This is a genomic window from Flavobacterium arsenatis, from assembly GCF_031456785.1.
Classification (GTDB): Bacteria; Bacteroidota; Bacteroidia; order Flavobacteriales; family Flavobacteriaceae; genus Flavobacterium; species Flavobacterium arsenatis.
Genome location: NZ_JAVDVI010000001.1, coordinates 576,715 through 626,739, shown reverse-complemented (window position 1 = coordinate 626,739; position 50,025 = coordinate 576,715). Strand labels below are relative to the sequence as shown.

The 50,025-nt window shown below is 36.8% G+C and carries 39 protein-coding genes (1 of these 39 only partly in view); 24 read left to right on the top strand and 15 right to left on the bottom strand.

Going from position 1 to position 50,025, the window contains the following annotated elements; all coding sequences use genetic code 11:
* From J2X31_RS02715 to J2X31_RS02705, 3 genes are all read left to right on the top strand, one after another.
* The coding region (locus J2X31_RS02715) for a T9SS type B sorting domain-containing protein (protein WP_310024197.1) at positions 1-1,000 on the top strand (1,000 nt) is incomplete at its 5' end.
* A 5-nt stretch (positions 1,001-1,005) separates the two neighbouring features.
* On the top strand, positions 1,006-1,992 hold the full coding sequence (locus tag J2X31_RS02710) for a PorP/SprF family type IX secretion system membrane protein (protein ID WP_310024196.1): 987 nt from the start codon (positions 1,006-1,008) through the stop codon (positions 1,990-1,992).
* Positions 1,993-2,054: 62 nt separating this feature from the next.
* The gene (locus tag J2X31_RS02705) at positions 2,055-2,564 is read left to right on the top strand and encodes a gamma carbonic anhydrase family protein (protein WP_310024195.1); all 510 of its coding nucleotides are present in this window, start codon (positions 2,055-2,057) and stop codon (positions 2,562-2,564) included.
* A 1-nt stretch (position 2,565) separates the two neighbouring features.
* Here the strand turns inward: J2X31_RS02705 and murI are convergent, their stop codons facing one another.
* From murI to J2X31_RS02665, 8 genes are all read right to left on the bottom strand, one after another.
* Positions 2,566-3,342, bottom strand: coding sequence for a glutamate racemase (gene murI / locus J2X31_RS02700; RefSeq protein ID WP_310024194.1), 777 nt, complete (start codon positions 3,340-3,342; stop codon positions 2,566-2,568).
* 71 nt (positions 3,343-3,413) lie between these two features.
* Positions 3,414-3,911 carry an OmpH/Skp family outer membrane protein gene (locus J2X31_RS02695; RefSeq protein ID WP_310024192.1) on the bottom strand — a complete coding sequence of 166 codons (498 nt, stop codon included), beginning with the start codon at positions 3,909-3,911 and terminating at the stop codon, positions 3,414-3,416.
* A 37-nt stretch (positions 3,912-3,948) separates the two neighbouring features.
* Entirely contained in the window at positions 3,949-5,013 is a 1,065-nt protein-coding gene (locus J2X31_RS02690; protein WP_310024191.1) for an OmpH/Skp family outer membrane protein, read from the bottom strand.
* A gap of 37 nt (positions 5,014-5,050) precedes the next feature.
* Positions 5,051-7,792 carry an outer membrane protein assembly factor BamA gene (bamA, locus tag J2X31_RS02685; RefSeq protein WP_310024189.1) on the bottom strand — a complete coding sequence of 914 codons (2,742 nt, stop codon included), beginning with the start codon at positions 7,790-7,792 and terminating at the stop codon, positions 5,051-5,053.
* The gene (gene uppS, locus J2X31_RS02680; RefSeq protein WP_310024188.1) at positions 7,725-8,465 is read right to left on the bottom strand and encodes an undecaprenyl pyrophosphate synthase; all 741 of its coding nucleotides are present in this window, start codon (positions 8,463-8,465) and stop codon (positions 7,725-7,727) included. The genes bamA and uppS overlap by 68 nt, the downstream gene beginning before the upstream one ends.
* 3 nt (positions 8,466-8,468) lie before the next feature.
* Positions 8,469-9,161: a type IX secretion system protein PorG gene (gene porG, locus J2X31_RS02675; RefSeq protein WP_310024187.1), complete on the bottom strand. Its 693-nt coding sequence runs from the start codon at positions 9,159-9,161 to the stop codon at positions 8,469-8,471.
* A 175-nt stretch (positions 9,162-9,336) separates the two neighbouring features.
* A complete protein-coding gene (locus tag J2X31_RS02670; protein ID WP_310024186.1) occupies positions 9,337-10,221 on the bottom strand; it encodes an NAD kinase in 885 nt (294 codons plus the stop codon).
* A 79-nt stretch (positions 10,222-10,300) separates the two neighbouring features.
* A complete protein-coding gene (locus tag J2X31_RS02665) occupies positions 10,301-10,960 on the bottom strand; it encodes a CBS domain-containing protein (protein ID WP_310024184.1) in 660 nt (219 codons plus the stop codon).
* A gap of 103 nt (positions 10,961-11,063) precedes the next feature.
* Between J2X31_RS02665 and J2X31_RS02660 the strand changes: the two genes are divergently transcribed.
* Both J2X31_RS02660 and J2X31_RS02655 read left to right on the top strand, forming a co-directional pair.
* Positions 11,064-11,777 (top strand): pyridoxine 5'-phosphate synthase, encoded by a 714-nt coding sequence (locus J2X31_RS02660; protein WP_310024182.1) that lies wholly within the window; start codon positions 11,064-11,066, stop codon positions 11,775-11,777.
* A gap of 100 nt (positions 11,778-11,877) precedes the next feature.
* Positions 11,878-12,639 (top strand): alpha/beta fold hydrolase, encoded by a 762-nt coding sequence (locus tag J2X31_RS02655; RefSeq protein WP_310024180.1) that lies wholly within the window; start codon positions 11,878-11,880, stop codon positions 12,637-12,639.
* 63 nt (positions 12,640-12,702) lie between these two features.
* On the opposite strand, the gene J2X31_RS02650 is transcribed toward J2X31_RS02655, so the two are convergent.
* Positions 12,703-14,028 (bottom strand): T9SS type A sorting domain-containing protein, encoded by a 1,326-nt coding sequence (locus J2X31_RS02650; RefSeq protein ID WP_310024179.1) that lies wholly within the window; start codon positions 14,026-14,028, stop codon positions 12,703-12,705.
* Positions 14,029-14,137: 109 nt separating this feature from the next.
* On the opposite strand from J2X31_RS02650, the gene J2X31_RS02645 reads away from it, so the two are divergent.
* The 4 genes from J2X31_RS02645 to clpX all read left to right on the top strand — a co-directional run bounded on the left by J2X31_RS02645 (position 14,138) and on the right by clpX (position 18,184).
* On the top strand, positions 14,138-14,482 hold the full coding sequence (locus tag J2X31_RS02645) for a phage holin family protein (protein WP_310024176.1): 345 nt from the start codon (positions 14,138-14,140) through the stop codon (positions 14,480-14,482).
* Between the two features lie 92 nt (positions 14,483-14,574).
* The gene (gene tig / locus J2X31_RS02640) at positions 14,575-15,903 is read left to right on the top strand and encodes a trigger factor (protein WP_310024175.1); all 1,329 of its coding nucleotides are present in this window, start codon (positions 14,575-14,577) and stop codon (positions 15,901-15,903) included.
* 294 nt (positions 15,904-16,197) lie between these two features.
* A complete protein-coding gene (gene clpP, locus J2X31_RS02635) occupies positions 16,198-16,869 on the top strand; it encodes an ATP-dependent Clp endopeptidase proteolytic subunit ClpP (protein ID WP_310024174.1) in 672 nt (223 codons plus the stop codon).
* 79 nt (positions 16,870-16,948) lie between these two features.
* Complete coding sequence (clpX, locus tag J2X31_RS02630) at positions 16,949-18,184, top strand: ATP-dependent Clp protease ATP-binding subunit ClpX (protein WP_310024172.1); 1,236 nt, start codon at positions 16,949-16,951, stop codon at positions 18,182-18,184.
* A 58-nt stretch (positions 18,185-18,242) separates the two neighbouring features.
* On the opposite strand, the gene J2X31_RS02625 is transcribed toward clpX, so the two are convergent.
* Positions 18,243-18,407 carry a hypothetical protein gene (locus tag J2X31_RS02625; protein ID WP_310024171.1) on the bottom strand — a complete coding sequence of 55 codons (165 nt, stop codon included), beginning with the start codon at positions 18,405-18,407 and terminating at the stop codon, positions 18,243-18,245.
* Between the two features lie 5 nt (positions 18,408-18,412).
* Positions 18,413-18,868: a DUF6934 family protein gene (locus tag J2X31_RS02620; protein ID WP_310024169.1), complete on the bottom strand. Its 456-nt coding sequence runs from the start codon at positions 18,866-18,868 to the stop codon at positions 18,413-18,415.
* Between the two features lie 155 nt (positions 18,869-19,023).
* On the opposite strand from J2X31_RS02620, the gene kynU reads away from it, so the two are divergent.
* The 15 genes from kynU (at position 19,024) to J2X31_RS02545 (ending at position 42,210) form a co-directional block, all read left to right on the top strand.
* Entirely contained in the window at positions 19,024-20,316 is a 1,293-nt protein-coding gene (kynU, locus tag J2X31_RS02615) for a kynureninase (RefSeq protein WP_310024168.1), read from the top strand.
* A gap of 70 nt (positions 20,317-20,386) precedes the next feature.
* A complete protein-coding gene (locus J2X31_RS02610; protein ID WP_310024166.1) occupies positions 20,387-21,469 on the top strand; it encodes an agmatinase family protein in 1,083 nt (360 codons plus the stop codon).
* Positions 21,470-21,658: 189 nt separating this feature from the next.
* Positions 21,659-22,342: a hypothetical protein gene (locus tag J2X31_RS02605; RefSeq protein ID WP_310024164.1), complete on the top strand. Its 684-nt coding sequence runs from the start codon at positions 21,659-21,661 to the stop codon at positions 22,340-22,342.
* Positions 22,343-22,371: 29 nt separating this feature from the next.
* Positions 22,372-23,628: a hypothetical protein gene (locus J2X31_RS02600; protein WP_310024163.1), complete on the top strand. Its 1,257-nt coding sequence runs from the start codon at positions 22,372-22,374 to the stop codon at positions 23,626-23,628.
* Positions 23,629-23,805: 177 nt separating this feature from the next.
* Entirely contained in the window at positions 23,806-24,549 is a 744-nt protein-coding gene (locus J2X31_RS02595; RefSeq protein WP_310024162.1) for a DUF2971 domain-containing protein, read from the top strand.
* A 149-nt stretch (positions 24,550-24,698) separates the two neighbouring features.
* Complete coding sequence (locus J2X31_RS02590; RefSeq protein WP_310024159.1) at positions 24,699-25,220, top strand: hypothetical protein; 522 nt, start codon at positions 24,699-24,701, stop codon at positions 25,218-25,220.
* Positions 25,221-25,581: 361 nt separating this feature from the next.
* Positions 25,582-27,873 carry an NADP-dependent malic enzyme gene (locus J2X31_RS02585; protein WP_310024157.1) on the top strand — a complete coding sequence of 764 codons (2,292 nt, stop codon included), beginning with the start codon at positions 25,582-25,584 and terminating at the stop codon, positions 27,871-27,873.
* Positions 27,874-27,956: 83 nt separating this feature from the next.
* A complete protein-coding gene (gene ruvA / locus J2X31_RS02580; protein ID WP_310024156.1) occupies positions 27,957-28,538 on the top strand; it encodes a Holliday junction branch migration protein RuvA in 582 nt (193 codons plus the stop codon).
* A 39-nt stretch (positions 28,539-28,577) separates the two neighbouring features.
* Complete coding sequence (gene sov, locus J2X31_RS02575; protein ID WP_310024206.1) at positions 28,578-35,921, top strand: T9SS outer membrane translocon Sov/SprA; 7,344 nt, start codon at positions 28,578-28,580, stop codon at positions 35,919-35,921.
* Between the two features lie 147 nt (positions 35,922-36,068).
* Entirely contained in the window at positions 36,069-36,449 is a 381-nt protein-coding gene (gcvH, locus tag J2X31_RS02570) for a glycine cleavage system protein GcvH (protein ID WP_310024155.1), read from the top strand.
* Positions 36,403-36,825 carry a VanZ family protein gene (locus tag J2X31_RS02565; protein ID WP_310024153.1) on the top strand — a complete coding sequence of 141 codons (423 nt, stop codon included), beginning with the start codon at positions 36,403-36,405 and terminating at the stop codon, positions 36,823-36,825. The genes gcvH and J2X31_RS02565 overlap by 47 nt, the downstream gene beginning before the upstream one ends.
* Before the next feature lie 46 nt (positions 36,826-36,871).
* Positions 36,872-37,615, top strand: coding sequence for a deoxyribose-phosphate aldolase (gene deoC / locus J2X31_RS02560; protein ID WP_310024152.1), 744 nt, complete (start codon positions 36,872-36,874; stop codon positions 37,613-37,615).
* 18 nt (positions 37,616-37,633) lie between these two features.
* The gene (remB, locus tag J2X31_RS02555) at positions 37,634-39,724 is read left to right on the top strand and encodes a gliding motility outer membrane protein RemB (protein WP_310024151.1); all 2,091 of its coding nucleotides are present in this window, start codon (positions 37,634-37,636) and stop codon (positions 39,722-39,724) included.
* 120 nt (positions 39,725-39,844) lie between these two features.
* Positions 39,845-40,555 (top strand): deoxyribonuclease V, encoded by a 711-nt coding sequence (nfi, locus tag J2X31_RS02550; protein ID WP_310024150.1) that lies wholly within the window; start codon positions 39,845-39,847, stop codon positions 40,553-40,555.
* Between the two features lie 83 nt (positions 40,556-40,638).
* Entirely contained in the window at positions 40,639-42,210 is a 1,572-nt protein-coding gene (locus J2X31_RS02545; RefSeq protein WP_310024148.1) for a hypothetical protein, read from the top strand.
* A gap of 62 nt (positions 42,211-42,272) precedes the next feature.
* Here J2X31_RS02545 and J2X31_RS02540 read toward each other — a convergent pair whose 3' ends face one another.
* The 4 genes in view from J2X31_RS02540 to J2X31_RS02525 are tightly spaced (at most 55 nt apart) and all read right to left on the bottom strand, a layout consistent with a single transcriptional unit that may run on beyond the window.
* On the bottom strand, positions 42,273-45,170 hold the full coding sequence (locus tag J2X31_RS02540; protein ID WP_310024147.1) for an alpha-amylase family glycosyl hydrolase: 2,898 nt from the start codon (positions 45,168-45,170) through the stop codon (positions 42,273-42,275).
* A 55-nt stretch (positions 45,171-45,225) separates the two neighbouring features.
* Positions 45,226-46,389, bottom strand: a complete 1,164-nt coding sequence (locus J2X31_RS02535; RefSeq protein ID WP_310024146.1) for a SusE domain-containing protein — start codon at positions 46,387-46,389, stop codon at positions 45,226-45,228.
* A gap of 21 nt (positions 46,390-46,410) precedes the next feature.
* Positions 46,411-47,925, bottom strand: coding sequence for a RagB/SusD family nutrient uptake outer membrane protein (locus J2X31_RS02530; RefSeq protein ID WP_310024145.1), 1,515 nt, complete (start codon positions 47,923-47,925; stop codon positions 46,411-46,413).
* Between the two features lie 10 nt (positions 47,926-47,935).
* Positions 47,936-50,025 carry the 3' portion of a SusC/RagA family TonB-linked outer membrane protein gene (locus J2X31_RS02525; protein WP_310024144.1) on the bottom strand. It continues 901 nt past the right edge of the window, so 2,090 of the gene's 2,991 nt are visible here — the last part of the coding sequence; its start codon lies off the right edge, out of view; its stop codon occupies positions 47,936-47,938.

Genomic DNA, 50,025 nt, shown 5'->3' with positions numbered 1-50,025 from the left:
GATTTCAATCGGAGGAACCAGCCCTATCTGTTCCGGGGAGAGCTCAAGCATTACCTTTCAGGGAACCCCCGGAGCGGTGGTGACCTACAACATAGCCGGGGTGCTGAACAACGAGACGGCACAGATCGACCCTTCCGGTTATGCATACGCCTCAACAGGAACCCTTACAGAAACTACGGTCTATGAATTGGTGAGCGTTACCTATACGGGAGTGGATGCATGTTCACAGCCCCTAACGGGTTCGGTTACGGTAGAGGTGAATGAACTGCCGCAGGTGAGCATCGAGGACGGCTATATCTGTATTGATCCGATCACCCTTGCCGTTACAAGGACCTATGTTCTCGACACCGGCCTGAACGACGGGCAATACACCTTCGAATGGTCGGATGCAAATGGCGTAATACCTACTGCAACAAGCAGTTTCTATGAGGCATCTGCCGTAGGGCAGTATTCGGTTACGATCACCGATATAGTGACAGAGTGTCAACAGACGGCCTTTGCCACGGTCTACCAGTCATCTCCTCCGATAAGCTTCGACTATACGGTGAACGATTACTTCTCGCAGAACCCGACGGTGACCATCACGGCACAACCGGCCGGCGACTACGAATACCAGCTGGATTACGGTCCCTTCCAGGACAGCAACGTGTTTGACAACATCAGCCAGGGCACCCACACGATCACGGTAAGGGATCCACAGGCGTGCGACGTGCTAACCGGTGAGGTTACGATCATCGACTATCCGAAGTACTTCACCCCTAACGGAGACGGAATCCACGATACTTGGAATATTTCCGAATTCGGTGAGGAACTTAACGCAAAAATTTATATATTTGACCGATTCGGAAAACTGGTGAAGGAAATCAGCACGAAGGGATTGGGCTGGGACGGTACCTTCAACGGACAGCTGCTTCCTGCAACTGATTATTGGTTTACCCTAGATTACGAGGAAAAAGGAATTAGAAAAGAATTTAAAGCACATTTTTCATTAAAACGTTAACCCTGATGAATTTCAAAAAAGGCTATTTAGTATTATTATTGTTCATATCACAGATTTCATTTTCGCAAGAAGGTATTGCAGTTTATACAGATTATTTATCAGATAATTATTATTTGATTCATCCATCAATGGCAGGAGCCGCAAATTGTGCTAAAGTTAGGCTTACTGCTAGACAACAATGGTTTGGAGACGATCGAGCTCCAGCATTACAAACAGCCAGTTTTAATGGAAGTTTAGGGGAACAGTCTGGAGGCGGAATCATTTTATTTAATGACAGAAATGGATACCACTCTCAAAAAGGAGTGAAATTAACGTATGCTCATCACATTATGTTTTCAAGATCAGATGTTGATTTGAATCAGTTGTCATTTGGTATGAGCGTCGGATTGATCCAAAGTCAATTAGACCAAAGTGATTGGGGACCAGAGTTCGATCCAAATAATGATGGGACAATCCAAAAGGATTCTTACTTTAACGTAGATATAGGTGCTTCCTATAATTATTTAGAGTTCTATACTCATTTAACAGTAAAGAACGCTCTAGAATCTAGAAGAGATATATACACAGATGTTGAACCGGATAATTTAAGAAAACTATTATTCAGTGCTGGATATGTTTTTGGAGATAGCGATCGTTTGCAATTGGAACCTTCTTTCCTGTTTCAATATACAGATGAGACTAAAGAGAAATCAATTGATTTGAACTTGAAAGTTTATAAAGATTTGGAATTCGGCAAACTTTGGGGTGGTTTTTCTTATAGAAGAAGTTTTGACGCGACTCAATATGAGGATAATGGAAGTGTGAACAAACAAAATTTGCAATACTTGACTCCAATTGTTGGTCTAAATTATAATAATTTAGTTTTCGCATACCAGTATTCTCATTTATTAGGAGACATTCAGTATGCTGGTGGTTTTCACCAATTCACTTTAGGTATCAATCTTTTCTGTAAGAGAGAGAAATGGGATTGTAACTGTCCTGCTATCAACTAATTTTAGTAATGATATTATTCAAAGTCCCGATAATCTCGGGACTTTTTTTTAAAAATAAATCTATGGTAATAAAAAGTGTAAACGGAAAGAGTCCGATTATTCCGGATGACTGCTATGTAGCGGAAAATGCTACTATTGTTGGAGATGTGTCTTTTGGTGCTAATTGCAGTGTGTGGTTTAATGCGGTTATTCGGGGCGACGTACATTTTATAAAGATAGGAAACAAGGTGAATATTCAAGATGGTGCAATAATTCATTGTACCTATCAAAAACATCCCACATTAATCGGTAACAATGTTTCCATTGGCCACAATGCCATTGTTCACGGATGTACGGTTCACGATAATGTTTTAATTGGAATGGGTGCTATTGTTATGGACAATTGTGTTATAGGAAGCAATTCGATTGTAGCTGCAGGTGCAGTTATAACACAGAATACTGTTATAGAATCAGGAAGTATCTATGCGGGTGTTCCCGCTAAGAAAGTAAAAGACATTGATCAGTCTGATTTTGCAGGAGAAATTGAAAGGATTTCGAATAATTATGTGATGTATTCAAGCTGGTTTAAATAAATTAAAAGTCCCGTTCCTCAATAGGATATTCGTGATTTAGAATCTCTGACAGTACTTTAGGATCGGTATTTGTATAAAAGGCAGTATGGGGTTTTTCAGAAACATTAAAGCCGACCTTTTCTTTTAAAATAGTATGTGTCTGCCTTGCAACAGCCTCTCCAGAATCGATAATCTTGATGTGTGGTGGCAGAATTTTTTTTATCTGAGGGATGAGGTAAGGATAATGACTACATCCTAAAACAAGGTAATCAATATTAGCTTTAATCATAGGATTTAGATAGGTTTTAAGCAATTCGAACATTTCGGGGGAGTTCATGTCTCCATTTTCTATTAATTGTACTAAACCATAGCCAATTTGCTCTATAATCGTAGTATCTTGATAAAGTTTGACTGCTTTATTGAAAAGCTCACTGTTTAAAGTTCCTTTTGTGGCAAGAATACCTATAACTTGAGTTTCTGAATTATTCACTGCAGGTTTAAGTGCTGGTTCAATTCCAATAAAAGGAACATCATATTTTGCCCTAAGTTCTTTTATGGCATTTGTAGTTGCTGTGTTACAGGCAACGACAATTAACTTTGAATTTTGGTTCAGTAAGTATTCCGTATTTTTAATGCTCAGTGCGATGATTTCATCTTTAGATTTTTGTCCATAAGGTGCGTTTTTACTGTCTGCTAAGTAAATTGTGCTTTCGTTTGGGAGCAGCTGATGTATTTTGGTCCAGATGGAAGTCCCTCCAATTCCTGAATCAAAAAGACCGATAGGGTTATTGTTAGTCATAAAAACAAATATAAAAAAAAACTGCCCAATCAAATTAATGAATGGACAGTTTTTGTATTTCTAGGAAGGTTTTAAAATCCTAAATCTTTTTTTACATCAGCAGTTAAGTCAGTTCCATCTACTAAAATAAAACTTGCCATGTCAGCAACGTATTGGAATCCTTTTGCTTTACCCACTTTTTCAATTGAAGCTTTAATCTTCAATTGGATTGGTTTCATCAAGTCCATTTGTTTCTGTTGTAACTCTTTTTGAGCATTTTGGCCAAAATCTTGGATTCTTCTTTCCATGTCTTCCACTTCTTTCGAACGTTCTTTGTTTATGGCATCCGTTACCTGTTCAGCTTCAGTTGAATATTTTTGCAATTTTGTTTGAAGCTCATTTCTCATTGTAGTAAAATCCGCTTCATAAGTTTGACTTAATTTTTCAATTTGCTTTTGGGCATCAATTACTGCCGGCATTTTAGTCATTATCTCTTCCACATTAACGTGAGCTATTTTTGTTTGAGCGTTAACTTGATTTGCTCCAAAAAATAAAACTGCAGCAAGTAGTAAAGTTTTCAATTGTTTCATCATTTTCAATTTTAAAGTAAGTAATTAATTTTATTTGTTATTTGTTTTCTTCTGTTTTATTCTCCGTTTCTTTTTTGTCCTCTTTTGCTTTTTTGGCAGCTTCTCTATCGGCTAATATTTTTGCTTTTTTATCGGCAATTGCTTTCTTCCTTTCTTCTAGTTCTTTTGCTTTTGCATCAACAGCTTCTTTTCTAGCGGCTTGTTTGTCTTCCAAAGTTTCTACTTTGGTAGATTCCTGTGTGCTGGTTTTTTGTTTGTCTTCACTTACAGGTTCAGTACCAATTTTTTTGGCATCCTCTGGTTTTGAGGCTTCTGGTTTTTTGCCATTTTTCTCGTCAATTAGCTGTTGTCTCTTTGCCAATGCGGCTTCTCTTTTTTCTTGAGCTGCAAGTTTTCTTTCCTCCATCAAACGTTCTCTTTCCGCTTTCTTGTCGGCAGCAGCTTTTTCTCTTGCTGTTCGCTTATCTTCAAGTGCTTTTTGACGTGCTGCCAAATCAGAATTTTGGTCTTGCAAATCTTCCTGATATTCTTTTATTTCTTCTTCTTTAAGCTCTTTCTTGCTTAATTGACTTCTTTTAGAACTTCTTGTCAAGCTTCTGATAACGGCATCACTAATGTCAAAACGTTTTGCAGCAAAAAGAACAGTAAGGTCTGAGGATTTGTCTAAAACAAAATCATATTTTTTTTGTTCGGCTATATCTTGAACGGCTGTAAAAACTTGGTCTTGAATTGGTTTTACCATAACAGCTTTCTGAACTATTAGATCGCCATTAGGTCCGAATCTTTTTTCTTGGAATGCAGTAAGTTCTGTTTCTTGAAACAAAATTTCTTCTTCTCTTTCCTCAATGAGTTCCTTGGTTAAGAGCACTCTTTCGGTTTTTAAAGATTCCTTTAATTTGTTGATTTCATTTTTCTTTACTTCGATCTCCTGTTTCCATTTTTGAGCTTTTTGCTCCAACTGATTTTTTGCTTCTGTAAAATCAGGAACATTTTGCAATATATATTCCATATCGATATACCCGATACGGATACCTCTTGCAGTTTGTGCATTTGCTGTAAATGTTACAGTAATTAGTAATAGTAGTAAAAAATGCTTTCTCATAACTTAAACTGTGTTAGAAAATATCGTGCCAAACTCCTTAAAATTGCTGACCGATAATGAAATGTGTTTCCCATCCATTCTTTTGTGTTGCTCCTGGGAGTGCATCAAATCCGTGTGCGAAATCAATACCTAACAAGCCAAATGCCGGCATAAATACTCTTAAACCAAATCCAGCCGAACGTTGTAGTTGAAAAGGATTGTAGTCTTTAAAGCCTGTATAAGCAGCACCCGCTTCAAAAAAGGTCAAGACATAAATAGAGGCTTGCTGTTTCAAAGTTAATGGATATCTAAGCTCTAACGAAAATTTATTATAAATTGTTGCACCATTTTGGTTTCCAGTTGAATCAAAAGGTGTTAAAGATTGATTTGGGTATCCTCTTAATTGGATAACTTCTCTTCCATCTAATGCAAAGTTGGCCAAACCGTCTCCTCCCAAAAAGAACCTTTCAAACGGTACGTCGCCTCTTGCACTATTGTAATTTCCTAGATAACCGAACTCCACTAAAGAACGAAGTACTAATTTATCATAAATTTTTGTATACCAATCAGCTTTCATCTTAATTTTATAATATTCCAGCCAATTAAATTTCTTTTGATCTACTTTTGATCTGTCAACATCGGCATCAGCAAAATTTACTTCCTCAACTATTTCATAACCAGTCCCACTTGTTTTGATTAGATCTCCTTGATTAATTTCGCGTCCATTAACGTCGAAAGTCCCAGTAGCTCCTGCATATCTTAATTTATAGTCTTTTTCGTTTTCTAAAGCCTTGTAATCAATATTGTTCCATAATGAATAAGGTGGTGTCAATTTTGCAGTAATGCTAAACTCTGAACCATACATCGGGAAAATAGGGTTTGTTCCTTTATTGTTTCGGGTTAATCCAACCGTGTAGGCAAAATTTCGTGAAGATCCATTTCCAAAGCTAAACAGACCTGTGTTGTAATTATTTAAATCATAGTATTGGAAACTCAAGGCCTGAGAAAGAACAAATGAGTCATCCGGGACACTTAATCTTTTTGCCAAACCAACAGAAAGCGAGATGATGTTGAAACTTCTACTTCTGTCAACACTATTGGTGCTGAAATTGTTTAAGAACTGTTTACTGTATGACAATGAAGTGCTAAAACTCACCGGTTTCTTTCCTCCAAACCATGGCTCCGAAAACGACAAACTATAGGTTTGGAAAAAACTGCTTCCTTGCAAACGGAGTGCCACTTTTTGACCATCTCCCATCGGAAGTGGTTGGTAGGCATCCTTGTTGAAAATATTTCGTGCAGAAAAGTTGTTGAAAGAAAGTCCTAAAGTTCCGATGAAACCTCCACCGCCATAACCACCTTGTAGTTCAATCTGGCTGGATCCTTTTTCAACTAATTGCCATTCGATATCAACAGTTCCGGCAGCTGGATCAACATTTTTAAAGGCTGGATTTATAGCTTCTGGATCAAAAAATCCCATTGCTCCAATTTCACGAATGGATCGGATCAAATCTTCCTTGCTGTATTTCTGACCTGGTTTTGTCCTAAGTTCACGATAAATCACTTCATCATTGGTCTTGTCATTACCGGTCACTGTAATTTTATTAAAATAGGCCAAAGGTCCTTCTAGAATCCTGATTTCAAAATCAATGGTGTCGTTTTCCGTTCGTACTTCCACGGCATTGATCTGTGAAAACAAATAACCGTTGTTTTGGTATAAATTGGTAATGTCATCCCCGTCGGGTTTAGTTTTATCGGCAATTCTTTTTTCCAAAAGAACTCCATTGTAAACGTCTCCTTTTTTTATACCTAACATAGTACTCAATCCCCTGTCTGTATAAATCGTGTTTCCTAAAAATTTAATATCCCCAAAATAGTATTTCTTTCCTTCTTCGATATTTATTTTTATGTCAATCTTATTCTTTTCCTTGTTGTAAGCAACAGTGTCAGAAACGATTCTTGCATCACGGTATCCTTTTTCTTTGTATTTATTGACAACGCTAACCAAATCTTCTTCATATTTTTCCTTGATGTATTTTGATCTTTTCAAAATACGTATCGGATTGATTTGCTTGGTATTTTTCATTGCATTACGCAATTTTCGGTCTGTGAATTTTTCGTTTCCAGTAAAATCGATTGATTTGATTTTTACTTTTTGACCTCTGTCAATAGTAACGAGCATCTTAACTTCGTTTCCAGAAGTTGTGTCGGGAATGGTTGTAATGTTTACCTTGGTATTGAAAAAACCGTCTTTTTTGTACTTGTTTTCAATGTAGTTTTTTGTAGTGGTAACTAAGTTTTCATTGACAATTTTTCCTTTTGTAAGGCTGTTGTCTTTTATAAGTGCTTCGGTTTTGGATTTCTTTACACCTGTAATTTTTACTTCGCTTAATTTTGGGAGCTCATTAATATTCAATTCTAAAAAAATACTATCGCCTTCTATTTTATTGACAAAAAAATCAATGTCACTAAAAAGACCAAGTTTTCCTAATTTCTTAATGGCGTTGCTTATTTCCTCACCGGGAACTGTAATTCTTTGTCCTTTTTCAAGGCCTGTAAATGTTACTACGGTTTGTTCATTGTAGCTTATTTTTCCAGTGACATTTATGTCGGCTAAAATATAGGGTGTTCCTTGATCAAAAGGAACTCTATCTTGAGCTTTTACTTGAGAAATACTTCCAAAAAATAGAATTGTGAAGAAGAATTGTATGCTTTTATTTAACACTAAAAAATTATTTAATTTGTTCACTTGTTTTTCCGAATCTTCGTTCTCTTTTTTGATAACTAATGATAGCCTCATATAAATTTTGTTCTGTAAAATCTGGCCAAAGAACGTCTGTAAAGTATAATTCTGCATAGGCTATCTGCCAAAGAAGGAAATTACTGATTCTATGTTCGCCACTGGTTCTTATTAATAAATCTACATCCGGTAAATTTTGCGTGTAAAGATGCTGATTAATAATTGATTCGTCAATAGCGTCTATTGAAATTATATTATTTTTAACTTTACTACTTATGTTTTTAATTGCAGAGATGAGTTCCTCCCTTGAACCATAGCTCAATGCAAGGGTTAAGGTCATTCTGGTGTTGTCTTTTGTTTTGTTAATTACTTCTAAAAGTTCTTTTTGAGCACTCTTTGGAAGCTTTTCTAAATTGCCGATTGTATGAAGTTTGATGTTGTTTTCTACAAGTGTTTTCAACTCATTTTTTAAGGAACTGATAAGCAGTTTCATTAAAGTATCAACTTCAAGTTTTGGTCGGTTCCAGTTTTCGGTAGAAAAGGCATATAAAGTAAGATTTTCGATGCCAAGTTTTGCACAACTCTCAACAGTTTTTCTTACTGATTTTGTACCGTTTTCATGACCAAAAGCCCTCATTAGGCCTTGTTTTTTAGCCCAACGGCCATTCCCGTCCATGATTATGGCAAGGTGTTTTGGTAAATTATCTTTGTTTATGTTGTCTAGTAAATCCATTATTTAATCACAGTAGCAAGGCTTGTTTCCAAAAGTATATGTTAGTGTAAAACCCGAAACAATATACCAATCATTACTATTTATATTTCCAAATCTAAAATCTTTAAGAGCATCGTTTTTAGGAAAGCTTCCGTCAATATCGTCGGCAAATGTATATCTCGGACTGATTTCGAAACCTAAAACCCAATGTGGCGTAATGTTCGATTTGACACCAACTGCCATTGGGACTGATAATGTTCCGTGGCTGGAATCTTTTCTTATATCGGCACTGGCACCATTGTCCACCAGATACAATCCATTATAATGAGTATAGCTCAAGCCTAAAAATACATAAGGCGTTATTTGTCTTTCAAGATCGTGCAAATTGAAATCAAAAAAATTAAATTCAAGCCCTAAAGATACTTCTTTTATGGTGTTCTCAAAGTCATAATCACGCTGTTTTCGTCTTTCATCTTTCGATTTATCGTCGTCCGCCGTGATTTTTACATTTGTTATCGATGCCCTCCAGGAATGTCTGGGACTCTTATTCCATTTATAAATTAATCCGTAGGCAAGTTCATTAGGTTTGAGGTAAGTCATTGAGCCAACATCGCCTACAAAATTACTTCCACCTGCAAAAACACCAATTTCGTGAATTTGGGCTTTAGTGGCTGAAAAGCTTATGAGGCAAATTATGGATAAAAAGAGTCTATTCATCGTTATAAAAATAGCGTGCAAATATAAGAAATCTGACTACTAAATGATTAACAATTTAGTATTTATGATGAATTATATCTAAACGGGTTATTATTCTGTAAATTATTGAACCATTCAACGGAATAACAAACGATAATAAAGTGAGTTGTAGTATAGCTTACAGGTAATTTAGTTTTTAATTCCTCTTATCTTCGCCCCAAAGAAGTTTGTTTCGGAGCGTTTTCAGGAAAGTTTCCTCGGGAATTTCGACCATATTGATTTGGAAAGGTGTTTTCTTTATGGTAAGAATAGATTCGTTTTTGATGGAAGTAATCCTTGAATCAAGCGAAACAAGATATTGTTCTTCTCGTCCTGTGACTTTCAAACGAATTTCTGTTTTATCGGGAATCACCAAAGGTCTTGCATTCAAATTATGTGGGGCAATAGGAGTAATGACCAGGCTTTTTACATCTGGAGTAAGAATCGGACCTCCACAACTCAAGGAATAGCCTGTTGATCCAGTGGGAGTTGCAATAATCAATCCGTCGGCCCAATAGGAATTCAGATACTCACCGTTAAGATATGTTTCAATTGTAATCATCGAAGTGGTATCTTTTCGGCTCACTGAAATTTCATTCATCGCAAAATTAATATCCTGAATGCCTTTGTTTTTTGGGGAGATACTCAAGCTTAATAAAGTTCTTTTAGAGATGGTATACTTTTTATCGACCACAAATTGAAGAAACGTTTCGATGTTTTCCTTTTGAACCGAGGCTAAAAACCCTAATCTTCCCGCATTGATGCCTAAAATGGGAATTCCGGATTTCCGCACTAGTGTTGCCGCTCTCAAAATCGTTCCGTCGCCACCAATACTCAACAATAAATCAAAACTCGAATCCAGTTCCTTGTATGAATTGAAGGTTTTGTATTCCTTCTTGATCAATTGTTTTTCGTATAACATCTTCAAAAAATCAGCCTCAATAACCATCTCGACATTGTTTTGATTAAAAAAAACAAAAATATCCCGAATGATGGGTTCGGTACTGTTTTGATAATATTGTCCGTAAATGGCAACTTTCATTTTTTGGTGGATTTTTTTATTTGTTGATTTTTATTTGTCTAATCGAATTAACGAATCAACAAATTGCCAAATCAAAACACTACATATTAAGGTATTTGTCTAAATAATCTGATCGTTCTTTCAGTGCATTAAGGTAATTGTCTTCCTGATGTTCAGAGATGATTTCATAACCATATCTTCTAAAGGTTTGGATGATTTCGTTCATACCTCCAAGTCCAATTTTTACCGTAATTTGAATTGTATTTACTGTGGTGTCAGATACAAAAGTGCCAAGAAGTCGGCCTCCGTTGCTTTCTACAATCTGGGCAATTTGCGACATCGAATAGTCGGTAATGGCTTTTTCGACAATAATGATTCCGCCCTGTTCTTTCAAGAAAGGAGTTTCGTTGAAAAACTTGATGATGTCGGTAATTTCATAATATCCAACATATTTGTTCTCATCGTCCAAAACCGGAATAACATTGGTGTGGTTTCTGGCAAATACTTCCATAATGTCGAGCCAAATCATATTGGTTCGGGCATAAAAACCTTCGAGGGTATAGCGGTAGTGCGAAATTTTTTTGTCACTATCAAAAGTGTCGACATCTTCAGAAGCGATACTTCCAATGTAAATGCTTTCTTCGACAACAGGAAAATGGGAGAAATTTACTTCTGCAAAAAAATCCTGAACGTTGTCAATAGTTTCCTGACTGTCCAGTGCCTTAAAGTCGTTGTTGATGTAATCTGTGATTTCTGTCATATATAAAGTGTGGATAATCGACTGCAAATTAATCAAAATTTAGCATAAACACGGTGTTTAACTTCGTATTTTTGCCTCATTAACATTCACAAAAAGCATTCCAATGACAAAGTTAAGTGTAAACATCAATAAAATTGCCACATTAAGAAACGCTCGTGGCGGAAATGTGCCTAATTTATTGCAGGTTGCCAAAGATATCCAGCAGTTTGGCGGACAAGGAATCACAATTCACCCACGTCCGGACGAACGTCATATCCGTTATCAGGATGCGAGAGATTTGAAGCCAATTGTTTATACGGAATATAATATTGAAGGAAATCCCCAACATAATTTCATCGATTTGGTTCTAGAATGCAAGCCAACACAAGTAACTTTGGTTCCAGATGCAATCGGTGCCATCACATCTTCTGCCGGTTGGGACACTGTTTCTCATAAATCCTATTTAACAGAAGTTGTGCAGGAATTTCAACGAAACGACATCCGAGTTTCAATATTTGTAGATCCAATTCTGAAGATGATAGAAGGAGCAAAAGAAGTAGGAACCGACAGGATCGAACTTTATACCGAAGCTTTTGCACATCAATACAGTTTGGGAAATAAGGGTGGAATTCTGCCTTATGTTGAAGCTTCAAAATTAGCCAATGATTTAGGTTTAGGAATCAATGCAGGACACGATTTGAGTTTGGATAACATTCAATTCTTCAAGCAAAATATACCCAATTTATTGGAAGTTTCAATTGGCCATGCCTTGATTTCTGAAGCGATTTATCTTGGTTTGGAGAATGTTGTAAATATGTATTTAAATAAGTTGAAATAATTTGAGATTGAAGATTAACAAATGCTGATTTCTGGTTTTATAATTAAATCATGCTTTTCTGCATTCTAAAATCTAAAATCTAAAATCTAAAATTTTTAAAATGTTGTATTCAAAAATAGAAGGAGAAGGAAAGCCATTCGTCATCATGCACGGTTTTTTAGGAATGTCCGATAATTGGAAAACTTTGGGAACACAATATGCATCGGAAGGCTATCAGGTTCACATGCTCGATTTGAGAAACCACGGTCGGAGTTTGCATTCGGATGAATTCAATTATGAGCTAATGGTTCAGGATTTATACGATTATTGTCAAGAGAACAATCTGGAAAAGATTGATTTGATGGGACATTCGATGGGAGGAAAAGTGGCGATGTTCTTTGCAATGAAATATCCTGAAAAACTCGATAAATTGATCATTGCTGATATAGGTCCCAAATATTACCGTCAGCACCATCAAGATATTTTAGGGGGATTGAATGCGATTGACTTTTCTGTAAAACCGGAAAGATCTGATGTAGAGGAAATCCTTAAAAAGTATGTAGAGGATATGGGAACCCGACAGTTTTTGATGAAAAGTCTGTATTGGAAAGAGCCTGGGCAACTCGCTTTGCGTTTCAATCTGGAAGCCTTCAATAAACAAATCGAAAATATTGGCGAAGCTTTGCCAGAAGATTTAGTGTATGACAAGCCTACATTATTTTTAAAAGGCGAAAAGTCTAATTATATTAAGGAAGAAGATTATGATGCCATCAAGCGTCAGTTTCCAAAAGCTGAAATCGAAGTCGTAGCAAATTCTGGACATTGGCTTCATGCTGAAAACCCAAAAGAATTCTATCAGAAAACCATTGGCTTTTTAAAATAAGCTTAAAGCAAAAAAGGTCCTTTCGCAATTGAGAAAGGACCTTTTTTTATTTTGAATTGATAATTATAGTTTAGAAAATTTCAAAGAAGATTTCAAGCCATTGTCATTAATCGCATGCAGTAAATACATTCCAGCAGTTAAAGACGAAACATCCAAGCTGAAAACATCCGTGCCATTCAATTTCTGATACATCACTTGTTTTCCTGTCATGTCAAAAACACTTATTTCAGATAAGTTTCCACCTTTAATGTTTAGAAGATTTGAAGCAGGATTTGGATAGGCAATCAAATTATCGATTTTTGAAAAAACATCCGTTCCTAAAGCAGTACTATTATATTTGTAGATTCCTCCAGAAGTAGAAGAAATTGTAAATCCGCCACCAAAACCAAGATTGCCATCTTTGAATTTCAATGTGGTTACTTGTGTGCCACTCATCGTTTCCGTCCAAGTTAAACCATCATCTGTGCTGTATGCCGTATAGGAAGTGGTTGAATTTGGAGTTGTCCCAACAGAAACAATTGTACTTGTTCCTGGAATATATTCAATATTCCTGTTTCCTACATTTCCTGTATAAGTTTGTGCTGTCCAGGTTGTTCCTCCGTTGGTTGTTTTGTATAGAATTCCTGTAGAAGCATAAAGAAGCCCTTTGTTGGCATCCGAAAAAGAATAGCTTCCACTCATAGTTGTTCCTGCAAAATCAGTTATTGGCGATTGCACTACCGTCCAGTTTAAACCCTTGTTGATCGACTTGAAAAAGCGTCCTTTATTGGTGCCAAACCACATAGTGTCGCCTACTACATCATAGTTGTGTACATATCCATATTCACCCGATAAAGGTGTTGGAATATTTGCACTTGGAACTCTTGTCCAAGTTGTTCCTCCGTTTGATGTTGTATAAATCTCAAAGTAGTTGTTTGCGGGATCACCTTGAGCAACGCCATTGTTTTCGTCCCAGAAATAAGCAAAATTCGTGAAGGAGTCCGTGGTGTTGAATAAAGCTGTTGTTTGTTTGGTCCAGGTGGTTCCTCCATCAACAGTTTTCCAAACGCCACCATTTACGGTAGAAGTAGGGTGTGCCGTTGCCCAAGCTGTTGTGGATGAAATTCCAACTATCGAAGAAATGTTCAACGTGTTTTGATTTGTTCCTAAATTGATAGCTCCGGAAGTCCAAGTGTTTCCCCCATCCGTACTTTTGGTGAATTGTCTCACGTTTTGAGGAGTGTTGCTTGCTCCATCATAGGCTTTTGCCCAAATAACATTATCATCTACAATCGAAATGTCATCAACACCACGATTAACCTGACTAAATCCAGTAGCTTTTGGTGTCCAAAATTGAGCATGGGAATAAAAGCAACTGATAGTTACTAGTAAGAGTAAAGTTTTTTTCATAAAATAGGGGTTTAGAAGTTTAGTAATCAAAAGTATGAAATTTTATTATTGCTTGAGGATTAACTTTCTGTCAAATTTTCTATATTTGAAAGAACAAAAACAAAAAATTATGGGATTGATTATTAGAATTATAGTTACAGCAATCTTGGTCATGCTGATTGCGAATTTTATGCCTGGGGTTACGGTTGATGGTTTTGTAACTTCAATTGTTGTGGCCATTGTGCTTGGTTTGTTGAATTTATTCGTAAAACCTTTACTTGTGCTTTTCACTTTGCCTGTAACGGTTATAACATTGGGATTGTTCTTGTTGGTCATAAATGCAGTAATAATAATGCTCTGCGATAATCTTGTGTCCGGTTTTGGAGTATCCAGTTTCTGGACCGCTTTATTTTTTAGTATCATTTTGTCAGTTTTGCAATCACTCACATTTGCATTTACCGATAAAGACAAATAATTAAAAACAACATTGTTAATTCTTTAAAAGAGAACTTGGTTGGGTTGCAAAAAAAGTATAATTTTGCAACCCAATTTTATGACGTAAAAAAAATGAATGTTACAAGAAAAAATATCGATGATCTAAATGCAGTTCTAACTGTGGCAGTTTATAAATCTGATTATACTTATAAAGTAGAAAAGATGTTGAAGGAATATCAAAAACAAACGGAACTTCCAGGTTTTAGAAAAGGAACGGTTCCGATGAGCACTATTGAAAAAAAATACGGAAGACCTCTTTTCTTGGATATGGTAAACAAAACCATTCAAGAAGATTTGACCAAATACCTTCAACAAGAAAAATTAGATTTATTAGGAAATCCACTTCCTGTAAAGAACGACAATATTAATTGGGATGCCGAGAAAATCGAATTTGATTTCGAAATAGCACTTGCTCCAACTTTTGATATCGATTTAGGTTCGATCAAAGACTTGACACAATATAAAATCTCTGCCGACGATAAAATGTTGGAAGACCAAGTAGCAAGAATCCAAAAGCAATATGGTAAGATGATTGCCAAAGATACTTTCGAAAAAGGAAACGACGTTTCGGGAACTTTTAGAAATGAAGAAAAAGCAATTGACGCACCGGCTCAATTTTCTTTGGAGATTTTCAAAGATGAAAAAGCAGTTGAAGCTTTATTCTTAGGAAAAAAAGTAGGAGATGTTGTAACATTAAACACGAAAGGTTTATTCGAAGACGATCACCAATTGATGGATTATTTGAAAGTTAGCCACGACGATGTTCACGGTTTGGATATCAATGTAGATTTTACAATCGAAGAAATCACAGAAAGTGAACCGGCAGAATTGAACCAAGAATTGTTCGATAAACTATTCGGAGAAGGAAATGTATCTTCTGTTGAAGAAATCAAGGAAAAAATCAAGGAAGATGCCGAAAAGCAGTTCGAAACACAATCCAATCAAAAATTCTTGAACGACGTGACAGAAGCGTTGTTGAAAAGCACAAAATTCGATTTGCCTTCTGAATTCCTAAAAAGATGGATTCAAACCGTTGGAGAAACACCTCTAACGCCAGAACAAGCAGAAGAAGAATTCGCAAAATCAGAAAACGGGTTGCGTTACCAATTGATCGAAGGAAGAGTGATGTCGCAAAACAACTTGCAACTTAACTTCCAAGATTTAAAGGCATACACTGCCGAAATGATCAAGAAACAAATGGCACAATTCGGACAAATGAATCCAACCGATGCAGATGTTGACGGAATAGTAACAAGAGTTTTATCCAACCAAGAAGAAGCAAAAAGAATTTCTGACCAAGTGATGAGCGAAAAAATGCTAAACCTGTACAAAGAAAAAGTAAGCTCTTCTGTAAAGGAAGTAACCTATCAAGAATTTATCGCCGCTTCATACGGAGAATAATTTCAAAGAAAAATCATTATATTTGAGCGTCAGAAGTTTTTTTTGACGCTCTTTTGTTTGAAGCCATTCCAGCTATCCGTTGCAATCTTTTTTGCAAAAAGCTTTTTTTCTAAGCACAAAAAGGAGCTTCCTCTGGTCGCTCTTTTTCCGCAAGAAAAAATAGCTTTTCCACAAAAAAGGATTTCCACTTCTATCTGGGCTAAAAAAGGAAACAAGACACAATGTCACATCAAACAACAAGGTATAAACTTTGATTAAAATTATAAACTTACTTTAATTATAAAAATAAAATATATGAACTACGGTAAAGAGTTTAAGAAATTTGCTACAAAGCACCAAGGTGTAAATGCATTATATTATGACAAGATCGTAAATGCAATGACACCAACCAACATGACGCCATATATCATCGAAGAACGCCAGTTGAACGTTTCCCAACTAGACGTTTTCTCAAGATTGATGATGGACAGGATCATATTCCTAGGAACAGGAATCGACGATCAAATTGCAAACATCGTTCAAGCACAATTGTTATTCTTGGAAAGTGCTGATGCGGCAAAAGACATCCAAATCTACATCAACTCTCCAGGAGGAAGCGTTTATGCTGGACTAGGAATTTATGACACCATGCAATACATCAAGCCAGATGTTGCAACAATCTGTACAGGAATGGCGGCTTCTATGGGAGCGGTTTTACTTTGTGCTGGAGCTGCAGGAAAACGTTCGGCTTTGCCACATTCAAGAGTCATGATCCACCAACCATCAGGAGGAGCACAAGGTGTTGCTACTGATATGGAAATCAACTTGAGAGAAATGTTGAAGTTGAAAGAAGAATTATATGCCATCATTTCAAACCATTCAGGACAGTCGTTCGACAGAGTTCACAAAGACAGCGAACGTGACTATTGGATGAAAGCCGATGAGGCAAAAGAATACGGAATGATCGATGAAGTGTTGAGAAGATAATTAAGCTGGAAGCTAGAAGATGGAAGAGGGGAGTTGTCCTGTCTTCCATCTTCCATCTTCCATCTTCAAACTAAAAAGAATGGCAAAAGAAGTTTTAGAATGTTCGTTTTGTGGAAGGAATAAGCCTGATACCAATTTATTGATTGCCGGTATCAGTGCTCATATTTGCGACAGGTGTATCGAACAGGCACACGGAATTGTTTTGGAAGAATTAAAAACCAATAAGAATTCAAAGAAATCCAGTGGTGATTTGATTCTGAAGAAACCTAAAGAAATCCGTGCATTTTTGGACCAATATGTAATTGGCCAAGACCAAACCAAAAAAGTAATGTCGGTTGCGGTTTACAACCACTATAAGCGTTTGATGCAACAGCAGGATAACGACGAGGTGGAAATCGAAAAGAGCAACATAATTATGGTTGGTCAAACCGGAACCGGAAAGACATTGGTAGCAAAGACTATCGCAAAAATGTTAGACGTCCCTTTGGCAATTGTTGATGCAACTGTTCTGACAGAAGCTGGATATGTTGGAGAAGACGTAGAAAGTATCCTGACACGTTTGCTTCAAGCAGCCGATTACGATTTGACAAAAGCCGAAAGAGGAATCGTCTTCATCGATGAAATTGATAAAATTGCACGAAAAAGCGACAATCCATCCATCACACGTGATGTTTCTGGAGAAGGTGTCCAGCAAGCTTTATTGAAATTATTGGAAGGAACCGTTGTGAACGTACCGCCAAAAGGAGGTCGAAAACATCCAGACCAGAAATTCATCGAAGTCAATACACAGAACATCTTGTTCATTGCAGGTGGAGCTTTTGATGGCGTGGAGAAAATCATTTCAAAAAGATTGAACCGTCAGGCCGTTGGTTACAGTACTTCTAAAAATGCTGATAATATCGACAAGGACAATCTCTTGCAATACATTATACCAAAAGACATCAAGGATTTCGGATTGATTCCAGAAATCATTGGTCGTTTGCCAGTACTGACGCACATGGATCCTTTGGATAGAGAAACCTTGAGAGCCATTTTGACACAGCCAAAAAATGCGTTAATCAAGCAATACCAAAAGTTATTCTCGATTGATGATGTAGAATTCACCATCACTGACGAAGCTTTGGATTATATTGTAGATAAGGCGTTGGAATACAAACTTGGAGCTCGTGGACTACGTTCGTTATGCGAAGCCATCCTCACCGATGCCATGTACGAACTGCCAAGTTCAGACGAAAAAGTGCTGGCAATCGATAGGGATTATGTGAAAGATACCTTGAACAAAAATTTACTCAAGCGATTGGAGATTGCTTCGTAAATATAATTTATACAAAAAAAATCCCGTCTTGTTCTTTGGAATGAGGCGGGATTTTATTTTAAGATTGTTTTTTCTTGGAAATTTTAGGTAAGCCAGCTTTAGCTAATATTTCATTTGCTTTGTCTAGCTTTTCAGGAAATAAAACTTTTCCTTTAAGTTCTTCCAATTTTTTGTCAAGGACAATAATCGGAACTTTTGATTTATTCAATTCATCTATTGTCATAACTTTTATTTTAAATTTTCTTTTTTTGTTATTAGGAAGGCTTCATAATCTTCGCCAACTATAAATTCAGTCCAATTGCCTTTGCTGTCAAAACCAAAAACTACAAAATCTTCAGCAATTTCCGCTAGGTTATTTGTAATTCCCATTCTGTACAACCGTGTTCTAACATTTGTACTACCAGTTGCTAAAACCCAAGCTTCTGGGTACTTTTGAGTAAATGCATAAACGGTAGAAGCTACTGTCGCTAATACTTTTAAACTATCTCCATTATTAGTTACAGTAATGTCGCTTAACGTCTTAGTCGTTTCGTCATAATCTCCAAAACCTAAATTATAAACGTTTTTTGTTGCCGTTTCAGTATATTCTATGATTTTTTTGATCCGACCTTTTGGACCTTCACTTATAAACTCATAGTAGTGCAACGATTTCTCTGAACGGTATTTGTATTTTGGATACTTCATGGCTTATATAATTTGGCTAAACAAAAATACAAATTTTATTTTCTTATGTAGTGCTTAACAAGAAATTAGATGCAAGCGGTTTTCAAAACCTATTAGGTCTAACTTCCTGCTCTCAATCTTTTTTCCTATTTTTACGGCCATCTAAACAACAACCAATGACTTTTCAAAATACACGCGAATTCGCACAAGAACTAGATGCTCAAGACACCCTTCATCATTACAGAAATGAATTTATTTTCCCACAAGTAAACGGAAGAAAAGTAATCTATTTCACAGGAAACTCTCTCGGATTGCAACCCAAAAGAACCAAAGCCTTTGTAGATGAGGTAATGGACGATTGGGCAAAACTGGCAGTTGAAGGTCACTTCTATGCAGATAAACCTTGGTGGGATTACCACGAGCGTTTTGCCAATCCGTTGAGTAAAATTGTGGGGGCTTTGCCAAGCGAAGTGACTGTAATGAATACCTTGACGGTAAACCTTCACTTGTTAATGGTCTCTTTTTATCGCCCGACGGCTAAAAGATTCAAGATTCTTTGTGAGGCGAAAGCGTTTCCAAGCGATCAATACATGATTCAGAGTCAGGTGCATTTTCACTCGCAGCATTTGGGTATGGATCCATCGGATATGATTGTAGAAATTCAACGTAGGGAAGGCGAACACAATATCCGTCTGGAAGATGTCTTAGCGAAGATTGAAGAAGTAGGCGACGAATTGGCACTTGTATTAATTGGAGGTGTAAATTATTATACCGGACAAGTATTCGATATGAAGACCATTACAGAAGCTGGGCATAAAGCCGGTGCTTATGTAGGTTGGGATTTGGCACACGCTGCCGGAAACATCAAGCTTGAATTGCACGACTGGGAGGTAGATTTCGCCGCTTGGTGCAGTTATAAATATATGAATTCAGGACCTGGAAATGCTTCGGGATGCTTTGTGCATTTGAAGCACCACACGGATGACGATTTGCCACGCTTTGCAGGCTGGTGGGGTCACAACAAGGAACGACGTTTCAAGATGGAACCACAATTCGACCCTGTTGAAGGAGCCGATGGGTGGCAGATCAGTAACTTGCCAATCCTGACTTTAGCACCTTACTTGGCATCGGTAGAGATGTTTGCAGAAGTTGGAATGGATAAACTGATCGAGAAACGTGATAGGATTACTTCTTATTTGGAATTCATCCTGCATGAAATTGATAAGGAAGTGAAGAGTACGTTTGAAATCATTACGCCAACAAATCCATTAGAAAGAGCTTCTCAATTGTCGGTTTTCTTACATGGAGAAGGACGTTCATTATTTGAATACCTAATGAAGAATGGAGTAATCACAGACTGGAGAGAACCGAATGTTATTCGTCTTGCACCAGTTCCGTTATATTGTTCTTTTGAGGATATGTATGAGTTTGGGCAGATCTTGAAGCAGGGAATTCAGTCGCACGGGTAGTATTAAGATTGGAGTATTAAGTATTAAGACAGAAGCAAGGGAAAAGACGATTGTATTTAAAGATAAAGAAATGAACAAAGAGGAAAAAATAAAAAACTTCGACCCATCTCAACCGGGATTGGCAGATGAGAGTATCTTCGGGTTGCCTTTTACGGCAGAGGAGAGTGATATTGTGATTATTCCTGTGCCTTGGGAAGTTACCGTGAGCTATGGTGCTGGTGCATCCGAAGGACCGGATGCTATACTTGATGCTTCGTTTCAGGTGGATTTACACCATCAGGAGTTTCCTGAGCTTTGGAAGCTGGGGATCTATCTTGACTTGAATGAGCAAACGGACAAATGGGCAGCCGACAGTAAAAAATACAAGGCCATGGCACAACCGATTATTGAGGCATTGGAAAGTGGCGAGGTGATTGAAAGCCTGCCACCGTTGCAATCGGATTTGGATAAGATCAATTTGGTGTGTCGTGAGTTGAAGGATGAGGTGAGAGAACGTGTTTTGTATTGGACCAAAAAAGGCAAGAAAGTCGTGCTTCTAGGGGGCGACCACTCTACACCGCTTGGATATTATGAGGCGTTGGCCACACAGCATAGTGATTTTGGGATCCTTCACTTGGATGCCCACATGGATTTGAGGATTGCCTACGAGGGTTTCAAGTATTCGCATGCTTCTATCATGTATAATGCGTTGCAAATCCCGCAGATTTCTAAGATTGTGCAGGTGGGGATTCGTGATTTCTGTGAGCAGGAAGTGGAAGTGGCTCAGAAGGATCGTGTGATGGTGTTTAGCGATATGGACATGAAGGCGGCCACTTTTGAAGGCAAGACATGGGCCCAGCATTGCGATGCGATTATTGACGCATTGCCACAGAAGGTGGCGATTAGTTTTGATATAGATGGTATGTACCCTTGGTATTGCCCGAATACGGGAACGCCGGTACCGGGAGGTTTCTCGTTTGAGGAGGCGGCCTATTTGTTGAGCAAGCTGGCCGATAGTGGCAAGGAGATCATAGGTTTTGACCTGGTGGAAGTAGCACCAGGCGACACCGACTGGGACGGAAATGTTGGGGCACGAATGCTGTTTCACATGTGTGGGGTGTTGGCGAAGAACAACGGCCTGCATGTTGGGGAGCGAATTGCTTTTAAACGATAATAGATTTACATTTTATATGTGGAAACGGGCTTTTTGCCCGTTTTTTTTGTTTGGGGCAGTGTGGAAATTTGTAAAGGTGCAGGCGGTTAGAGTAAATATAGGGGAAACCCTAGTGGAAGTGTGTGGGTAAATTATTATGTTTGTTGGGGTTATGTTTTTTGCTAATTTATTAAAATATTCAAAATCTACATGAAAGATAAAGACGCACTCATATTATTCGCTACAATAAGCGATCCTGAAATAATTACTGACTATCGTAATAAATTATATGAAAATTTGCAGGACATAAACTCCAAAGAAGAGAAATATTCACTTTGGCTTTTGATAATTATTTTGTTTTATTTGGGTAATTCGTCAATTCCTAGTTTTACAATTGGTCCTGCTACAATAGACAATTCTCCTATGTTTAGTAAAATTCTTCCAATGATATTTACAGCAATTGTTTTCAATTTAAATCTATTAGTGCGACATAAAATAGAATTAAACTCATCTTTAGAAACCATTTCGTCAATTTCATTTAATCAATTTTTGCGATTAACCTCTAAAAAATCAATCAAAGAAAATTATGTTTATAAAATGTATTTACCTTATTCGATTTCAAGTGGCTTTCCTAAGTTATTTCGAAAAAGGGCATCAATCTCGGAGATAGTATTTGTTTTGACATTATTAATCCCAATAATAATAATGGCTTTTATTCCATATGTTTTGGTTTCATATATGTTGTATGATCTTTTTCAAAATCATTTTACAGATGTAATTGGTAAAACTTCTTTCTTTATTACTGCTTGGCTTTTTATTGTTATGCTCTATTTTATAATGGTAAATACAATTGACTCGATATGTGGGGAAAAAACTAATACAACTGAAAATTAGTTGCTTTAATAATTATCAAAATATTAAAAATGAATAATACTAGAAAAGATTTGTCAAATTGGATAATACATTTTGTACATAGACGTAATCCCAAGAATGACCCATTAGAATTTTCATATGATTGGGAAAATGACTTCGAATATATTCCATATCCTGATTCGTTTACATTCGATGGTGAGCCATTGTTTTTAACTGAGAAATATGAAGAAGATGACTACGGATTAGAACCAGATGCCCACTCATTTAGTGTATTAAAGAAGATTTTGCACGATGGTATAATAAAGACCGGCTGGTCATTCAGAAAAGGTTCGCCTACTATATATGGTCCAAAGTCCGCAGCTTGCTTTACTGAAATGCCATTTTATGCATTAATCGAATATTCTAAGAATAGGAATGATTTTGATTCTATAGAACCATATGGTTTAGCATTTATCAAAGAAGAACTTTTTGAAGCAGGTGCGAGACCAGTTATTTATGGCTTAAGTGGGAAACATATAGAAAGTAAAGAAGGCGATTCGAACTACGGCATAGGACTTAGAACATTATCGAGTGATTGCGGAATTGGTATTAATGAAATGTATAGGTATGTATATACAAGTATTAAAAGGCAAAAGAAAATAGATTGGACACATGAAAGAGAGTGGAGATGGGCTGATTTAGATGGAAAATTTGACTTTCCAGGAATGCCTTTTATAGCTAAAACAGATGAAATTAGTTTTAGCACTGTAATTGTATTTGTTAAGACAAATGAAGAGGTGCAAGATATTTTAGATCACATCCTCAACTTACATCATTCGCAAACAACAAATTTTGACAGACTTTATGATTTAAAGTTGTTGGAAAATATTTTGATAGTTTCAATGGAGGCTTTGTCCACTCTTTCCATAGATATAGAGGAAGTGAAGTTTGACGATCTACCAGTAAATAAGATTCCAAAAATGAAAAATATTGCAGTAAGTAAAGAAACGTATAAGTTGGTAAAAGAGGCAATATTAGAGGCAGAAAGAATTAGTTTTTCCGTTTCAGAAGAAAAATATAAGCAGTATGGAGATATTGGAGCATGTGGATTCGCAAACATAGTGACTTATGAAAGTAATTCAGAAATTACACAAGCACTGATTAATCTTGAAATAGCTCATTCATTTGCAAAAGGGGAGTACATCATTTATTTAAAGGGTTATCCTGTACAATCAATCGATGTCAAAGAATATGGAGCAATTGAAGCTGCGAAATATTTAACGGAAAAATTAAATCAAAGTTTTTATTCACATACTAGACTTGATTAGTAATGAAAAAGAATAGTTTTTGTAGAAAATATGTATCCTTCAGCTTTGCCAAGTCTCCTAACTTTGCATTCAAAATACAAATCATTTTTTATATTTGATAAAAAAGAAGATGCAGGGTTATAGGATAAAAACCTCGCTGCAGTACCAGAATGTTAGGCGATATTATAAAAAAAAACTATGTTTGAAGAAATTAAGAAAGCTGGAAAACCATATGTTTTTAGATACAGAAATGACAATGATTTTACATTAGACGAAATAAAAGGCTCATATATTTATTTTCAAAAACGTGAATTATTGAACGACCCATTCGATTCAACACCAGATTTAGTTGATTTGAAAAATATCAATGTTGAGAAACTTTACACAGCATTTGAAAAATTAGTTGGAAAAGAAAAAGTAGAATTTATTGCAAAAAAAATAAGTAATAAATGGATAGAAGAAAATGTCCGAGATTCAATTCCTAAATTTATAAACAAACAAGGAATAGCTTGTTTTTCAATGCTTCCTGGTATAAATATGCCATTATTAGCAAATTATGCTAATAATCACAAAGGATTATATCTTCAGTATAATATAGATTTTGATTCAGATTTTTTTAAGGGAATAAGACTTATGAATTATCAAAAAGAACTAAAAAAAATCTCAATTGAACTTCTTGATAATGAAGAAGACATTTTTGAAATATTTTATCTAAAACAAGAGAACTGGTCTTATGAACAAGAATTGAGATTAGTTAGAGAAGAGTTTGGGAAATACCATGTAAATAGAAAAGCATTGAGGAATATTATATGTGGATATAATTGTTCTGAAGATTATATTGATAAAGTGCTAAAAGCTAATGAATTGAACAAACATGTTAATGTTTGGAAAATGGAAAAACCTACAGAACAAAACAGATTGAAATTAGATTTGATAAAATAATATCCCTCAGCTCTGCGAAGTCGGGAGACTTCGCATGCAAGTAGAAGTATAGAGAATGATTTTAAAAAATATAGAGAGTACGAGTCGGGAGACTTCGCAGCTAGTCATAAACAAGTTACCTACAAGCTAAAAAAAACTAACAGTCGAAAATGAAAAATAAGACAATAATTCTGACTTTAACGCTTTTGACGTTGTTCTTTACGAATTGCAAATCGCTAAAATCTTTACAAAACGAGAAAGAAAAATATACTATTATACACGAATCAAGAGGGGATATAAATTTCGATGGAATTTCAGATGTAGCAATTGTTTCATCTAAAAGTGATAGTGAAAAAGGACAAATAATTGTCTTTATAATTGACTCGAAAGAAAATGTGTCCAAAAAAATCGTGAACGATAATCTTACGGACACGTTTATTGAAATGTACAATCAGTTTCCAGAAATAGAAATTAAAAATGGTGAATTGACAATTTCCTATTACGGTGGAATGTGCCATCGAGAAAGTCGAAATATTATATTTAAATTTAATAAAGAGTTAAACGACTTATTTTTTGAAACATTCAATACCTCTGAACATAATGTTTGCAATGATTCAGAACCAAAAGGAAATGAAATTACAAATGCTGCATTAAGAAAAATAAAGTTTACAGAATTTAAAGACAATTTTTAAATAAAAAAACCCGCCCCAGCTGGTTCGAGCGGAAATAACTTCAAAGGCTAGCGTGATGCCTCTGGCTCGTGCCCATAAATGAGGTTAAGCAAAACTGGATATGCAAGTAAAAATTACAGTTTAAGTTAAGCTGCATTCTTACAAATGCTGTTTTGATTGTTAAATTCTTCGATTGTTTTTGTAATTCAATGCACCGTGCCTTCTTTTTTGTTGTACCAGATTCCTATGTGCTCAAAGATTTCTAGTTCTATTTTTTTGTTATGCGTTTACTTGCAACAATTAACAATAATAATAACCCAAAAGTTTCCTTTTTACATCCAGACTTCTACCTTTGTAAGTCGGAATAAAAAAACGATTCTAAATGAACAAGTACAGCAAAAGAAGAGAAGCTTTATTATACCACGCCAAACCCACTCCGGGGAAAATTCAGGTAATTCCAACCAAAAAATATGCCACCCAAAGGGATTTGTCCTTGGCCTATTCGCCAGGTGTTGCAGAGCCTTGCCTGGAAATTGCAAAAGACGTCAACAATGTTTATAAATATACCGCCAAAGGAAACCTTGTAGCCGTCATCACCAACGGAACCGCCGTTTTAGGTCTGGGTGACATTGGTCCCGAAGCCTCAAAACCCGTAATGGAAGGAAAGGCGTTGTTGTTCAAGATTTTCGCCGATATTGATGTTTTTGATATCGAAATCGGTACAAAAGACATCGATGCTTTTATCGAAACCGTAAAAAATATAGCCCCAACTTTTGGAGGCATCAATCTGGAAGACATCAAGGCACCTGAATCTTTTGAAATAGAAAGACGCTTGGTGGAAGAATTGAACATTCCAGTAATGCACGACGACCAGCATGGAACTGCCATCATTTCTTCGGCAGCCTTATTGAATGCCTTGGAATTGGCCGACAAGAAAATTGAAGATGTGAAAGTCGTGGTTTCAGGAGCAGGTTCGGCCGCCTTGGCTTGTGCTAATTTGTATGTTTTGCTGGGTGTTAATCCTCAAAACATCATCATGTTTGATAAAGACGGCGTACTTTCATCAGAACGCACAGACTTGTCAGACCTGCAAAAAAGATATGCATCTGGAATTCCAAATATCGACTTGAAGCACGCCTTGAAAGGAGCCGATGTTTTCCTCGGACTTTCTGCTGGAAATATCCTTACACCCGATATGCTTTTGGTGATGGCCAACGACCCAATTGTTTTTGCAATGGCCAATCCAATCCCGGAAATCGATTATGATTTGGCGATTGCCACACGCCACGATATCATTATGGCAACAGGAAGATCCGACCATCCTAACCAAGTGAACAATGTTCTTGGATTTCCTTATATTTTTAGAGGAGCTTTGGACGTTCGTGCTACAAAAATCAACGAAGCTATGAAAATGGCTGCCGTTAGAGCCTTGGCTTCCCTGGCAAAAGAATCTGTTCCAGAACAAGTGAACATTGCCTATGGCGAAACCAAACTGAATTTTGGCCGCGAATATATCATTCCAAAACCATTCGATCCAAGGTTGATTTCGGTTGTAGCTCCAGCGGTTGCAAGAGCGGCGATGGAATCAGGCGTTGCAACACATCCTATTTTGGATTGGGATAAATATGAAGAAGAACTTTTAGAGCGTCTGGGTTCGGATAATAAAATGGTGAGGCTGCTGACCAACAGGGCCAAAACCGACCCCAAGCGAATTGTTTTTGCAGAGGCAGATCATCTGGATGTGTTGAAAGCCGCCCAGATTGTAATGGAAGAGGGAATCGGACATCCAATCCTGTTAGGCAACAAAGAAGTTATCCTTGAACTAAAAGAAGAACTTGGCTTTGAGACCGAAGTGCCCATCTTTGATCCAAAAACTACCGAAGAGGATGAAAGAAGGTTGCGATTTGCAGATATTTTCTGGAAGTCAAGACAAAGAAGAGGAATTTCTTTATTGGATGCCCAAAAATGGATGCGTGAGCGAAATTATTTTGCAGCCATGATGGTGAACGAAGGTGAAGCCGATGCTTTGGTTACAGGTTATTCGAGAAGTTATCCATCGGTTATAAAACCAATGATGCAATTGATAGACAAGGCTCCCGGAATTTCATTATTTGCAACAGCCAATATGATGATGACCAATCGTGGACCGATGTTCCTTTCGGATACGGCCATAAATCCTGATCCTTCGGCAGATGATTTGGCAAAAATTGCTTTGATGACGGCCAAAACCGTAAAAATGTTCGGTATGCAGCCTGTGATGGCGATGGTTTCCTATTCGAATTTTGGCTCTTCGTCCAACAAAAGTGCTTCTAAAGTTAGAGATGCTGTGGCCTATTTGCACAAATATTATCCAGATCTGATCGTTGATGGCGAAATTCAAACTGATTTTGCCTTGAATCCAGAAATGCTTCAAAAGAAATTTCCATTTTCCAAATTGGCAGGAAAAAAGGTAAATACCTTGATTTTTCCAAATCTAGAAGCGGCAAACATCAATTATAAAATGCTGAAAGAATTGTATAAGGTTGATTCAATCGGACCCATTATTATGGGCATGGATAAGCCTGTACATATCTTTCAACTGGGTGCCAGTGTTGAGGAAATGGTGAATATGGCGGCTGTTGCCGTTGTTGATGCACAGGAAAAAGAAAAGAAAAATAAGATGCAAGCAGAATAGTTTGCATTTTATTTTCCATTGATACTCAATTACATTCATTACAATAAAAGATTTTTGCTACATTTGGCAATTACTTAACACTGATGATTGCACATATACAAGGTAAATTAGTAGAAAAAACACCAACCGAAGTCGTAATAGACTGTTCAGGTGTGGGTTATCATATTAATATCTCTTTACATACTTATTCACTTCTTCCTTCAACAGATCACATCAAGCTCTTTACCTATCTTCAAATAAAGGAAGATTCCCATACCTTGTTTGGTTTTGTAGAAAAATCAGAAAGAGAAATCTTCAAATTGCTACTTTCTGTTTCTGGAATTGGAGCCAGTATAGCTAGGACTATGCTTTCCTCGCTCGATCCTAAACAAATTATTCAAGCAATTGCCTCGGGTGATGTTGCTACAATCCAATCTATAAAAGGGATTGGAGCCAAAACTGCACAGCGATCGATACTTGATCTAAAGGACAAGGTGTTAAAGTTGTATGATTTGGATGAAGTTTCTATCACTCAAAACAATACAAATCGAGATGAAGCGTTATCTGCTTTGGAGGTTTTGGGTTTCATAAGGAAATCAGCCGAAAAGGTGGTGGAGAAAATTGTGAAAGAGAGTCCGGATGCTTCCGTGGAAACCATTATAAAACAAGCATTAAAAAATTTATAGTATTTGAAAACATTATATTTTAAGGGGACTGAATCAGTAATGAAGATAGGTATTTTTCTACTTGTTTTCTTTTCTGCATTCGACATACAAGCACAAGTTGACGAGGAAGATGAAGACCAAGTAAGGGATACTATTGGTTATAATACAGGAAAGGTAGTGATTCAGAATCCGCCCAGTGTGGTTTCGGCTTATACTTATGATCCCGTTTCAGATCGCTACATCTACAATAGCAAAGTAGGCGAGTACAACATTAATTATCCGGCAATCCTTACTCCAAAAGAGTATGAAGATTTGGTGATGCGTGAGTCGATGAAAAAATATTTCAAAGAGAAAGCTGATGCCATCGACGGGAAAAAGGCTGGAGCCGATGAGAATAAAAAAGATTTATTGCCACGTTATTATGTGAATTCAAGTTTCTTTGAAACCATTTTCGGGAGTAATACAATTGATGTAAAGCCTACAGGATCGGTAGAAATGGATCTCGGTGTTCGATATACCAAACAGGACAATCCTTCTTTTTCTCCAAGAAACAGAGCCGTTACCACTTTTGACTTCGATCAAAGGATCAGCTTGAGTTTGATGGGGAAGGTAGGGACAAGATTGAACGTAAATGCCAATTACGACACAGAATCTACCTTTGCATTCCAAAACTTGATCAAGCTGGAATATACACCAACAGAAGATGAAATCCTTCAGAAAATCGAGGTAGGTAATGTTAGCTTGCCTTTAAACAGTTCCTTGATTCGTGGTGCCCAGAGTTTATTTGGTGTGAAAGCCCAATTTCAATTCGGAAAAACGACCATTACTGGAATTTTCTCCGAACAAAAATCACAAACAAAATCCGTAACGGCTCAAGGCGGCGGAACGCTCCAAGAATTTGATATTTTCTCATTAGATTATGACGCGGATAGACACTTTTTCCTTTCACAGTATTTTAGAAATAAATATGATTCTTCCTTAAAGAATTATCCTTTAATCAACAGCCGTGTCCAGATTACAAGGGTTGAAGTTTGGGTAACCAATAGGCAGAACAGAGTAAGCACCACCGATAATAATTCAAGGAACATCCTTGCTTTACAGGATTTGGGAGAAGCACAGCTACAGGGATTTGACGATGTTCAAATTGTAAATATTGGACCAACAATTCCATCTGGATTCTTTACTGCGGCACCAGATTCGCCATCAGATAATAAAAACAACAGATTCAATCCGGCTCTTATAGCTACGGGAGGAGGAATTCTAAACCCCTCTATTAGAGAAATTGTGACTACTGGAAGCAATTCTTTCAATGCACCAGGGGCTACAATTACAGAAGGATACGATTATGCAAAGTTGGAAAATGCCAGAAAATTATCTCCAAATGAATACACTTTTCACCCTCAATTAGGATATATATCGTTGCAACAACGATTGGCAAATGATGAAGTGTTGGCCGTTGCCTATCAATATACAATTGGAGATTTGGTGTATCAGGTAGGAGAATTTGGTAATGGCGGTGTAGAATCTACAACCGTTACAAATGGTGCTCAACCACAAAACCAGCCAGAGCCCGAAAATCAAGTTATATCTACACAAAGTTTGGTGTTGAAGATGCTTAAAAGTAGTATCACAACTGTAGAAAGAGACATTGCCGGACAAAAGGTGACCAGACCCATTTGGAACCTGATGATGAAAAACATCTACCAGATTGCTCCAGGAGGACAATTGGAACAGGAAGATTTTAGATTCAATATTTTGTACAGCGATCCTTCACCATTGAACTATATCACGAAGGCAAATGATCTAAATCCACTTCCAGAAGGCGTTGAACAAACTCCCTTGTTAAAGGTTTTCAATGTGGATCGATTGAATTTTACAAACGATCCCGAAGAAAACGGAAGAGGAGATGGTTTCTTCGATTTTGTGCCAGGTTTGACCGTTGATGCACAAAATGGTAGAATTATATTCACAACTGTTGAGCCATTTGGAAGGCATTTGTTCGAAAAGCTGGCATCCAATAATCCAATTGAAGATTACGACGATCCATTGACGTATAATGCCAATCAGGCTAAATATGTCTTTAGGACACTCTACAGCAATTCCCAAGCAAGGGCTTTGCAGGACAGTGATAAGAATAAATTCGAACTTAAAGGAAGATACAAATCCACTGGTGGCGACGGAATATCAATTGGAGCTTTCAATGTGCCACAAGGATCTGTTACGGTAACTGCCGGAGGAAGACGCTTGGTTGAAGGTATTGATTATTCTGTAAACTACCAAAGAGGAACGGTGCAGATTTTGGATCCATCCCTTCAAGCCGCCAGCACACCAATTGAAATCACACTTGAAAATAATTCAGTTTTCGGACAACAAACCAGAAGATTTTTTGGGGTGAATGTTGAGCATAGATTCTCCGATAAATTCCTTTTGGGAGCTACTTTCTTGAGGATGTCTGAAAGGCCTTTTACGCAAAAATCAAGTTTCGGACAGGAATCAGTAAACAACACAATTTTTGGAGTAAACGGAAACTATTCTACGGAGGTGTCATTCCTTACTAGAATGGTAAACAAATTGCCTAATATCGATACGGACGTGCCTTCTGTTTTATCCTTGAGAGGTGAAGTTGCTTTCTTAAAGCCAGATTCTCCAAAAGGAGATCGTTTTCAAGGAGAGTCAACCATCTATGTAGATGATTTTGAAGGATCACAGACAACAATTGATATGCGATCTGCATTCTCTTGGAGTTTGGCTTCGGTACCCGTTAAGCAAACCACTTCGCCTATCAGTTCAAACCCAAATTTTAACGAAAGTGCGACTGATTTGAGTTATGGTTTTAAGAGAGCAAAATTAGCATGGTACACAGTTGATCCTATTTTCTACTCAAGCCAAAGACCTGGTGGGATTACAGATTCCGATTTGTCCACAAATAAAACAAGAAGGGTCTATATAGATGAATTGTTTCCTGTTACCGATATTGCAGACGGACAGCAAACCGTTATCAATACATTGGATTTGTCATATTATCCAAAAGAAAGGGGGCCTTATAATTACAGCAATACGGCCGTTGGAAATACACTGCCAAATCCACAGGAAAATTTCGGTGGTATTATGCGTTCCATAAGTTCAACCAACTTCGAGCAAGGAAATGTAGAATATCTTCAATTCTGGCTTATGGATCCCTATGCAAATGATGAAACTTCGCCAACAAATACAGGAAAACTCTTTTTCAATCTTGGAGAAATTTCCGAAGATGTGTTGAAAGATGGAAGAAAACAATATGAAAACGGATTGCCAGAAGCAGGTTCGGCCCAAAACACAGTGAGTTCAATCTGGGGTAGAGTTCCAGCTTCCCAATCCCTGATCTATGCCTTTGACACTAACACAGCAAACAGGGCTTCCCAGGATGTTGGTTTGGATGGTATAGATGATGCACAAGAAGCCCAACTCGAAGGAGCTTCTAATTTTGCAGGTCTTTCGGATCCTGCAGCGGATAATTACCAGTTTTATCTTGATGCTGGTGGAAACTTGTTGGAGCGTTATAAAAACTACAACGGATTGGAACGAAATTCACCTGTTGATGTTACCGACAATAACAGAGGAAACTCTACCCTGCCAGATGTGGAGGACATCAACAGAGACAATACAATGAACACCATCAATGCCTATTACCAGTATAGTATTGATTTGTTCCAAGGTATGGAGGTTGGTCAAAACTATGTTACAGATATTAGAGATACCAGAGGAAGAGTTCCTGGCGGAGCATCACAAACCACCATCCCGGCACGATGGATACAGTTCAAAATTCCAATTGATGGTCCGTTGAAAGAAAACATAGGAGGATTGGAAGATTTTAAATCCATACGTTTTATGAGAATGTTCCTTACAGGATTTTCTGATGATATTACGCTTCGTTTCGGAACATTAGATTTGGTGAGAGGTGAGTGGAGAAGATATACCAATACGCTACTTCCATCAGACGTTCCTCAACCAACAGAAGACAACACGGCTTTCGATGTTTTGGCAGTGAATATTCAGGAAAATGGCGATAGACTGCCAATAAATTATGTTACACCTCCTGGAGTAGTTAGGGAACAATTGTACAATAACAATACGGTAATCAATCAGAACGAGCAATCGTTGTCATTAAGGGTTGCCGGTGAAGGTTTGAGAGTTGATGATTCTAGAGCTGTGTTTAAAAATGTGAGTGTAGACATGCGTCAGTTCAAGAACTTAAAAATGTTTATGCATGCCGAAGCATTGGAGGAAAACACTTCAGAATCACTAAATGATAATGAAATTTCAGGATTTCTGCGTTTTGGTAATGACTTTACACAAAATTATTATCAGGTAGAAAAATCATTAATGGTGACCCGTTTCACAGATGCAAATACAGATGAAAAGGTTTGGCCAGCAGAAAACGAACTTGATCTTCAGATGAGTTTGCTGACGGCTTTAAAAATTAAGGCGATGAGTGCTCCTCAAGAAGAATTTAATGTGGACGGCGTTTACAGTAAATTCGACTATGAGCTCGATCCAAATATTGCTCCCGAAGACAGCAGAATTAAATTGAGTATCAAAGGAAATCCTAATTTCGGGTTGGTAAGAACGTTGATGATTGGTGTAAAAAACAATACAGGAACACTACCCTTAAATCTAACCAAGAAAGCCGTCAAAGGAGAAGTATGGTTCAACGAGCTCCGATTGGCAGGAATGGACAATAAAGGGGGTATGGCCGCTGTACTGAGTGTGGATTCTAATATTGCCGATTTTGCAACAATTTCTGCCACAGGAAGAATGGGTACAATAGGTTTTGGAGCATTAGAAGACGGTCCTAATGAGAGAAGCCGTGAAGACATGCACCAGTATAATATTGTCACTAATTTGAGTTTGGGAAAATTATTGCCAAAAAAATGGGGCATCACGCTTCCTTTCAATTATTCGGTAGGTGAGGAAACCATAACTCCGGAATATGATCCGTTTAATCAAGATATCAAATTAGACCAATTGTTGGATATAACTACTGATGCTGCAAGCAGAGAAAACATCAAAAACAGAGCTATAGAATATACAAAAACCAAAAGCATTAACTTCATTGGAGTTAGGAAGGAGAGAGGTCCGGAACAAAAACCCCATATTTATGATCCAGAAAATCTGACGCTTTCCTATTCCTTTAATGAAATAGAAAAACACGACTACGAAATCGAGCAATTTACGGATCAACAACTCCGTACTGCTGTTGATTACACCTATACTTTCCAGCCAAAAGCTGTTGAGCCTTTCAAACAGTCACAGTTTATGAAGAAAAGCTCCTATTGGAAATTATTGAGTGATTTTAATTTTAACTATTTGCCAACGAATATTAATTTCAGCACAAGCATTCTCAGACAATACAACCGTCAGCAGTTTAGAGATGTGGACAATCTGGGTCTTGGACTTGATCCTCTTTACAGAAGGAATTATTTGTTCAATTACCAGTATGGTTTCAATTATAATCTAACCAAAGCATTAAAAATAAATTATACGGCTGCAACCAGCAATATCGTGAGAAACTATTTTGATGAAAGCGGAGAATCAATCGATACTTTCAGTATTTGGGAAGATTATTGGAACATTGGAGAGGCCAATCAGCACAACCAGCAAATTACTGTGAACTATGATTTGCCGATCAATAAGATTCCATTTTTAAGTTTTGTAAAATCTACTTATACCTATACAGGAGATTTCAATTGGCAGAGAGCTTCCATTGCATTTTCACAATATGAAGAGGAAAATCCTGATGGAACGTTCTCTAACTACAATCTTGGAAACACGATTCAAAACAATGGATCACATCGTTTGAATACGGCTTTCAATATGGATTTATTCTACAAATACATTGGCTTGGTGAAAAGTGGTGCTAAAAAGCAACCAGCAAGACCAGCCAATCAGGCTCCGCCAAAACCTGGAGAGAGAGTCAATAATGCAAGGGCAAAAACCCAAACCGAAGGAAATGTTTTCCTAGATGGCTTGATAGGTATTGCGACAAGTGTGAAGAATGTTCAGATCAACTATGTTGAAACAGGCGGAACGGTATTGCCAGGATATACGCCAGGAATAGGGTTCTTCGGAACTGCAAGGCCAACTTTGGGATTTGTCTTTGGTGACCAATCGGACGTAAGGTATGAAGCGGCAAGAAATGGCTGGCTTACAGATTATCAGGATTTCAATCAGAACTTTACACAGGTGACGTCCAGAACGTTAGACATGACTGCCAATGTGGATTTGTTTCCAGATTTTAAGATAGATTTGGTTGCCAACAGAAGTTTTCTTGATAATTTTTCAGAGCAATATGATGTTTCGGGAGACGGAACCTATAATCCTAGATCACCTTATAATTTTGGAAACTTCTCCATCTCCACCATTATGATTGGAACTGCTTTCGGAAAAAGCGATGAGAATGTTTCCGCCGCTTTCGATCAGTTTAGGGAAAACAGACTTATCATTGCCAACCGTTTGGCCGAAAGTGCCTATGGTGGAGCAGATTTTCCAAGATATGGAGGTAATGCAAACCCGATTCCAAATGATCCAAATGATCCGAATTATCAAAAAGTGGTTTCCAACCTTGGATATCCTGTGGGCTTTGGAAAAAACAATCAAGCCGTTTTGTTGCCAGCTTTCATGGCGGCCTATACAGGAAAAGATGCTTCGGGAATTTCCTTGGGTGCTTTTAGGAATATTCCAATACCAAACTGGACGGTCAACTATACTGGGTTGATGCGTTACAAATTCTTTAAGGACAGGTTCAAGCGTTTTTCTGTACGTCATGCCTACAGAGCTTCCTATACGGTAAACTCGTTCCGTTCCAATTTAGATTATGGCAAAATCGATACCTTCCTGGATGCTGGAGGAAATTATCCTAATAAAGTGATCATTTCAAACATCAACTTGGTAGAACAGTTCAATCCATTGATAAAATTTGATATGGAGATGAAAAACTCTGTAAAAGTAGTAGCCGAGTTGAAAAAAGATAGGGCTCTATCGATGAGTTTTGACAATAATTTATTGACAGAAGTTCAAGGAACAGAATATATAGTTGGTTTGGGCTACCGTATTAAAGATGTGATTTTTAATTCTGCTTTGGCCGATAATCCAACGGGAGTGATTAAAAGTGATGTCAATTTGAGGGCCGATTTTTCATTGAGAAACAGCCAGACCATTGTTCGATATTTGGATTATGACAACAATCAATTGGCTGGAGGACAAAACCTGTGGTCGGTGAAATTCATAGCAGATTATTCGTTTAGTAAAAACCTAACCGCTATTTTCTCTTATGATCATTCGTTCTCGAAAGCCGTAATTTCCACCGCTTTCCCGATTACAAACATCAGATCTTGGATTACATTGCGATACAATTTCGGTAATTAATAGAACTAATTAAAGAAGACTATCGAGTTGTAATTTCACATTTAATTCCTAATTTTTAATTTTTAATTGAAACTTAGTCTTCAAAACATTTTAAAAATAAAATAGGAAGCTATACATTTGCTTTTTCAAACAAAAAACAATAATACAATGAATATTCCAGCGAATTTAAAATACACGAAAGACCACGAATGGGTTAGCTTAGATGGCGATGTAGCAACTGTAGGAATTACAGAATTTGCTCAAAAAGAATTAGGCGACATCGTTTATGTAGAAGTAGAAACTCTTGATCAAACTCTTGAAAAAGATGAGGTTTTTGGAACGGTTGAAGCTGTTAAAACAGTATCAGACTTGTTCTTGCCTCTTGCTGGAGAAATTATCGAATTCAATGATTCATTGGAAAGTGATCCTGAAAAAGTAAACAAAGATCCTTATGGAGATGGCTGGATGATTAAAGTTAAAGTTTCCAATGTAGATGATTTCAATGAATTACTATCAAGTGAAGCTTATAAAGAACTTATCGGAGCATAAAAAAATAACACTATGGCTGGCTATTATCTGGACAGCCATAGTTACTTATTTTTGTCTCGCCAGTTTTAATGAACTACCACAAATTAGTGTTGATAATTTTGATAAGTTAGGCCATATTACCTTTCATTTCGGAATAACTTTCCTGTGGTTCTTGGCATTTAGATTTAAATTTTTGAATGAAAATAAAAAAGCGTTGATAAAGGCCTTTTTATTTTCATTTTTTTATGGAATAACAATTGAAATTTGTCAAGATCAATTTACAGCAACAAGAACTGGAGATGTTATGGATGTCGTTGCCAATATATCAGGAAGTTTTTTGGCAATAATCTTTATAATCCTATGTATAAAATACAGCAGAAATACAGCAGAAAATTAAACTAGAATAATGGTTGCATTCTTCAATATTTTTATATTTTTATAAGATGAATATCAAACAATATCTAGATTCTACTTATTTAAAAACGGCTGAACAGGCAGGGCTTGACGACAGTGAAAATAGAAAAACAGCACAACAATTTATCCAGGAAGCCATCGATGAGCAATTTAAATTGATCATGATTCGTCCAGAAATGGTAACATTGGCCAAGGAAATGATTGTGAAGGCAAAATCAAAAGTAAATGTCGGAACCGTTATAGATTTCCCAGAAGGAAATTCTCCCTTGGAAGAAAAACTCAAGGAAGCCAATCAAGCCATTTTGGATGGAGCCGATGACTTGGATTTTGTTTGCAATTATGAGGCATTCAAAGAAGGTGAGATTGCCTTGGTGAAGGAAGAAATCGTAGAATGCACAAGGTTGGGGTTAGAACATCATAAGATTGTAAAATGGATTATCGAAGTCGCCGCTTTAGATCATCAACAAATCGTTCAGCTTTCGGCTTTGATAAAGAATGTTGTAATGTCTAATTTCAAGGAAGATTTTTATAGCAATGTCTTTGTAAAATCATCGACAGGTTTCTACAAAACAGAAAACAATCTTCCTAATGGAGCTACAGTTCCAACAATTATCATGATGCTTGAAAATGCTTGTCCTTTGCCAATAAAGGCAGCCGGAGGCGTCAGGACGTATGAAGAGGCTGTCGAAATGATAAAATTGGGTGTTAAAAGAATCGGAACTTCATCTGCGAAAGCAATTGCAAACGGCGAAGTTTCAAATAGTGGTTATTAATTTCAGAAGTATAGTAGCATGAAGAAAAGCTTAATGATATTGTTTTTTCTAAATACGGTTTTTATGTTTTCGCAAAGCCGAAGTTCAGAAAAATTTCCAGTTTTCCCTAGCTGTGAAAATTTAGACAACAAGGAATTGGAGAATTGTTTCTATTCACAATTGGAGGATTTTGTTTTCAATAATTTCCAAGTTCCGGATAATTTAAAGCAGAACAATTACAAAGGCACGGTTCGCCTTCTTTTTGAAGTGGATACGACAGGAACTTTCAAGGTGCAATATGTAGATGCCATTTATCCGGAATTGGTAAAGGAAAGCAAACGTGTTTTCGGGATGCTTCCAAAAATAAAACCGCCAACCTTTAATGGAAATCCAACCTATTCCAGATATACGTTTAAGATTGCAATTCCGCTTAAAAGTCAAAACGATACCATCGTAAAGGATGAAGCTACGATAATCAAAGAAAACAGAAATAAGGAATTGATAGAATTTGATAGCATCGTTTATAAAAAATTCGACAATCCGGTTCTTACAAGTCATTTGAATATTCCATTATCGCATAGTTTTTATGCCCAGTTTGACGACGAAATCAATCAAGTTGGAAGTAACAACCACACTGCTTCAAAGCCATTGATGTATTCTGAAGTTTCAAAATATTACGATTTGAAGGCCGAAAACCAAAAGCTCATGAAGAAGAAAGACGGCTGGTGGGGAAGGAAGCTTTGGAACGAACATTTTTTTCAAGTTCAAGGTGAAGAATATTGGATCACGATGAATCCAATTTTCGATCTTCGTCTAGGTAAAAGCAGTCCGAGTGATGTTAGTTACACCTACATAAATACAAGAGGTATTCAAGTTCAGGCCGGTTTGGGCGACAACCTAGTTTTAACTTCTACAATCTACGAAAGCCAAGGTCGTTTTGCTGACTATTACAACCAATACACAGAATCTATTCCTCCAGCTGGTGGAAATCCTGGGATCATTCCTGGAATTGGAATAGCAAAAAGATTCAAGGAAAACTCGTATGACTTTCCTTCTGCTGATGCCAATTTGACTTATACGCCAAGCAAGGCCATCAATTTGCAATTGGGTTACGGCAGGAATTTCATTGGAGATGGATACCGATCTTTGTTGATGGGAGATGGAGCGAGTCCGTATCCGTATTTTAAAATCAACACCACATTCTGGAAAATAAAATACACCAATACTTATACTTGGCTCAAAGATGTTAGGGCAGATGTTACCGAGGAAAGAACCTATGCCACAAAATACATGGCCAACCATTATTTGAGTTGGAATGTTAGCAAAAGGCTGAATATTGGTATGTTTGAATCTGTTATATGGTCGAATTCCAACGATCGTGGATTTGATATGAATTTTGTAAATCCAATTATTTTTTACAGGACGGTTGAGTTTACCTCGTCCTCACGTAGCGGAAATGCTGTTTTGGGTTTGACAGCAAAATACAAATGGAACAACCAAATCAATTTTTACGGGCAATTTATCTTGGATGAATTTTCACTTGGAGACATAAAAGAGCAAGATAAAAGCTGGAAGAACAAATATGGATATCAAATTGGCGTGAAGTATTTTAATGCTCTTAACATCAAGAATTTGTTATTTCAGGTGGAGTACAATCATGTTCGTCCTTATGTTTATTCTCATAGTGAACCTATAACCAATTATGGGCATAATAATCAAAGTATGGGACATCAGTGGGGTGGAAATTTCAAGGAACTAGTAGCAATTGCACGTTATCATAAAGGAAGGTATTTTGCCGATGCGAAATTGACATTTGGTGTTAGAGGTTTGGATTTTGATACTGCCGAAGACGGATTGAATTATGGCTCTAATATCTATAAAGATTATGATCTGGAAAGACCATTTGATACAGGTGTTGTAATCGGCCAAGGAAATAAAGCCAATATCATGATTGCCGATTTGCAAGCGGGATATTTGATTAATCCAGCAACAAATTTAAAGCTTTTTGGAAGTTTGATTTACAGAAGTTTTACTCCAGAAACGGATACGGCAAAGGTTTTCAAGCAAGATACAACTTGGTTTACAATCGGTTTAAGAGCTGATATCTTCAATTGGTATTTTGATTATTAATAGCTCATTATTTAAAACAAATGAAAGCTGTGAACGAGAGTTTACAGCTTTTTTATTTAAGATAAATTAAACAAAGGAATACAATTTTTGTTCTTATATTTATAAGAATAAAACCCCAAAATGTTTACTTACGACCATTCTACAATAACCGAAGCTACTCGTCTCCAGCTGGAAATGCGGGAACAAATTGTATTGAAACCACTTGCTAAGACAATAAAAACCATTGCTGGAGCCGATATTTCCTTCAATAAATACAGCTCAACAGTTTATGCAGGAATTGTAGTTTTGAGTTATCCAGAAATGACAGTTCAATCCTATTCACTTATCTCTGCCGAAACTACCTTTCCCTATGTTTCCGGTTATTTGGCTTTCCGAGAAGTTCCTTCCTTGATGCTAGCTTGGCAACAATTACCTCAAAAACCTGACATCCTTGTTCTGGACGGACAAGGAATTACACATCCTAGAAGAATGGGAATTGCTTCTCACTTTGGTGTCTTGAACAATCTACCCACAATTGGTTGTGCAAAGAGTATGTTGTATGGGAAATTTGATGAACTTGGTTTAGAAGCTTTTTCCAGTGAGCCTATTTTCAATAAAGGAGAGGTATTAGGATATGCACTTCGTACAAAAAACAAGGTTCAACCGGTTTATATTTCTCCAGGAAACTTAATCACTGTCGAAGAAAGCCTTGAAGTCATGAAAAACTGTATGGGAAAATACCGAATTCCAGAACCAACACGATTGGCTCATGAAAAAGTAAATCTCTTTCGAACAGGAAAATTAACAGCAGGATTTCATATTGAAAATAATATACCGCTGACTTTATTTTAAAAAAAGGCTGACAAAATTTTATGATAATATAAACAACAACTAAAATTTAAGTCCCTACATTTATATAGCTATGAACTGACTATATGAAAAATAAACCACTCTATCTCAAAATAATAATTGTCGCATCCTGTCTTTTGGTCTTGGCTTTATTGGTCAATTTGGGACTAAATATTTGGATAAACACCAAGCTTCCTGAAATCATTTCGGAGAAAAATGAAACGCCCTATCACATCACTTACGATCAATTGGATGTTTCGTTGCTTTCAAGGGATATCAAGGCTTCTGGTATTGTAATTGTTCCGAAAGCTTCAATGAATGACACTATCAACAAGGCCGGAATTTATTCTAAAATCGAATCAATTGAGATAACCGATTTTAGTATTTGGAACGTTCTTTTCAGCGATAAAATCAAGGCACATTCCATTGCCGTCAATCGTCCAGAAGTGGTACTTTACAAGAAAAATAGGAAGGCGGTAAACAACTCCAAAAACATTAGAAATGAAGTCGTAGAGCCTTTTCAAAAGCTAATTGCAGTTTCAAATGTGAATTTGAATAAAGGCGATTTCAAGATTATTTATGTAAATGATAATACGCCAGTTTTAAGTGTCAAAAATGTTACCGTTCAGTTGGATGGTATTTTGATTACGGAAGAAACTTTAGAACAGAAGATCCCTTTTTCCTATAAAAGTTATGCCTTTGATTGCGACAGCCTTTTCTTCCTCACAAACCAGCAATATTACATAAGAGCCAATAATGTGAAAACTACAAACAGTGGTTTGGAATTGAAAAACTTCTCGATGGTTTCGGAATTCAACAGGAAACAATTTGTAAATCAGCTGGCAAAGGAAAAAGATTTGTTTACGCTTAAAGCGGAGGACATCAACATCAAAAATATGGATTGGGGTTTCAAGGACGACCAGTTTTTTTTCTACACAACGAATATTGTCTTGGATAAAGTGTATGCCAATATCTACCGAAGCAAGATTCCCGAAGACGATTTGAGCAAGAAGAAACTCTATAATAAATTGCTTCGTGATGTTCCTTTCCCTTTGAAAATTGATACTTTATCAGTAAGAAATTCCCTGTTGGAATACGAAGAGGAAAAAACCTTTGAAAAAGGAGCAGGGTTGCTTACGTTTAATAAATTCAACTTGACGGCTACAAACTTGCAAAGTGGTTTCCTGCAAAAAAAAATGCCCGATGTGAAGATAAAGGTCGACTGCAGGTTTATGAATACTTCGCCCATGAAAGTCGATTGGAGTTTTAATGTAATGGATAAATCGGATGGTTTCAACATCAAGGGAAGCATTTTGAATTTCGATACGGATCAGATTTCGGTGTTTTCAAAACCCTATATCAATGCTACAACCAAAGGTATTTTAGACAAGGTTTATTTTAATTTTTATGGAAATGATGTAAATGCAAAAGGCGATTTTGCTTTAGAATATCACGATTTCAAGGTGAAGTTATACAAGAAGAAGAAACCAGAAAAGGAGAGCAAAATCAAAAGTGCAATCGGGAATCTGTTCATTAAAAATGATTCCAACGGAGAACTCAAGGAAACCGAAGTCGAGCTTAAAAGAATCCAGGAAAAATCGTTCTATAATTTTTTATGGCGATGTATAGCCGAAGGATTAGTGAAGATTTTGCTATAAAAAAAATGCCTTTCCAAATCAATCGGAAAGGCATTTTCGGAACCACATAACTAATCAAACCTTTATTTTTTAACCCACTTTATTGAAGTGTGATTGTCGTTTTCGTCGGTTACTTTTACCAAGTAGATTCCTTGGTTCAAGTTGTCAATAGAATAAGAATGATTGCTCTCAAAGCCTCCTTTAAATTCTTTAACCAATTGTCCGGTTACTGAATAAATTGCTACTTCTTTCGTCATTACATTAATCTGGAAAGCATTGCTCGAAGGATTTGGATATAATGTTGCTTTTGTTACGTTAAATTCATCTTTATCCAATAGTGCTTGTTTGTTTCCGTAGATTCGGAAACCATCGACTTCAATATTTACAGTCATATTTGTATTTGTTACCACAATCGGAGTTCCATCCATCAAATCATACCAAGTTCCAGTGTAAGGAAAGCCAGCTGTAGTATTGGAAGCACTGTTTGTAGCATTGGTTAATACAAAAACATAGCTCAAATCAGGTGTAGATGTTGTACTTGTCCAAATATCCAATCTAGGTTTTCCTGTTGTAGCAAAATTCCAAGCATGTTGTCCGTTTTCAAAAACATTTTCATTGATTCTGAAATTGATCATCTTTGCCCAATCGTCATAGACTTTTTTTCTAGCAACATCTCCAAGCCAGTTTTCTGTCCATTGAGGTTGAGGTTTTGAGTCTAATTTGCAATCTCCAGCAGGGTTTCCGGTTCCGGTCCCCGGAGGGTTTACGGTCCCGTTGTTACAAGTAAAAATAGAATCATCATACCCTAAGGCACCAAAATGATAAATCATCTTAGGTCCCGGAACCAATAAGTGAAGAGCTCCCAGAGCTGATAATCTTTTCAACGCTTTTGGAAGATTGTTTTGAGTTTGTCCGGCCTCTGTTAGGGCTTTATACATTACCCTTTCTTCATCATGACTTTCGGCATAACCAATAAAACGTTCTGTGGCATCTGCCACACCTGAAAGGTTTGCGCTGTTTCCTTTTAAGAAATTGGCATAAGGATCTGTCATTTTTCGCCATTGCATAATTCCTTTTGAAATACCATCAGCTTCACCTGTTTTTCTATAATTTGCCCATTCAACTTCTTCGTTGTATGAACCTCCATTCCCTAAATGCTCAAAAATCACATAAAATTCAGGGTCAATAGCCCATTGCATATCTGCATACCATTTTAGTTTTGCAACACGGTCTGCTTGATAATTATTGGTGCAATTGTCTTGATTTGCACCACTTCCTGTGAAAGGGCAATTCTGAGTGAAACCTTTGGTTAAATCCCATCTGAAACCATCAATCTTAAAATCATTCATCCAATGTTCAATTGTTCTTTGAACATAAGTGTTTGTAAGATTGTTAGGCTCGTTAAAATGATTCAAATCGGTTCCAACATTATAAGAATGCCTTGCAGCTTGGTTGCAATATGGATTTTCGGCAGATACTCTGGGGTTGTCGTTTGCCCATCCGTCTCCATTAGAATCCAACATCCACATTCTTTCCAAAGGTGAACGTCCATAAACGTGGTTTAGAGCAATATCCAAAATTACTGCAATACCATTTTGATGGCATAAATCGATAAATTCTTTTAGCTTTGCTTCACTTCCATATCTTTTGTCAAGTGCCATGTGAAAAGCTGTGTTGTAACCCCAACTTTCATTTCCTTCAAATTCCATTACAGGCATTAATTGGATAGCATTTATCTTCAGATTTTTAAAATAATCAATTCTGTCTATTAGATTCTGATAGGTTCTGTTGGCATCAAAATCCCTCACTAAAACTTCATAAATCACCAAATCTTTTTTGCTAGGTTTCACAAAATTAGTAGTAGCATCGCTCCAAGTGTAAGCATGATGTGCATTTGGACCAGTTTGTAAAACGGTAACTTCTCTTTCTTGACCTTCAGGATATTGAGGTAAATTTGGATATACGCCTAAAGTTTGAATTTCAGGGTCGTCAAAAGGACTTAATACAAGAGTAGAAAAAGGATCCGCTGTTTTTACTAAAGCTGGAGAATTAGCAGGTAAACTAGTTTGATCTCCTACCCAATATTGATAGGAATAAGATGTTCCTGGAATCAAGTTGGTAACTTCTAACCAGAATTTACCCGATGTAGGGTCTTTTTTCATGGCATAGTTTCCATCAGGTTGCCAGTTATTGAAGCTGCCAGCTACATAAACAAAATCTTTAAATGGAGCATTTAAAACCAGTGTGGCTTTTGTCTCATCTGTTAGGTTATAATTAATCCCATCTACCATGCCAGCGGGAAGCGCTTGACTGATAGTTCCGGGATTTACAATGACAGAGAATTTCTTGGAAATAGTTGACGTTCCAACTACCGCATCTAAAACATAGTTTTGATTGCTTGTTATTGCAGAATGTATATAAGAGTAGGTTGATGTACTAGGATTTGTATTAATTGTTACTCCATTTGATTTCAATGTATAACTAGCGTTGCCACCTGTGTTTGTAGCTGATACCGTAATATTACTGCCAGAAGACAAAATAGTAGTACTGTTTTGTACTGGAGCTGTTAATGTCAATTGAAATGCTCCAACATTAATAAAGGTATCTGCCGTTTGTGGGCTACCACCTGCAGCCCTCAAAACCACACAAATTTGTGTAATAGTGCTTGTTGTTGGTACTCCAAAATAGGTGTAAAGATTTGGTGTCAAATCTAATTTGTAGTTTGTTCCTGATTCTAAAACTAGGGCTGGCTGTGTGGAATTGTTTCCCCAGCTACCTACAACATTTTGCCATTGAACACCATCAACAGTGAGCCCAATATGTGCATAGATGGTTCCGGTATAACTCGCCAAAGGAGTTCCTGTTTTGTTGAATTTTAGCGTAACCAAGCCATTCGCCTCGGGAATAGTAGGAACTGTAGTAATTTGAGCAAAACCCAAAGAAGTACAAAGGAAAAGCAATAGTGGTATAATTTTTTTCATCGCATTTATTTAAAAAAAGGCCGCCTTAAAAAAGACGACCTTTGTGGTTAATATATTATAGTCCTCCTACAACTGCTGTACCATCAAAGTTGATAGTCAGTTCTAGGTTGTAAGTGCCTCCAGCAATTGGGAAGTTTCCAGCTGCTGGATTGTAAGTAACGTTTGGATCACTAACACCTACATTAAATTTCCAAGCATCATTATAAATGAAGTTACCAGTGTTTGCAGATCTGAATTTTAATTCACCAGCTGCCAGTGAAGCTGTGATTGAATATTTATTCGTTGCAAAATCATAAGTCATAGAAGTTTCATTGTCCCATCCACCAGCAGTTGCAGAACCGATAATACCCCAATCCATTTTTACAGCTTTGTAAGTAAGTGCATCAATGTCAACTTGTACATAATATAATCCTGGACCATCAGTGCCAGATACTTTAATATCTCCACTACCTCCAGAGTTTTCAAGGTTTCCATCTTGAGCACCACCAATTGTACCATAATTTCCATCATCCCAAGAACCTTGTTTACCAATGAATTTAAATCCTTCGTCGGCTCCAACTTTTACATAAGCTTCAAAAACTAAAGCCCCACCACTACCGATATATCTCATTGGCATAGCTGTTGTGTTATCCCAGCCTCCAAGCCCATAGTGGGATTGAGGAGCTCCTACTAAATATAAAACAGGAGTTTCTGCAACGATAAATTCGTAAGGAGTTACATTAATTGTAATTGGTTCTGAATAGATAGTGGCTTGAGAAACTCCAGCTACCGCAATTATTCTCACATCTATAGGATTAGCTTCTCCAAAATTTAGAGCATTACTTCCGTTTGTAACAAGTAGGTTGTTTAACCTGTTCATTGCACTATTCAAATCACCGAAAGTAAAAGTTCTTGACAAATCAGTCACTCCAGATGTAAATAGACGGGCTGAATCAACAAAATTAGAACCTGCTGGAGCTAATTGAATGTAATATTGGATTTCACCATTGTAGTCTGAATCTGCAGCTGACCATGAAAACATTCCAGCCTCCATAGTTTCATTACCCACAATATCATCAATTGTTTCAACAACAACATAATCCATTGTTGCAGGTATTTCTAACATAGGAGCAACAGTCATTTGTTCGCTTCCTAAAACATTGATATCTGGATCTTCATCACTACAAGATGTTATTGTAAATGCTAGTAATCCAACTAATAAGAAAGTTAATTTTTTCATTTTCTTTATATTTTTATATTTTTAATATCCTTGGTTATTTGGTAATAGATTTTGATTTGCGTTTATAGCAAATTGAGGAATTGGGAATAATTTTTTGTTTGGGTCAGTGTTGGTTTTCTCCCACCATTGGTTTTGGAATTTTCCAAAACGAATTAAATCTTGGCGTCTGTGTCCTTCCCACATCATTTCCCTTCCTCTTTCAGCAAGAATGTCGTCCAGGTTATATCCTCCAGTAATTGGAGCATTAGCTCTTCCTTTAATTTCATTAACCAAAGCATCGCCAGCACCAGGACCACCCAGCCTTACTTGTGCTTCAGCTTTCATCAACATAAAATCGGCAAGTCTAAAGATTGGAAAATCTGTACTCAAATTTTCTCTAGCTCCAACAGGAATTTCCCATTTCACTACTCTAACTCCAGACATTCTGATTTGTTGTTTGTTGAAAACATTCGCAGGCATTAATAAAGCTGGAATGTTAGGTGTCAAAACTACATTTGCTCCATCGGCATCGGCATCTGTTAAGGCTACTCCATTGATGTCAAATTGTTGACCTTCTAATAATGCATATCTACGAGCATCATTAGCTGTAAAAGTATTGTAATGGTCTTCTAATGTTGCAAAGCCATTCCAAGGCTGAATACCCATTCCAAAAGTGAGTTGATTTTGATAGTTTAAAGTTCTCATGTGCAAGTTGAAACCAGTAAATGTATCTTCATCGTAAGGAACTGTGTAGATGTTTTCTTTTGTAGCAGCATTATTCGATAAAAACGGTGTTCTCGGATTAGCTTCTAATGCATAGCCAAAAGACATTACCATATCACATGCATCTATTGTTTCTTGCCACATTGGAGTTCCAGTGTAAACTTCTGCATTAAGATATAATTTTGCTAATAATGCATAAGCAGTACCTTTATTGATAGAACTCGAAGAAGCACCCGGTGTTGGATTGGGTAAGAACTCAATATTGTCCTTTATGTCCTGAACGATTGCATTGAAAACTTCTGCTCTAGGAGTTCTTGAAGGAAATTCATCTGCTCCAGTAAAAGTTCTTGGAAAAGCTACTGCACCAAAATTATCAATTGCCAAATAGTAAAAGTACGCTCTTGCAACAATTGTTTGAGATAGTACTCTTTGAACGGCAGGATCTTCATCAGCTCCCAATTGAAGTAATTCGATAGCTCTATTTGCACGAGGCATTGTTTCATAGACAAAGCGATACATTTGTTCCACAGCTTCAGTAGTTGTTCCCCAACTGTGTTGATGTAATGCCCTCCATTTACCACCATCATCCCAATCTCCGCCTCTAGTTGGAGCTGTGGCTTCATCGCTTGTGATTTCCTGTAGGAACCACCATCCGCCCCAATCGGCATGGCCTTGTGTTCTTGCAAATACAGGATTTGCCACACGAATAGCCTGCTCTTGATTTTCCGGATATTGATCAGCCAATAGATAATCACTATTGTCTGTTTCTAAATCGGTACAGGCAAAAGCGAAAAAGCTTAAACCCAATAGCCCTAATTTGTTTTTTAATTTCATAACTTTTTTATTAAAATGCAATGTTTAAACCAAATGTAAATGTTCTAGTTTTTGGATAGATGTTGTACTTGTCTGTTCCAAAAAAGATTTCATTACTTCCATTTCCTCCAGAAAAATTAATTTCCGGATCAATTCCTCCATAATTTGTAAGTGTGAAAACATTATTTACCGAAGCATATAATCTTAATTTACTTATACCTTTTGCAAAGGAAGGATTGTTAAAGCTGTATCCTAAATTAATATTGTCTAGACGGATGAAACTTCCATCTTCAATGTAATAATCCATTGTTTGATATACACCCCCAACAGTTCCATTAAGTAATACAGCTTCATTGTTTACGTTTCTTGATCCTAAATAATCAGGATTTCCAAAAACCATGTTAGTTGCGTTGTAAATATCATGTCCAACTACAGCTCTGAACGACATACTCATATCCCAATTTTTAAAGGTAAAATAATTACTCCAACCCGCTTCAAAATCAGGTAAAGCATTACCGATTACCTTTTTATGATCGTCAGATTGACCAACATCGTCTAAATAATGTAATTCTCCGTCATTTCCTCTTATTAACCATTTTCCGTCAGCAACTCCTGCATATTCAAAACCAAAGAATGTTCCCAATTCGTATCCTACTTGCATTCTTTGTGTTGATACTCCAACTAATCCAGGACCAGAAATAAAGTCCACATCTATAAAGTCATAGTCATAAGTTCCATTCCCTAACGCATCAACTGATTGCTTGTTTGTTGAGTAAACCAAAGTAGTATTCCATGTGAAATTTTTACTTTCTACTAGATTGATATTCAAAGTAGCTTCAATACCTTCATTTTTAATCTTTCCTCCATTTATATATGTTGTGTTAGAAAAGTTTGTTTCAATTGGAATATTATTGTTAGCAATTAGCAATTGATCCAATGTTTTCTTGTAGTATTCCACGGAACCATTTACTTTGTTTTTAAACAATCCAAAATCTAAACCTAAATTTATCTCTTGGTTTTCATCCCATTTCAAATCTGGATTAGGATTGTTGTAATAGCCTAAATTAACGATAGGGTTTCCAGTATCAGGATCAATACCAGTTCCAACATATCCAACACGGAAATCTTGAACTCCAGCAGGAATGTTACTGTTGCCCGAAATACCCCAAGTGGCTCTAAATTTCAAAAGATTTAGACTTTCTAAGTTATCTGCTATAAAACTTTCATTGGCAACGTTCCAAGCAGCTTGAACAGATGGGAAATAACCCCATTGGTTGTTTCTTCCAAATACAGAAGATCCATCTCTTCTGATCATACCTGTTAAATAATATTTTGAATCATAATCATACATAGCTCTTGCAAACATACCAATATCCTTTCTTTCGCCTTTATTAGAATCAATATCACCCAATAATACATCTTCGAAATTCTGCAAGTCATCTGATCCTAATTGATTAGAAATTGGGTTTCTTCCTTGTGCACTAAACCCATCCCAATTTGTTCCTCTAAAAGAATAACCACCTAATAATGTAAGGTTGTGAGATTCTCCAAATGTTTTCTTGTAAGTTAAGGTAGCTTCTAACATACTTTGTTCCCAATTATTATAAGCTCTTCTTCCAAATCCTCTTCTTAATTCTGTCGAAAGAGTTTGTCCAGAATATATTGTGGCATAAGTTGGTTCAAAATAAGTTGATTCGTCATCATTTCTTAAATAGGTTAAAGCAACTTTAGCATTCAAACCTTTTGCTAATTCATAGTCCAAGCTCAAATTTCCAGTATATCTCTTAGCATCTCTATTGTTTTCAATTTGTTGTAAAGAAGCCATTGGATTGTAATAGTTGAATACACTATTTGTCTCAAAAAGAGTTCCATCTGCATTGTAAACAGGATCTGTTGGAACTCTTTGGAAAGATTGAAACAAAACATCATTCTGCCCATTTCCACCATAATTCACATAAGTATTTCCTTCTATAGTTCCTGAAATTCCCATATCAATTACTAATTTGTCATTAAATGATTTTTGAGTAACATTTAATCTACCAATTGTTCTAGTTTTTCCAGAACCTGATATTACACCTTCAAAATCAGTATGAGCTATAGAAGCTCTATAATTGCTTGAAT

What these genes read in the sequence shown, in the direction of transcription:
- J2X31_RS02710 (WP_310024196.1), top strand. Translation starts at nt 1,006, where the DNA reads ATGAATTTCAAAAAAGGCTATTTAGTATTATTATTGTTCATATCACAG.
- J2X31_RS02705 (WP_310024195.1), top strand. Translation starts at nt 2,055, where the DNA reads ATGGTAATAAAAAGTGTAAACGGAAAGAGTCCGATTATTCCGGATGAC.
- murI (WP_310024194.1), bottom strand. Translation starts at nt 3,342, where the DNA reads ATGACTAACAATAACCCTATCGGTCTTTTTGATTCAGGAATTGGAGGG.
- J2X31_RS02695 (WP_310024192.1), bottom strand. Translation starts at nt 3,911, where the DNA reads ATGAAACAATTGAAAACTTTACTACTTGCTGCAGTTTTATTTTTTGGA.
- J2X31_RS02690 (WP_310024191.1), bottom strand. Translation starts at nt 5,013, where the DNA reads ATGAGAAAGCATTTTTTACTACTATTACTAATTACTGTAACATTTACA.
- bamA (WP_310024189.1), bottom strand. Translation starts at nt 7,792, where the DNA reads ATGAGGCTATCATTAGTTATCAAAAAAGAGAACGAAGATTCGGAAAAA.
- uppS (WP_310024188.1), bottom strand. Translation starts at nt 8,465, where the DNA reads ATGGATTTACTAGACAACATAAACAAAGATAATTTACCAAAACACCTT.
- porG (WP_310024187.1), bottom strand. Translation starts at nt 9,161, where the DNA reads ATGAATAGACTCTTTTTATCCATAATTTGCCTCATAAGCTTTTCAGCC.
- J2X31_RS02670 (WP_310024186.1), bottom strand. Translation starts at nt 10,221, where the DNA reads ATGAAAGTTGCCATTTACGGACAATATTATCAAAACAGTACCGAACCC.
- J2X31_RS02665 (WP_310024184.1), bottom strand. Translation starts at nt 10,960, where the DNA reads ATGACAGAAATCACAGATTACATCAACAACGACTTTAAGGCACTGGAC.
- J2X31_RS02660 (WP_310024182.1), top strand. Translation starts at nt 11,064, where the DNA reads ATGACAAAGTTAAGTGTAAACATCAATAAAATTGCCACATTAAGAAAC.
- J2X31_RS02655 (WP_310024180.1), top strand. Translation starts at nt 11,878, where the DNA reads ATGTTGTATTCAAAAATAGAAGGAGAAGGAAAGCCATTCGTCATCATG.
- J2X31_RS02650 (WP_310024179.1), bottom strand. Translation starts at nt 14,028, where the DNA reads ATGAAAAAAACTTTACTCTTACTAGTAACTATCAGTTGCTTTTATTCC.
- J2X31_RS02645 (WP_310024176.1), top strand. Translation starts at nt 14,138, where the DNA reads ATGGGATTGATTATTAGAATTATAGTTACAGCAATCTTGGTCATGCTG.
- tig (WP_310024175.1), top strand. Translation starts at nt 14,575, where the DNA reads ATGAATGTTACAAGAAAAAATATCGATGATCTAAATGCAGTTCTAACT.
- clpP (WP_310024174.1), top strand. Translation starts at nt 16,198, where the DNA reads ATGAACTACGGTAAAGAGTTTAAGAAATTTGCTACAAAGCACCAAGGT.
- clpX (WP_310024172.1), top strand. Translation starts at nt 16,949, where the DNA reads ATGGCAAAAGAAGTTTTAGAATGTTCGTTTTGTGGAAGGAATAAGCCT.
- J2X31_RS02625 (WP_310024171.1), bottom strand. Translation starts at nt 18,407, where the DNA reads ATGACAATAGATGAATTGAATAAATCAAAAGTTCCGATTATTGTCCTT.
- J2X31_RS02620 (WP_310024169.1), bottom strand. Translation starts at nt 18,868, where the DNA reads ATGAAGTATCCAAAATACAAATACCGTTCAGAGAAATCGTTGCACTAC.
- kynU (WP_310024168.1), top strand. Translation starts at nt 19,024, where the DNA reads ATGACTTTTCAAAATACACGCGAATTCGCACAAGAACTAGATGCTCAA.
- J2X31_RS02610 (WP_310024166.1), top strand. Translation starts at nt 20,387, where the DNA reads ATGAACAAAGAGGAAAAAATAAAAAACTTCGACCCATCTCAACCGGGA.
- J2X31_RS02605 (WP_310024164.1), top strand. Translation starts at nt 21,659, where the DNA reads ATGAAAGATAAAGACGCACTCATATTATTCGCTACAATAAGCGATCCT.
- J2X31_RS02600 (WP_310024163.1), top strand. Translation starts at nt 22,372, where the DNA reads ATGAATAATACTAGAAAAGATTTGTCAAATTGGATAATACATTTTGTA.
- J2X31_RS02595 (WP_310024162.1), top strand. Translation starts at nt 23,806, where the DNA reads ATGTTTGAAGAAATTAAGAAAGCTGGAAAACCATATGTTTTTAGATAC.
- J2X31_RS02590 (WP_310024159.1), top strand. Translation starts at nt 24,699, where the DNA reads ATGAAAAATAAGACAATAATTCTGACTTTAACGCTTTTGACGTTGTTC.
- J2X31_RS02585 (WP_310024157.1), top strand. Translation starts at nt 25,582, where the DNA reads ATGAACAAGTACAGCAAAAGAAGAGAAGCTTTATTATACCACGCCAAA.
- ruvA (WP_310024156.1), top strand. Translation starts at nt 27,957, where the DNA reads ATGATTGCACATATACAAGGTAAATTAGTAGAAAAAACACCAACCGAA.
- sov (WP_310024206.1), top strand. Translation starts at nt 28,578, where the DNA reads ATGAAGATAGGTATTTTTCTACTTGTTTTCTTTTCTGCATTCGACATA.
- gcvH (WP_310024155.1), top strand. Translation starts at nt 36,069, where the DNA reads ATGAATATTCCAGCGAATTTAAAATACACGAAAGACCACGAATGGGTT.
- J2X31_RS02565 (WP_310024153.1), top strand. Translation starts at nt 36,403, where the DNA reads ATGAATTACTATCAAGTGAAGCTTATAAAGAACTTATCGGAGCATAAA.
- deoC (WP_310024152.1), top strand. Translation starts at nt 36,872, where the DNA reads ATGAATATCAAACAATATCTAGATTCTACTTATTTAAAAACGGCTGAA.
- remB (WP_310024151.1), top strand. Translation starts at nt 37,634, where the DNA reads ATGAAGAAAAGCTTAATGATATTGTTTTTTCTAAATACGGTTTTTATG.
- nfi (WP_310024150.1), top strand. Translation starts at nt 39,845, where the DNA reads ATGTTTACTTACGACCATTCTACAATAACCGAAGCTACTCGTCTCCAG.
- J2X31_RS02545 (WP_310024148.1), top strand. Translation starts at nt 40,639, where the DNA reads ATGAAAAATAAACCACTCTATCTCAAAATAATAATTGTCGCATCCTGT.
- J2X31_RS02540 (WP_310024147.1), bottom strand. Translation starts at nt 45,170, where the DNA reads ATGAAAAAAATTATACCACTATTGCTTTTCCTTTGTACTTCTTTGGGT.
- J2X31_RS02535 (WP_310024146.1), bottom strand. Translation starts at nt 46,389, where the DNA reads ATGAAAAAATTAACTTTCTTATTAGTTGGATTACTAGCATTTACAATA.
- J2X31_RS02530 (WP_310024145.1), bottom strand. Translation starts at nt 47,925, where the DNA reads ATGAAATTAAAAAACAAATTAGGGCTATTGGGTTTAAGCTTTTTCGCT.